Here is a 56,455-nt window from a genome sequence, read left to right on the forward strand (position 1 = left end):
CCCCGGCTGATGCCGAGGCTGAGCGCGCCAAATTGCGAAAACGCTGGCCGCAGCTGGTGGATTCGCCTCATGTCCATTTCCTCAGCGAGGTCGCCCCGGCGTCCCAACCAGAGCCGAACCCCGCTCATCCGGCCGCCGGACGTGCGTTGGCCGAGGCGGTAGGCTTCGCCTACAGCTGGGATCCGGAGATCGGTGAGTTTGCCCACGCTTCGGCCATCGCCACGCTCAGCCCGGACGGCAAGCTGGTGCGCTGGCTCTACGGCCTCGGTTATCAACCCGACGACATGCGTTTGGCCCTGACGGACGCCGGTGAGGGCAAGGTCGGATCGCTGGGCGACCAGCTGCTGCTGCTCTGTTACCACTACAACCCGCGTACCGGCGGCTACGACAATCTGGTAATCGGCGCGCTGCAGGTCGGCGGCATCGGCACCACTCTGGCGCTGGGCGGCTTCATCGGTTTCACCCTTTGGCGTGAGCGGCGCAAGCGGGAGGGTGACGCGTGAACGAGACATTCATCCGTTTCTGGCCCGAAACGGCCTCGCGCTATGCGAGCAATGTCGACTGGCTGGTCTTCGCCTTCACCGGAATGATGATGTTCTTCGTGGTGCCGGTGTTCGTGCTGCTGGTGCTTTTCGCGTTTCGCTATCGCCAGGGCACAAAGGTGCCACGCGACCATCGCCCGCGCGGCAGCATGAAGGTCGAGATGACGTGGATCGCGTTGCCCTTCGTTGGCGCGATGGCCATCTACCTGGTGTCGGCCAGGCTTTACTACGAAGTGCGGACCCCTCCGGCGGATGCGATGGAAATCCAGGTCGTGGGCAAGCAATGGATGTGGAAATTCCAGCATCCCGGCGGGCAGCGCGAGATCAATACGCTGCACGTTCCGGTTGATCAGCCAATCAAGCTCAACATGATCTCTCAGGACGTCATTCACAGCCTTTACTTCCCGGCGCTACGGGTAAAGCAGGACCTGCTGCCGGGGCGCTACACCCAGCTCTGGTTCAAGGCCACCAAGACGGGGCGCTACCAGGCGTACTGCGCCGAATACTGCGGCACCGACCATTCGCGCATGCTCGCGGACCTGGTGATTCTGCCCGCGCAGGAATACGCGGCATGGCTGGAGCAGGCCGGCACGTCCGAAAGCCTGGCCGACCAGGGCGGCGCACTGTTCCGGCAGTTCGGTTGCAGCGGTTGTCACGGCGAGGCCAACGTTGCCCACGCACCCAATCTGAACGGCCTCTATGGCCGACGGGTCGCGCTGGAGAACGGCGACTCGGTACTGGCGGACGACGGTTATATCCGCGACAGCATCCTGTTGCCCAACAAGCACATCGTGGCCGGCTTCGAGCCGATCATGCCGAGCTTCGACAACGTATTGGATGAAGAAGCAGTGCTGCGCCTGACGGCTTATATCAAGTCCCTCGGGCATATCGGCGAAGGAGGGGAAGATGGCTCCGACCCGCCTTGAACCGACACCACCCGCACCTGGCTCGCCTCGGCAAAGGAGTTACACCCGTTGAGCGAAAAGAATACCGCCGCAAATCAGCGCCCCAGCTATCTGGCCGACGAGCATGGGCTGCGCACCTGGTTCATGACCACCGATCACAAGCGCATCGGGATCATGTACCTGATCGCCGTCACAGCGTTTTTCTTTCTTGGTGGGCTGGCTGCCAGTGCAATCCGCATCGAGCTGATCACGCCCGAAGGCGACCTGCTGACCGCCGATGGCTACAACCGCGCCTTCACCCTGCATGGCGTGGTGATGGTGTGGTTCTTCCTGATCCCGTCGATCCCGGCGGTGTTCGGCAATTTCCTCATTCCGATCATGATCGGCGCGAAGGACATGGCCTTTCCCAAACTGAACCTCTTCAGCTGGTATCTGCTGGTGGGCGGCGGGGCGTTTACGATCTTTGCGCTGCTGGCCGGCGGGGTGGATACCGGGTGGACGTTCTATACACCGCTGTCGACGATGTTCAGCAACGGCCACGTAGTGGCGGTGATCCTCGGGGTGTTCATCACCGGGTTCTCCTCGATCCTCACGGGGCTGAACATCATCGTCACTATCCACACCCTGCGTGCACCGGGCATGACCTGGTTTCGCATGCCGCTGTTCTGCTGGTCGCTGTACGCCACCTCGGTGATTCTGGTGCTGGCTACGCCGGTGCTGGCGATCACGCTGATCCTCGTTGCCGCCGAGCATCTGTTCCACATCGGTGTGTTCGACCCGGCGTTGGGTGGCGATCCGTTGCTGTTTCAGCACCTGTTCTGGTTCTACAGCCACCCGGCGGTGTACATCATGATCCTGCCGGCCATGGGCGTGATGAGTGAGCTGGTCACTGCCGCCGCGCACAAGCGCATCTTCGGCTACAGCTTCGTCGCCTATTCGAGCCTGGCGATCGCGGTGATCGGCTTCATGGTCTGGGGGCACCATATGTTCGTCGCGGGCCAGTCGATGTACGCGAGCATGGTGTTTTCACTGCTCAGCTTTCTGGTCGCCATTCCTTCGGCGATCAAGGTCTACAACTGGACTGCGACGCTTTACAAAAGCAACCTGACCATCAATGCGCCGTTCCTTTATGCGGTGACCTTCATCGGTCTGTTCGTGGTAGGCGGCGTGACGGGCCTGTTCCTGGCGCTGCTGGCGGCCGACGTGCACGTGCACGACACCTATTTCGTGGTCGCGCACTTCCACTACATCATGGTCGGCGCTGCAGTGGCGGGCTTCTTCGGCGCGCTGCATTTCTGGTGGCCGAAGATGACCGGGCGGATGTATTCGCAGCTGTGGGGCAAGATCGCCGCGGTGATGATCTTCCTCGGGTTCAACCTGACCTTCTTCCCGCAATTCCTGCTCGGTTACCTGGGCATGCCGCGGCGCTACCACAGCTACGGCGAGGATTTTCAGTTCCTCCACGTGTTGTCCTCTGCCGGCGCGGGGATTCTCGCAGTGGCCTACATTCTTCCGTTCTTCTATCTGATCTGGTCGCTGCGCTATGGGCCGGTCGCCGATGATGATCCCTGGGACGCCGCTGGGCTCGAGTGGCGCACATCCTCGCCGCCGCCGACGCACAATTTCGTCGAAACACCGATCGTCGATTTCGAAGCCTACGAATATCCGCCCGAGGCGACTCATGGCCGTTCGTAAGGGATACCTCGCCGAGCAGTTCAGTACTGCCTCGCAGCAGCGCGAGGCGACCTACCTGGGCATGTGGCTGTTCCTGGCCACGGAAATCATGATGTTCGGCGCCTTGTTTCTGGTGATCGGTTACTACCGGCTGCAATATCCAGCGCCGGTCGCGGAGGCGGTGCATCACTTGCATTTCGTCCTGGCGGGCTTCAACAGCGCGCTGCTGCTTACCGCCAGCCTGTGCATGAGCCTGGTAGTCAGGGCGTCGCGTCAGGAATACCACCAGCATGTGCAGCGGTGGTTGGTGCTAGCCGCTTTGCTGGGTTTGGGCTTTCTGGGTCTGAAGGGCTTCGAATATGCCTGGGAGTACAGCGAAGGGTTGCTTCCCGGCTCGCCGAACGAGTCACCGCTCAAGGACCCGGCGTCGCGCTTGTACATGGCGATCTACCTGTTCTCCACGGGCCTGCACGCCGTGCATGTGTCGATTGCCGTCGTGCTGGCGCTTGGCATGGCCGTGCGTATTCACCTTGGCCACATGAAGCTGCCGGAGCGCGCGATTACGCTGGAGATGGTCGGCCTCTACTGGCATCTCGTCGATGTCATCTGGATTCTGCTCTACCCAGCGCTGTATCTGTTCGGGAGACCGGCATGACCGTTCGCAACCTCTTGCTGACGTACCTCGGCCTGATGCTGTTGCTGGCAGTCAACGTGCTCGTCGCCTGGCTACTACCGGGTTGGTCCCGTTGGGCCTTGCTCGGTGCCGCGGGCCAGGCGGGCCTGGTGATCTTCGGCTTCATGCAGCTTGGCCAGCATTCCGCGTTGATGCGCTTCTTCGCCCTTGGCGCGGGATTTTGGCTGCTGTTCATGTTCACCTTGACGCTCGTCGATCTGCTCACCCGCGAAGCGGGGTACTGACCCTGCGCCGAACCCTCTCGCCAAAGCCGACAGCGAGCACGGCAGCCTGGAAGACATGATCGATTCGATCATCGAGGGAACGATCGCTCCAGCGTCCGTCGTTTCCAATCAATGATGCGGCTCATCCAGATACGCGGTGCTGCGCGGCGCAGCGCCGGGGCGGCGCGAATACAGGCGTGACAAGGGTGCTGCCGACACGCCGTGGACCATGATCGAAGCGAAGATCAATGCGCTCGCAGCGTGCCAGTAGAGCGGATCATGCAGGTGACTGTGCGCGAGCGCTGAGTAGTAGATCGCGGCGATGCCAATGGGCCCGAACCAACCGAGATAGAGCGAGTCCCGGGTGTTCAGTGTGTCTCGCCACGCCGGCGAAAGCAGCAGTAATACCGGCAGCCTGCGCAGCAGCAGGATCAGCACCGCGAGTGTCAGCAGCGGCCAGCTTAGAACAGCCCACTCGTGTAAAGGCAGGGCGATGCCGAAGAGTACGAACATGGGCAATGTAAAGAGCTTGGCTACCGCTTCCTGAATATTTTCCTCTTCATGCTCTTCACGCTTGTTGCTGGCCAGATTGAAAGCCAGCCCGGCAGCGAATACGGCCAGCACCCCGTCGGTCTGGATGAGCTTGGCGAGGCCTAGTGTTAGTAACGAGAAGGCTACGGTGTAGCCAAGTAAAGAAGTGCTGGCGACCAGCTTCTTGCGCTCAGCGAACCTGAGCGCCCTGGCCGCGATGAAGCCCACTATTGTGCCTAGCAGCGCAGCGCCGCAAATGCCGATCAGTACTGAGTCGACCAGCCAGTGCGACCAGGCCTCGTCTGGTGCATGGCTGAGCATGAGTATTGGCAGCATGGCGAACCCGTAGGCCAAACCATCATTCGCACCGGATTCGGCCGAAAGGGTGGTGCGCAGGCGCAGCGGCAGATGCTTCTTGGCGAACTGGCCGGTGACGATCGAACTCGCTACCACCGGATCGGTCGGCGTGATCGCTGCGCCCAATAGCAGAGCTGCCCACAGCGACAAGCCCAGCAGCCAGCCGACCAGTACCGAAGACGCCACCCACATACCGAGCATGCCGAGTATTAGCAGCAGGACGACAGGTCTGAGCATGGCCTTCAACGCGCCACGCTCGAGTCGCAACGCGACGCCCATCAAACCGATCGCCAGTGTTAACCGTGCGGCTTGTTCGAGAATGGTCAGCGGCTCGCCCCAACGCGCCAGGTCCAGCCAACCGAGGCCATGGGGGCCAACGGCTAGCCCGACCAGTACCGCGAGGGCGGGTTCGGAAATCGGGCTGCGCTTGATCAGTGCCGAGAGCAGCGCAATGCAGACGGCGACGGCGCCCATTACGGCAAGTGCAACGTTGAGCTGGGTCATCGACACTCCTGTTCGGTGAGTTACCTCACTTGGGAGTGATCTGTGCTGCAAAATGTTTCCGTCGTCGCCCTAAGCATTACGCAACAGCTCGAACAGGCGGTCTGATCTAGCTGCCCGCGCGCTTCATGCATGCCAGGTGGCGGTCGTTCACACGGTTGGCGAACCAGGCAGTGGTCAGGTTGCGGGTGATCTTCGGGCTTTCCAGGCGAATCCCCGGCAGCACCGCGCGCGGGAGCGGTTTGCCAGCGCGTTTTTCAGCCAGTTCGAAGACGCGTTCATACAGCCGCGTTTTCTCGAAGCCCTCGGTATCTCCACGCACCAACGCGTTGCGGATGGCGGTCTCGCTCATGTCCAGCTTGGTGGCGAGTGACCGTACCGCCGTTTCCGTCTGGCCGACCTTGCTGCTGCCATGGATGATCAGATCGCCGTCGAGCGCGAGCTTCCGGCCGCTGGCGCGCGCCACGGCATTCTGGAAGGCCGCGTTGCGGCTGGCGTACCAGCCGGCGTTGAAATCGGCGAAGCGGTAGAGCACGCGGTCGTAGCTGGCCGGGTAGTCGAGCAGGTGGGCGATGCCGAAGAACATGCCACCGCGACGCGTAAATACCTCTTCACGGATCGTGCCCTCACGGGAATAGGGGTAGTCCCGTGCGCGAGACTCGGCGAAGGCGATGCTGACCTGCATCGGGCCGCCCGTTTTGACCGGGTTGAACGTGCCGAACAACTGCTTGCCCAGCGGCACGATACTGACGAAATCGTCGAAAATGGCGCTCAGCTGGCTTTCGTTACGCACCGCCGAAAGCCGCTCGTTGTAAGTCTTGCCGGTCGGTGATTGCACATCCAGTGCGGCATTTACCACGAAACGCGGGACATGGATCCGCGCGGCCCGGCGATAGATCTCCTCGCGCGCGATCTTCGCCAGGCCCGGTACCGGCGGAGTGGCCTGGAAAGTGGATTCCTGCACCGTCACCGCCAGTACGGCGCAGATATTTTCGTTGTTGGCGGGTATGTCCAGCGTATCGAAGGCGGTGTAGATGTCCTGGGCCCATCCCTGGCGATCCGGGATATTGCTCGGTATCAGGCGGACTATTTTCGCCTTCACCTCGTCAGGGCGCGGCGCGGGCGGACCAGGCGGCTGGGTGCTGCACCCGGCTAGCGTCAGCATTAGCAAGGCGGCGAGGGCGGTTGTGTGCCGACGCACTGCGTGAGCGTCGATGCGAATACGGCGAATCGAAGAGCTGAGAATCATGCGGACCTGAGCGTGAGCAATCGTTGTGCTTCGGACATTACAACAGGCGACGCCGTTCTGTGCCGCCGTGGCGGGAACTTGCCTTGCGTACGTGGGCCGAATCGAGGCGGACACCTTTCCTGCAGCCGCACCATCGAACGAGCATCGACCATGAGCGAACCACATTTCGACATCCGCCGACTCGAGCGCTACGACAGCACCACACGCGAGTACCTGCTCGCCATCATCACTGACGAAGACCACGCCTCCCAGGTCGAACTGGGCGATGGCGAGATCGGCTGGCAGTCGACGTTGCGCCATGACCGCCTGCATCGTGAGATCGACCCGCACTCGGGCCAGCCGCGTTATCGCTTCGAGGATATTCCCGAGCACGCCGGCGGTGAATTTCAGTTGGTGAGCCTGATCGCCGAAGGCGGGCGCGGCGCGGAGTTCTCGGAGCTCGCGATGTTCGGCAAGCGGTTGGTGACCTTTGACGACCGTACCGGGCTGGTCTGTGAAATCCGCGACCAGAATCAGCTCATCCCTCGCAACATCCTCATGACGGGCAGCGGCGACGAGGCCTTCAAAGGCTTCAAGAGCGAATGGGCAACGCTTTATCACGACCGTTTGATCGTCGGCAGTCATGGCAAGCGGCCCACCGAGGAATGGGTGAAGTTGCTGGACCGGCACTACGGCGTGCAGAGCGTTGATTGGTCCGAGCGCTACCAGCGTATTCGCGAAGCCTTGGGCGTCGGACCGGACGGATACGTCATCCACGAGGCGGTGGAATGGCATCCATATCGGCGCGAGTGGTTGTTCTTCCCTCGCAAGATTTCCACGGCGCCGTTCGACGAGGCTGTGGACGAGCGCGAGCGCGGCGGCAACACGTTGATCATCGCGAGCGAGCACTTCAACGAGATCCGTACGCTGGAGGTAGGCGAGCGGATTCCGGAGCGCGGCGTGTCATCGTTCAAGATCCTGCCGGGCCACCCTGATGAATGCGTCGGGCTGAAAAGCGTGGAGATTGGCGAGCGGACCGAAAGCTACCTGTTCTGCTTCAACCTCGACGGCAAGGTGCTACAGGAAGACCTGTTCATTGGGGACTACAAGTGCGAAGGGCTGGAGATTCTCTGATAGCGAAGGGAACACCAAAGAGCGAACGGCGAAGGCCTCGATTTCAGCTAACCTGACAGGCCGTAAAGCATCGCCAGGGTTTGACCATGCGCCAGGCAAGAGCAAGCACTCCGTCTAACAAGGCGGACTCCAGTTTCTGGCGCGACTCGGCGCTGCCCTTCATCGAGTCGCGCACCGTGCTGGACGGTCGTCGTGTCTGCTACGCACGGCACAGCCACGACACCTTCTCAATCGGCCTGATCGACAGCGGCGCCAGCACCTACCTCAACGGTGATCATCTTTGCCGGATCGAGGCGGGCACCCTGGTGTTGATGAACCCGGGCGACGTGCATGCGTGCAACCCCATCCAGAACCAGCCTTGGGCGTACCGCATGCTCTATGTGGATGCCGCCTGGATCGCGGAGCTTCAAGACGCGCTGGGCATGCCCGGAGCAGGCTTTCGTCGCTTCGCCCCGATCCTCACGCGCGACGAGCCGTTGCAGGCCGGGTTTCGCCGGCTGCACAGGGAGCTGACCGATCCGCATGCCGATTCGCTACGCAAGCAGGGCGAGGCCGTCGCGTTTTTCACCCTGCTACATGAACGCCTGGTGGTGCAGCCTCGAATCGACAGCCACGCTACGAAGCTGCAGCGCGCTGCCGAATTCATCGCCGACAACTATCAGCGCCCACTCCGGCTCGAGGAGATCAGCCAGGCCGTAGCGGTATCCCCTTCGAGCCTGATCCGGGGCTTCAAGAAACAGTTCGGCATGACGCCGCACGCTTACCTGACCAACCGACGTGTGCAATTCGCGCGCGCCGAGTTGCGTCGGGGGCGGCCCATTGCCGAAGCCGCTTTGGCAGCCGGCTTCGCGGACCAGGCGCATCTGCAACGTGCCTTCAAGCACCTGCTGGCCGCGACACCAGGCCACTACCGCAACGTGCCGCGTGCTCAGGCTTAGCCCACCGATCACTCGCTCACGAGCAGATAAAGCGCGCAGGCAACCAGCAGCAGCGCCATCAGCCAGTTGAACGCGCGTACCCGCCGCGGCTCGCTCAGGTGGTGCCGCAGAAAGGTCCCTGCATAGGCCCAGCAGGCAAGCGAGGCGTAGCAGATAACGAAGTAGATCGCCGCAAAGCGCCAGACGGCCATCGCGTCATCACCCGCGGCGAACAGCCCCATGCCGGCGACCGACGCCAGCCACGCCTTGGGGTTGAGCCATTGCATCGCCGCACCTTGCAGCAGGGTCGGCTGCACGGCCGCGCCGTTGGTATCCAGCCGACCCTCATCGCGCATGAGGCGCCAGGCCATGTACAGCAGGAAGGCGACGCCCGCCAGGCGAATCGATTCGGTCAACCAGGGCCAGCGCGCCAGCAACTGGTCCAACCCCAGGCCAATCGCCAGCAACAGCAGGGTGAAGCCCAGCGTGCCCCCGCTGACGTGGCGCAGGGCAGGCCGCATGCCGAATTGGGCGCCGGCACTGAGCGCGACGATGTTGACCGGGCCGGGCGTGATAGATGAGGCCAGCGCGAACGTGGCCATGGAAAGCAGCAGGCTCATCGAAGCTCCTTGTGTTCTCAATGACAGGAGCGACGATAGGAATTGGCCTCGCGGCGGTATTGAAGAAAATGCGCGTTGTTGGATTACCAGCGGAGCAGGCGCGGGCCGAGCAGGGCGCCGATGAGCGCAGGCACGGCCATGCCGAGCACGTACCAGACGGCCCAGAACGCAACGCTCATCTCCGGACAGTGCAGGCTGTAGACCAGCGTCGCGGTCGAGCTCGCCAGCAGGCCGCCGGCCGCACCGGCAAGACGCGGGCGGGTCGGTGCCAGGCCCCGAATAGCCCAGAACACGCAGAAGAACGTCGGAATCGAGAGCAGCGCGATGTTCACCGGGCAAACCCGCCAGGTTTCGCCGAATACCAAGAGTTGCCTGCTGCCCGACGGGACGCTTATCAACAAGCCCAGCGCGGCCAGCCAGATGGCCGTCAAGGGCGTGGCGATGGCCGCCCAGCTGGCCCCTACCGCCATGCCAGGGCGGGCCAGCCGCGTCGTTATCCATAGGCTGCCCGCGAGCAACGAGGCAGGAAACGCGAGCTTGAGCCAGAACAACGGGGTGACAGCGACCTCGGCGAGATCAGGACGGATGCCCAGAAACATCAGCAGCGCCAGCACGCCCAGTAACAAGCCAGCCGCAATGGCGAAGGTGAAGCGCCGGGCAACGATCCGCCGGTCTACCGCCGGGGCGTTGCTGGCGAGCATGTCGATCAACTCGTGCGTGTTCATCGGGAACCTCCAATCAGAGCGGCCAGTGCTTTCAGGCCACGGTGGACGCCGACTTTGACCGCGGACGTCGAAAGCCCAGTGCGCCGGGCGGTTTCCTCCACCGACAAGCCCTGCAGCTTGACGTGCAGGATCGGCAGGCGCTGCTTGTCCGGTAAGCGTTCCAGCAGCTTGGACAGGTCGCGCTGAGCCTGTTCAGCCTGCTGATCCTCATCGGAGAACAGCTCGGCCTGGTCATCCAGCGGGTCGTGCAGCGCCTCGTGCCGGGCATGAGCGCGGAAATGGTCCATCAGCTTGTAGCGCGCGATGGCCTGCACCCATGCCGTCAGGGGCTGGTCGGCGCGGTAGGTGTGCCGCGCATTGTGGACCGCGAGCAGGGCTTCTTGCAGCAAGTCCTCGACGGCTGCCGTCTGCAGGCGTCGCCGAAGGAAGCTGCGCAGATGCGCGCCGAGCAACGTGAGGAATTGCCGGTAGGCCGCTGCATCGCCGTCGAGCCCCTGCAGGAACAGGCGCTGCAGATGCGCCTCGCGCGCCTTCAGCGCCTCATGACTGGTAGTTCGTTCCATCGGTTGCCCTGGTTACACGAGGGTAAAGAATCGATGTAGCGCCTGTTTGCGCCAGGCAGCAGCGGCCCGGGCGCGCCGCTACGTTAGGGCGGCCTCATTTAAATCTCAAAATTTTTTTCACGCCGCTGTAACCGGCATCGCAGCGCCGGCGAATTACTGGTCGAGCTGCCGGCAAGACCGCAGGCGGCCAAATTACCTTAGGAGAATAACCATGAAGACTCTCGCCCTTGCCGCTGCAGCCGTTGCCCTTGCGTCCATCGCCGCTGGCGCCACCGCCGACGACAAGAAGGAAGGCGCCATGGAAAAATGCTACGGCGTCTCGCTTGCCGGCCAGAATGATTGCAAGGCCGGCGCCGGCACCAGTTGTGCCGGCACCTCCAAGATGGATTACCAGGGCAACGCCTGGAAGCACGTTCCCGCCGGCACTTGCACCTCAATCAAAACACCCAACGGCATGGGTTCGCTGACCCCGATCGAATCCTGACAAGAGGCGCTGTCATGAGCATGCGAGTCGATCTGGGTGCGGGCCTTGGGCTCAAGCCCGAGCATTACGAGGCAGCGCATACCTGTGCTGCTTCGGGGATCTGGTTCGAGGTGCACCCGGAGAACTACATGCTCGGCGGCGGGCCGCGCCTGGCCTGGCTGGAGGCGATCGCCGATCGCCATCCGGTCTCGCTGCACGGTGTGTCGCTGTCGCTGGCAGCCGATTGCGCGCCAGACGTGGCCCAGCTGCAACGTTTCGCGGCGCTGGTCGAGCGGGTTCGACCGGCGCTGGTGTCCGAACACCTCGCCTGGTCCGCCTGGCGAGGCCAGTACCACCCCGATCTGCTGCCGTTCCCGCGGACCGGGGCGGCGCTGCGGCGCCTCGTCGACAACGTCCAGCGCACGCAGGACGCGCTTGGGCGAGCGATTGCGGTGGAGAACCCCAGCCATTACCTGCAAATCGAGCATGACTGGGATGAAATCGACTTTCTAGGTGAGCTGGCGCGCCGCAGCGGCTGCGGCTTGCTGCTGGACGTCAACAATGTGCATGTCAGCGCGCACAACCTGGGTTTCGACGCGGCCGGTTACATCGACCGCTTCCCAGGCAACCTCGTCACGGAGGTGCACCTGGCCGGACACAGTATCGATAGCCTGCAATCCGGGTTATTGATCGATTCGCACGATGCGCCGGTGGCCGATGCGATCTGGGCGCTCTACGCGCGGCTGATCCACCGCATCGGCGCGCGGCCGACCCTGATCGAGCGCGATGACCGCGTGCCGGCCTTCGCCGAATTGCTGGTCGAGCGCGACCGTGCGCAGCAGCTGCTTGATCGCAGGCGGGCGGCATGAAGACATCACTCACCGCGTTTCAGGATGCGTTCGTGGCCGCGCTCCAGGGTAGCGGTCCGGACTCGAGTGGCGGCTGGCTGCGTGCGCTCACCGCACAGCCGGGCTTTGCGGTATACCGCAACACCGTCCTCAAGGGCTGTGTGGATGCATTGAGAGCGAACTTTCCCACCGTAGAGCGGCTGGTCGGCTCCGATTGGATGGCTGCAGCGGCGGCCGCCTATGCCTGGCAATCGCCGCCAACCCGCCCGCAGCTGATCGACTACGGCGAGGGATTCGCCAACTTTCTGCAGCGTTTCGAGCCGGCCCGGCCGCTGCCTTATCTGGCCGAGGTTGCACACCTCGATCGGCTCTGGCTCGAAGCGTTCGCTGCTGCAGAGCAACCTCGGTTGACGTTGCAGGCGCTCAGCACGATGTCGCCGCTGCAATTGGCCGGGTTGCGTCTGGCGCCCTGCGCCGCAGCGCGCTGGCATTGGTCCCCGCTGCCGGCATCCACGCTGTGGCGCTGCAACCGCGAGGCTGTCGATCTGCCGGATCCGTTGCCGTGGCAGGCAGAGGGCACGCTGATCTGCCGGCGCGGCGGCGTCATCCACTGTTGGGCGCTGAGCCAGGGCGGCTGCGCCTTTCTCGACGCGTGCGCAACTGGCCTTTCCCTCGACGCCGCCTCGGCCGCAGCGCTCGAGGTCGAGCCGATGCTGGATTTCAACGAGTTGCTGGCAGTGCTCTTCGCGGCCAACGTTTTCACCGATCACGGACCACGACAGACAGGAGACGACCATGACTAGCCTGAATCCCCCGGCGCCGACCCTCGCGGCGCGCTGGCACCACTGGAACCGACTCGCGGCCTGGCTGCAGCGGCTCATCAGCGATTCCACCCTGAGCCTGGTGGCGCGCCTGGCAATTGCCGTGGTGTTTTTTTATTCCGGGCGGACCAAAGTCAGCGGCCTGCTTACGCTCAAGCCGAGTACCTATAGCCTGTTCGAAACCGAGTACGCAGTGCCGCTGCTGTCGCCTCATCTGGCCGCGCACTTAGCAACCTACGCCGAACATCTGTTTCCGCTGTTGCTGGTGCTCGGCCTGCTGACCCGGTTGTCCGCCTTCGCGCTGCTGATCATGACGCTCGTGATCCAGATCTTCGTCTACCCTGACGCCTGGCCGACGCACCTGACCTGGGTTGGCTTGATGCTGGTCGTGATCGGCCGCGGTGCCGGTCGCTGGTCTGCCGATAGGCTGTTGGGCATTCGCTGAAAAGGCTCCCACGGCAGCCAAACTTGGCCGGCGCAGGGCAGTCCAAGGTGCTCAAGCCTGGCGTCGCTACGCCTGTGGCGAATCTACCAAAGGGAGACTTGATGGCTTCTATCGACCTGCTGATCAGTGACTGCGACGGCGTGATCGTCGACAGCGAAATCATCAGCCACCGTGTGCTGTTCGAGGCTTTGAGCCTGCACGTGCCGGCCGAGCGCCTGCACGAGGCGCTGGAAGGCACGTTCGGCCTCACCGTGCCAAGCATCATCGACCTGATCGAAAAGCGCTTTGGCCTGAACCTGCCCGAGACCTTCGACAGCGACCTGCGCCTGCAGTCAGAAAAAGTCGTGGCCGACGAAGTGCAGGCGATTCCAGGCGTGCGCGAGGCGCTGATGGCCATCGACCTGCCGCTCGCAGTAGCGTCCAACAGCCGGTTGCACAATGTCGAATCCTCGCTGCGGCGCGCCGGCCTGACCGAGCGGGTTGCCGGTCATATCTTCTGTGCCGAGATGGTCGCCTCGCCTAAACCGGCACCGGACGTCTATCTGTTGGCGGCTGAGCGCATGGGCGTAGCGCCGGGCCGGTGTCTGGTCATCGAGGATAGCCCGACCGGCGTGCTGGCCGCGCGGACCGCAGGGATGCAAGTCATCGGTTTTACCGGGGCGAGCCACATTCCAGAGGGGCATGACCAGGCGCTACGCGAACTGGGCGTGACCGCTGTGATCAGTCGGATGCAAGATTTGCCGGCGCTGGTGAATCAACTGGCTGGCTTAGCGGAATAGGGTGGGCGAAACCTTACTTTTCCTTTACCTAGCGCTCACACGAAGCTGACTTTCGTTCGCGTAGAGTCTCGGACAGGCTGACGGAACAGCCCGCTCCCCCTTGGTGGGTCCGCCATGTCCGGCTTGGCCTCTGGCCGCTGGGCATGGCCGCCCGCTGTTTTTAGGTTCAGGTTGCGGGTACGGGCCGCTCCAGCGATAGCACACTCAACATACGTCGGGAGACAAAATCACCATGTTACTTCGCAGCAAGTTCCTGGCGGTCGTGACAGGCGTCGCACTGTTCGGGCAGACGCTCGTCGCTCACGCCGATCTACCGGATTTCACCCCGCTGGTCGAAGACGCTTCGCCGGCGGTGGTCAACATCAGCACCAAACAGAACGCACCCGTTCGCGGCGCCGCGCAGATGCCCGACCTGGAAGGCATCCCGCCCCAGTTCCGTGAATTCTTCGAGCGTGGTTTGCCGCGCCAGCCGGATCGCCAGCGCGAGGCGCAGTCGCTGGGCTCGGGCTTCATCATTTCCAAGGATGGTTACGTCCTGACTAACAACCATGTCGTCGAGAACGCCGACGAAATCATGGTTCGCCTGCCTGACCGCAGCGAACTGCAGGCCGAGCTCGTCGGCGCGGACCCACGCAGCGACGTCGCCCTGCTGAAGATCAAGGCCGACGAAGACCTGCCGACCGTCAAGCTCGGAAAGTCCGACGACCTCAAGGCCGGTGAGTGGGTCGTGGCGATCGGTTCGCCGTTCGGCTTCGACCACACCGTGACCGCTGGTGTGGTGAGCGCGACCGGCCGGACGCTTCCCAACGAGAGCTACGTGCCCTTCATTCAGACGGATGTGGCGATCAACCCCGGCAACTCCGGTGGCCCGCTGTTCAACCTCGACGGCGAAGTCGTGGGTATCAACTCGCAAATCTTCACGCGGTCGGGCGGCTTCATGGGGCTGTCATTCGCCATTCCGATCGATGTCGCCATGGACGTGGCCAACCAGCTGCGTGACGAGGGCAAGGTCAGCCGCGGCTGGCTTGGCGTGGTGATCCAGGAGGTCAACAAGGACCTGGCCGAGTCCTTCGGCCTCGAGCGTCCGGCTGGTGCGCTGGTCGCCCAGGTGCTCGATGGCAGCCCGGCCGCCAAGGGTGGCCTGCAGGTCGGCGACGTGATCCTGAGCCTGAATGGCAATTCCATCGATATGTCCGGTGATCTACCGCACCGGGTCGGCGGGATGAAGCCGGGCGACACGGCCAAACTCGAAGTGGTCCGCGATGGCAGCCGGCGCACGGTGAACATCACGATCGGCGCGCTGCCGGATGATGACGCCCAACTGGTCGCCGGTGGTTCGGGTGGCTCGTCGGCGAGCAGCAATCGACTCGGGGTAACCGTCGGTGGGCTGTCCGACGAGCAGAAAAAAAGCCTCGAGGTCGAGAGTGGTGTGGTGGTGCGTGACGTGAGCAATGGCCCGGCGGCGCTGATCGGCCTGCGCCCCGGCGACGTGATCACTCACCTGAACAACCAGGCCATCGACAGCGTGAAGACCTTCACCAACATCGCTGAGAAGCTGCCCAAGAACCGCTCGGTGTCGATGCGGGTGCTGCGTGAAGGGCGCGCCAGCTTCATCACCTTCAAGCTGCCGAATTGATCGCGGCGCTGCATGACGTAAGGGCTGGCGCCAGGTTGGCCCTTCGATGAAGCGAAGCCCCACCTTGCGGTGGGGCTTTTTCTTTTGCGGCGGGCGGGATTCGCACCAGTCGTCGTACTTGCGCAAGGGTGTTCAGAAACACAATCTTCCGACCCCGCGAATCGCTTAAGCTAGCCGTCGCGTTTTCCCGCCAGCAGTCCGAGGATGCGCACCCTCTACCTTGCGGCCCGGATAAATCAGGCAGGTCTCTATCTTGAATCAGGCAAGGCGGGCCACTCTGGCGCGCTCCGTATCCTTGCGTAGCCGGCTGATCGCGATCGCGGTCGCCGGCATCCTGCCGTTGGCGCTGGTGGCCGGGCTGGGCATGCTGTCGATCGTCAACGAGCAGAAACGGCTGGCCGAGAAACGCAGCCTTGAGACCACACGGCTTGCAGCGACTGCCGTGGAAGTAGAGTTGAGCCGGTCGCTCAACGTGCTCCAGGCGCTGTCCCAATCCCCGCTGCTCGATGAAGGCAACCTCGACAGCTTCGCCGATATGGTCCGTCGCGTACTGCCCTCGCTACCGAGCTGGCACGCCATGCTGATCATTGACCCGGACGGCCGCGTGCTTCGCCGCGTGTCGCTCCATGCCCCCTCCACCTCGCAGGATCTGGCCGAACCAGGCAGCTTTACCAGCCTGCTGGCGAGCCATGAGCCGCAAGTTGGCAGCATGGGGCGCGGGCCGAGCGGCACCTGGGGCATACCGCTGCGGGTGTTGGTCGATGTGGAAGGGGAGACGCGCTACATACTCACCGCCGTGCTCAAGCCTCAATCGATCGCCGACGTGATCAACAACCGCCGGTTACCCACGGGCTGGGTCAACACCGTGCTCGATGCCAACGGCGTGCGCATCGCCCGCTCCCTGCGCCACGAGGAGACTTTAGGTGGTCCGGCGTCGCCCCTGCTGCAGAAGCTGTTACGCGACAACCCGAATGAAGAAGGGATGGGGCTTTCCGCATCGGTGGAAGGGGAAGGGCTTTACACCTCGTTCGTGCGGCTGAAGCCGTCTGGCTGGGTGGTGGCGACCGGCATTCCCACCAGCGTAGTGGAGGCTGGAGCGATGCGGGCTTACACGCTGTACGGCGGCGGCCTGCTGTTATCGCTCATGTTCGCCGTGGCGGCTGCACTGTTCGCGACGCGGCGGATCAATGTGCCGATGCGCCAGCTGCGCCGCGCGGCGCAAGCCATCGGCAGCGGCCGCGCGGTCGAGGCACCGGCAAGCGAGATCGAAGAAATCCAGGAGGTTGGCCAGGCGCTGGCCAACGCAGCGGCGGCCCGGCAGGCCAGTGAGGCGGAGCGCGACAGCATGTTGTCGCGGCTGGAACTGGCTCAGCAGGACCTGACGCAGCAGGTCAGCGACCTTGAGCACTTGCAGGCGCTGAGCAACCGGCTGCTGCAGATGCCCGCGCTCGAAGAACAGTTGCAGGCGATCATCGACACCCTCTGCACCTTGCACGGCGCCGCGCACGGCCTGCTGGCACTGAGCGACGGTACGACGCCGCTGCGCATTCATGCCTCGCGGGGATTCTCCATCGAGTCGCTGGCGCTGATGGACAACGTCTCGCCTGGGCTGGGCGCTTGTGGCGCGGCGGTGCAGAGCGGCACCCGGGTGGTCGTGATCGACACCGAGACTGATCCCTGCTTCCGGGATTTCGTCTCGGTTTCGCGCCGCGAGGGCTTCCGCTCGGTACACAGCACGCCGATCCGACACAGCGATCACCGCGTGCTGGGCACCTTGACCGTGCAACTCCGCGATGCCCGTCCGCCCACCCAGCGGGAAATCCGCCTGGCCGACGTTGCGGCCGGCCTGGCAGCGGTGTTCATCGATCGCGCGCGGGCGCAAAGCAAGGCCGGCATGTTCGAGCAGCGGCTACAGGTCGCGCTGGATTCGTCCACGGTGCCTTTCGCCATCTTGTCGCCGCTCGTTCAGGGCCACCAGGCACCTGACGATTTCCGCCTGGACTTCATCAATCCGACCGGTGCAGCCAGCCTGCACGGCAGCGTGGCCGAACTCACCGGGCAGCATTTGCGCGATGTGCTCGGTCCAGGCGCCAACCCGCAAGCGCTGTCGACCTTGCTGGATGTGTATCGCCTGCAGCAGCCGCGTGACCTGGAAATGCGCAGCACCGCGTTCGGCGGCGAGCGCTGGGTGCGGCTGGTTGCGACACCGTTCGACGAGAGCGTCGCTGTCTGGTTTGCCGACGTCACCGAGGCCAAGCAGCAGGAGCAGGCCATCCGTGAAGCTGGCCGCCGCAAGGATGAATTTCTCGCCACCCTGGCACACGAGCTGCGCAATCCTCTGGCGCCGATTCGCCTGGCGGCGGGGCTGTTCGGCTCGCCGTCCGCCACTGAAGCGCAGAAGCTGCGCAGCCAGCAGATCATCGAACGGCAGGTGCGCCACATGGCCCTGTTGCTCGATGACCTGTTCGATATTTCGCGTATCACGCTGGGCAAGCTGGTGCTGCGCAAGGACTGGCTCGACCTGCGCAGCGTGGTCGAGGCCGCCGTCGAAACCGCTCGTGCGAAGATCGAGGCGAAGCGGCACGCGCTGACGGTGATGCTTCCCCCCGCGCCGGTCATGCTCGAGGCTGACGCGCTGCGGCTGGAGCAGATACTGACGAATCTGCTGAACAATGCGGCGAAGTTCACACCCGACGGCGGCAGCATCAGTGTCACGGTTACGCTGGCAGCGGGGCGGGTACGGGTGACGGTGGCCGACAACGGCCTGGGGGTGGCTCGCGAGCACCTCGGCCTGATTTTCGAACGCTTCGCTCAGGTGCCGGTTAGCGAAGGGCAGGTCAATACGGGGCTTGGTATTGGCCTGGCGCTGGCGCAGGGGCTGGCGAAGTTGCACGAGGCCGACATTCAGGTGACCAGCGAGGGGTTGGGCAAGGGCGCGGCGTTCAGTCTTGAGCTCCCGTTGCCGCCTGTGACTTCGTTCGCCGGGTTGGAACAGGCCGTGGCGGTACCTACTCACGTCAGCAGGTGCGTGCTGGTCGCCGATGACAATCGCGACATTGCCGAAACCATGGCTGAAGTTCTGCGGCTCGAGGGGCACGAAGTGCACCTGGCCCACGATGGCGTGCAGGCCTTGGAGCGCTACCGTGAGCTCAAACCGGACGTGGTGCTGCTGGACATCGGCATGCCGGGCCTGCGAGGCGACGAGGTGGCGCGGGCCATCCGCGAGCAGGATGCCGAGGTTCGCTTGCTGGCGATCACCGGCTGGGGCCAGCCTAGCGACAAAGAGCGCGCTTTGTCGGCAGGCTTCGACGAGCACATGACCAAACCGGTCGACATCGCGTTATTGATCGAGGCGGTAGGGCGCTGAGCACCGTTGATCGTGGCCGTCCACGACATACTGCTGGCGTAAACGGGGACCTTTCTGGCAGGCTGCCTGCCTAAGCGAAAGCTGCTGTCACCTGCTGACGGCACAGGCGTGACATCGGGAGAGACCGCGACGGCCAGGCCGTTCGTGGCGCCGAAGGAGCAACCGCCCCGGAAACTCTCAGGCAAAAGGACCGGTGTCGCGGGTGAACTCTGAAGAGCGTAGGGCCGTCGTCGCCCGTCGCACCGAAGGAGCAAGCGAGCCCTGCTCGTGAATCTCTCAGGTCCAGGACAGAGGGGGCGCCTGATCCGCATGTTGCGGACGGGCTAAACCCTTGACGTCTTGGAGCTGCACCCATGAAGCATATTGCCGTCATCGGTGGTGGAATCACCGGCATTACCACCTCTTACGCGCTGGCCAAACGCGGATTCGCTGTCACGCTGTTCGAAAAGCATCGCTACGCGGCGATGGAAACTTCTTTCGCCAACGGCGGCCAGTTGTCGGCCTCCAATGCCGAGGTATGGACGCACTGGTCGACCATTCTCAAGGGGCTCAAGTGGATGCTCCGCAGCGATGCGCCGCTGTTGGTCAATCCCAAGCCAAGCTGGCACAAGCTGTCCTGGTTTTCCGAGTTCATCGGCGCCATCCCTCAGTACCGGCAGAACACGGTCGAAACCGCCCGCCTGGCCATTGCGGCGCGCGAACATCTGTTTGCGTGGGCTGAGGAGGAGGGCATTGATTTCGACCTGAAGAAGGCTGGAATCCTGCACATCTACCGCGACAAGGCCGGCTTCGAGCACGCCGGCCAGGTGTCCCGGCTGCTTGCCGAAGGCGGCCTGCCTCGCCGCAGCGTGACGCCAGAGGAAATGCGCGCCATCGAACCGACCCTGGCCGGGCACTACTACGGCGGCTACTACACCGAATGCGACTCGACGGGTGACATCCACAAGTTCACCCATGGCCTGGCGGAGGCTGCGATCCGGCTCGGTGTCGATTGTCGCTACGGTCAGGACGTGGTGAAGGTGGATACCGATGGCCACGGCGCCGGCGTGACCCTCGCGTCGGCCCATGGCGAAGAGCGGCTGGCTTTCGATGGCATCGTGATCTGTGCAGGCACGGCCAGCCGGGCGCTAGCCGCACAACTGGGGGATCGGGTGAACATCTACCCGGTGAAGGGCTATTCCATCACCGTCAACCTGCAGGACGAGGCCAGTCGCGCTGCCGCGCCCACCGTTAGCCTGCTCGACGACGAAACCAAGCTGGTCACCAGCCGTCTTGGCGACGACCGCCTGCGGGTGGCGGGAACTGCCGAATTCAATGGCTACAACCGCGACATCCGCGCAGACCGGATTCGGCCCCTGGTGGATTGGGTCGCCGAGTGCTTCCCCGGCGTAAGCACCCGCAGTGTGGTGCCCTGGGCTGGCTTGCGACCGATGATGCCGAACATGATGCCGAAGGTCGGGCGCGGCCGTTCACCTTGCGTGTTCTACAACACCGGCCATGGGCATCTGGGCTGGACGCTGTGCGCCATCACGGCGGATATGATCGGTTCGGTGGTCGGCGAGGCGATGGGCGAGTCAATGAGCGTCGTTGCAGGGCCGGCCCACGCCTGATCGTCCGCGCTGTAGGTTGCGGGGTTGCGCCGCGACCTACAGGCGTTTCGCGCATTTGCACCTCTCCCTCGCCCCTATCTCTAGGGGTGAGGAGATGGGGCGGTGCCGGGCTTCAGACTCAGGCGCCGTTGCCGTCGATCAGGGCGGCGATGGCCTGCAGCAAGGCGGCCTGGGTAAAGGGTTTGGCCAGCAGAGGCAGATTTTCCGCGGCCGTGCCAGGTGCGATGGCGGCATAGCCGCTAACCAGCAACACCGGCATCGCCGGGTGCCGCTCACGCACTTCCAGGGCCAGTTGCGCGCCGGTCATTCGCGGCATGGCGTGGTCAGTGACGAGCAGGTCGAATGACGCCTCTGCGAGCCGTTCGAGCGCCTGTGCAGCGGATTGAGCGGTGGTGACCCGATGGCCCTGGTCGCGCAGCATCTCGGCAGTGTTGGCGAGCACCAGTGCATCGTCGTCCACGGCCAGGATATTGAGCAGCGCCGTGTCGCTGCGAGGTGCGGGGCTATCCATAAGGGGCGATTCGATCAGGGCGTCGTGCATGGCCGGTAGCCAGATCTGGGCCGTCGTGCCGACCCCCGGTTCGCTGCGCAGCACCAGCTTGCCGCCAGACTGTTCGGCGAAGCCATGAACGATCGATAACCCGAGACCGGTGCCCCGGCCGACGCCCTTGGTGGTGTAGAACGGCTCGGTGGCGCGCTTGAGCGTGACGGCGTCCATGCCTTCGCCTTCGTCGGAGACGGCCAGGCACAGATAGGTGCCGGGCTTCAGGCCGTATCGGCCATCGATCCGCTCGCTGTGCGCGCTGATGATCACGCGCCCCTGGCCGCCAATCGCATCGCGCGCATTCAGCACCAGATTGAGCAAGGCGGTCTGCAGTTGGTTGGGGTCCGCCTCGATCATCGGCAGGCGCGACTCGACCTGCGCCTCAATGGCTACGGTGGGGTCGAGCGAGCGGGCGAGCAGTTCAGTCATCTCCTCGATCAAGGCCCGCGGCTGGATGGGTTCGGCAAGTAGGTCCTGCTTGCGGGCGAAAGCAAGCATGCGGCGCGTCAGCGATGCGCCTCGGTCGGCGCCGATACGTGCGTTGTCGATCAGGCGTAGCAGTGGGGAGCCGTCCGGCACCCGTTTGCGCAACAGCTCCAGATTGCCGAGCACGGCGGTCAGCAGGTTATTGAAATCATGCGCGATGCCGCCGGTGAGGTTGCCCAGGGCTTCTATTTTTTGGGCCTGTTGAAGCGCTTGCTCGGCCTCTACCCGCGCAGTGCTGTCCACCGCTTCGGGGACGATCCCGACCACCAGCCCATCCTCGTCGAGCACCGGGCGGATCGAGAAATCGAACGAGTGGGTACCGCCTGGCAAGTGCAGCTGCATGTCGAGGTTGTCGCTGCCGCCCATGGCCGCGGTCATCACGCAGCGCTGCAGGGTCGCCTGCATGCCGGGCGTGGCGCTGAACCATGGCGCTTCCCAGAAGGGCAGGCCGATCACGTCATCAGGTACCGCGCCGGCGCCGGCCAGGGAGGTTGGGTTCGCATAGACGATGCGGCCGTCGCTGCCCAACAGCCACTGGTACAGGTGCGAACTGGCGGCGACGGTCCGGATCTGCGCTTCGCTCTGGGCGAGCGCGGCGGTCCGCTCGGCTACCTGACGTTCCAATTCGCGGCGAAAGCGTTGTTCGGCCAAGCGTACCTCCGCCTCCGAGCGCACCCTCTCGATGTGCGCCCAGGAGCGCTCGGTAACTTCGGTCAGCAGGGCCAACTCTTCGGCCTTCCATACCCGTGGCAGCTGGTCGTGCACAGCCATCAGTGCGGTCAAGCGGCCTTCTTTGGTCAACGGCATGCAGACGGTCGCGGCCAGGCCGAGGGACTGAAAGGTCGCGGCTTCGTGAGGCGGTAGCTGACGTGCGGTGTCGTTGAGCACCAGCGGTCGCCCAGCCTGTAGATTGGCGACAGCAAGCCTGCCGAAGTCGGCGAGGCGATAGTGCCCGACGATGTCTTGCGCGCAGGGTGCGGCCCAGTTTCCGCGAATGGTGAATCCGTCCTGGTCGGCGTCCATGTCGGCATAGGCGCAGACCGAAACGTTCATGTGCTCGCCCAGCTTTTGGGTGGTGATAGCCAGCACGGTATCGGCATCGGTGCTGGCGGCCGTGGCCTTGCCCAGCGCATAAAGAAATTGCATGCGGCGCTCGGCCAGCGCTCGCTGGGTAACGTCGTGGCCTTCCATGAAGATGCCGCTGACGCTTCCGTCGCGGCCGATGACCGGCTGGAAGACGAAGTCCAGGATGAAGCTTTCCTCGGCTTCGCCAGCGGTGTGCTGGATCGTCAGTTCGACCGAGTTGCCGACATAGGCGACTCCCGTCCGATAGACCTCATCGAGCAGCTCGATGAAACCCTGGCGGGCGATTTCCGGCAGGGCTTCACGTACCGACCGGCCAATCAGGTCCCGGTTGCCGACCAGGTTGGCATACGCCGGGTTGGCCATCTCATAGCGGTGTTCAGGGCCACCGAGCATCGCCATAATGCCCGGCGCCTGCTCGAACAGGTGGGTGAGCCGGTCCTTCTCGGCGAGCAGATGCCGCTCGGCCCTGACGCGTTCGCTGGTCTCCACGACGAAGGCGATGACGCCCGCCGGCCGCCCGGTCTCGTCCAGCACGGGCGAGTAGTCGAGGTTCATCCACACCTGTTCCGGACGGCCGTTGCGGTGCAGCGTGAGCTCCTGATCTTTGTAGGCGAGCGTGCCGCCAGCCAGGCAGACGCGCATGACGTTGTCGTTGAAGTCGGCGACTTCGGGCCAGCCCAGGCGCACCTCTGAGCCCAGAAGGCGTGGATGCCGGCCGGCGGCGAACACCGAATAGGCGTCGTTGTAGAGCATGATGCCTTTCTCGCCCCAGAGCAGCACGATGGGCACCGGCGACAGGAGCAACATGGCGGTGACGGTCTTGAGGCTTTGCGGCCACTGGTCCGGCGGGCCCAGTTCGGTTTGCGACCAATCATGCGCGCGTATCAGCTCACCCAGTTCGCCTCCCCTGGAAAAGGCGGCGGGGCTGAGCACTTCATGCGCGGCACTCGGCTGTGTGGTCATCTAGAAATCATTCCGGCTGGGTTGTGCGTTGCTGGCAATTGGTCGCCAGTCTATGCCGTCCCGCGTGATGCCGGGGCGAAACAGCTGAGGAAGGCCCATGAAGCGGTTGGATCACCGCCATGGCACAAAGTTGGATGGGGCGACGCAGGCTGTGCGCGCCGTCACGTCAGTCGTCGCGGGTGAGCACTTCGAGCAGTTCGATTTCGAAGATCAGGTTCGCGTTCGGCTCGATGCGGTCACCGATTCGGCGCTCGCCATAGGCCAGGTGCGCCGGCACGAAGAGCTTGCGTCTGCCGCCGACCTTCATTCCCATCAGGCCGATGTCCCAACCTTTTATGACGCGCCCTGTACCGATCACGCACTGAAAGGGTTTGCCGCGCTCGTAGGACGAGTCGAACACGGTGCCGTCCTCCAGCTGGCCGCGGTACTGGGTGGTGATCAAGGCGCCTTTGACAACGGCCTTGCCGTCGCCGAGCTGGAGGTCCTCGATGTGCAAGTCGTCATGCATGAAGCGATTCTTCAATAGGGGTGGCCCGGGCAGCATGCGCCGCGCCGATCGATGGGCCGCCCATGATACGCGAGCGATGATCAGTGCGCGTCGAGCTGGTCGTCCCAGTCGTGGTGCTTTTTCACGTAGGCGGCAATGAATTCGCAAATCGGTACGATGCGCTTGCCTTCGGTCCGCGTGTCGTCCAGGGCGCCGCGCACGAGGGTGCTGCCCATGCCTTTGCCTTCTAGGCTGGGGTCTACCTCGGTATGGGTGAACAGCCGTCGCTCGCCCTCGTCGCGGTAGGCGGCGAGGCCCAATGGCTGGCCATTGACCTCGAGTACGTAGCGTTGTTGCTGGCTGTCGTGGCGTACGGTTGCGGTCATACAGGTCTCCTCAGGCCGCGTGCTTGGCGGCGGTGATTTCAGGTGTCGAGCGAATCGACCCGTGCCTTGCCCATCTCGATCCCGCGGGCGAGGGCTTCGTCATAGCTGGGGTAATGGCGGCTGTGATCGGCCTCGACCGGGGCCACGATTTCCAGATCCCTGACAATTTCGGCACCCACTGCCCAGAGGGTTTCGCCAAAGGTTTCGTACTCATAGCCGGTGAGGTGAACGATCACGTCGTACCCCTTGTAGACCAGCCGATGGCTATGCGGGATCTGGTGATTGCTGCCGGCGGGAATGTGCGCCGGCGCGTCGAAGTAGGGCTGTTCGGCGTCCGGTTTGACTGCCTTGCTCATCAATGGGCCTCCCGATGGTTGTCGTGCGGCGCTGCTGCCTGGCTGATCCAGCAGGCCACTAGCTTGGGCCCGGCATCGGCCTGCATCGTTCCATCGGTGCGGCACCGTCCAGCGCGTGCAGCGACCCTAGACCGAAGTAGTGGCCGTTCAGATCGCAAGTCGCATGGTGCGCGCCGGGCCTCTGCTTAGCATGGAGGGAGCGTGGCGGGGCCCGGTGTCGGTTCGGCCCGCTTCATTCTCGACTGCCCGCGGGAGGTTCGATGATTCCTTGCGCCCGCCTGGTGATGCAGGTGCTGCTCCTGGTTGCGCTGTTGGCCAGCCCGGCGGCGTTTGCCGAGGCGCTCGAGCCGCAAATCCAGGCGCTGTTTCCCAAGGCGACACGCATCGAACCCAAGCAGGACGAGCCGCCCGTTCATGCCGTCTACCAGCTCGATGAGCTGCTGGGGTACGCGTTCGAATCGACGGACTACTCCAACCTTCAGGGTTTTTCCGGCAAACCGATCCGCTTGCTGATCGGCCTGGATACCGCCGGTGTGCTGGCCGGCGTACGGGTACTGGAACACCACGAGCCGGTATTTCTGCATGGGCTGGGCGAGCAGTCGCTGTTCGACTTCGTCGATCAGTACCGGCAGAAGTCCATCGGCGCGCCCATCGTGGTCGGTGGCGAACAGGGCGCGGCGGGCGAGGGCGGTTCGGTGACCCGCATCGACGGGGTGAGCAAGGCGACCGTGTCGGTGGTGATCCTTAACGAGACGGTGCTGCTCTCGGCCCTGAGCGTGGCGCGCAAGCTGCTGGAAGGTTTCGCCAGCGGCCCGTTGGCAACCGCGCGCGCAGACATCTACGAGCCACTTGACTGGGCCGCGCTGCTCGATCGCGGTTACGTGCAGCGTTGGACGATCAACCGCGAGGCGGTCGAGCAAGCCATCGGCCAGCCGCTCGAAGGCTTCCAGAATCTTGAGGCGGACAGCGACGAGGCGGTCTTCAGTGACATCCATTTCGCCTACCTGAACGCCCCCAGCATCGGTCGCAACCTGCTGGGCGACGCCGGTTTTGCCCGGCTCGGCGAAGAATTGAAAGACGGCGAGCAGGCGCTGCTGGTGCTTTCTTCGGGCCTGTACCGCCATGTACCGGATGACTTCGTTCCGGCGACCGCGCCCAGCCGGTTGGTGCTGGTGCAGAACGATCATGCCATCGAGCTGCATGACATGAATTTCAACAGCGGCGCCGTTAGGGCGCTGCTCGACGCGCCGCTCGGAGAAGACGTCGTGGCGAACGTATTCAGGATCAAGGCACACAATGCATTCAACCCCGCGGCGCCAGCCGGCCTGCAGCTGAACGTCGACCTGCAGCGCAACCACCTGGTGCACAGCAATGCCGCGTTTATCCGGCACTTCCAGCTCGACCCCGACCTGTTCGAGGTCCAGGCGGCTCCGGTCGACGCCGAACCGACGCCCATCTGGCTGCGCATGTGGCAGGAACGATGGTGGCAGGTGGTGCTGGTCGTGCTGGCCCTGGCGGCGCTGACCTGGACGTTTATTCGCCAGCACCGGATTAGCCGGCACAGCCGCGGCTTTCATCTGTTTCGCGCCGCGTTCCTGGTGTTCACGCTGGTGTTCATCGGGCTTTATGCGCAGGGGCAGCTGTCGGTGGTGAACATTTTCACGCTGCTGCTGGCGCTCTGGCACGGCTTCGACATCCGGGTGTTCCTCATGGACCCGGTGATCTTCATTCTCTGGAGCTTCACATTCGTCAGCCTGTTTCTCTGGGGGCGTGGGCTGTTCTGTGGCTGGCTGTGCCCGTTCGGCGCGCTGCAGGAGATGCTCGGTTGGGGCGCCAAGCGCCTGCGCATTCGACAATGGAAGATTCCGGATCGCCTGCACCAACGGCTGCAATGGCTCAAATACCTGATTCTGGTTGCGCTGGTGCCGCTGGCCTTCCATTCACTGACCCTGGCCGAGCGGCTGGCCGAGGTGGAGCCATTCAAGACCAGCATCACGCTGTTTTTCGTGCGCGCCTGGCCCTTCGTGCTTTATGCCGTTGTGCTGCTCGGACTCGGGCTATTTGTGCACAAGTTTTATTGCCGCTATGTCTGCCCGCTGGGCGCCGGCTTGGCGATTCTAGGACGGTTGCGGCTGTTCTCCTGGCTGACGCGCATCGACGCCTGCGGGCGACCGTGTCAGCACTGCAAGAACAGCTGCGAGATCGGGGCGATCAAGCGCGACGGGCGCATCGACTATGACGAATGCATCCAATGCCTGGAGTGCATCGTCATGCTCAACAACGACGATCAGTGCGTAGCCCGCATCAGCGCGCGCAAGAAGGCCAGCAAGGGGCGCGACGCTGATCTCATCGCCACCGATGCAACCGTCGTGCGGCCAGCGCTGCACTGAGCCGGTTGCGCATGACTGCGCGGTTCTGCGAATTCACACAGGCGCTGTGCATGGGCGCCTCTTGTCGCCTCGGCCTGAGCCGTTAGGATCGGTGAGTCGCTGGCCGTCAGGCTGGATGCGGCTCCAATCTGAACGGAAGGCATCTCATGGCTGAACGCGAAATCCACATCGTCGGCGCGGTACGCACGCCGATTGGCTCCTTCGGCGGCGCGCTGAAGGACGTCGACCTGATCTCCCTCGCTACGACGGCATGCCGGGGCCTGCTGGAACGCTCGAGCACGCCGGCCGATGCTGTCGGGCATGTCGTGATGGGCAACGTCATCCCCACCGAACCGCGCGACGGGTACCTGGCGCGCGTTGCGGCAGTGGACGCCGGGATACCGCTGGAGACGCCCGCGTTCAACGTCAACCGGCTCTGTGGCTCCGGCTTGCAGGCGGTGATCAGCGCGGCGCAGTCAATCCTCCTCGGCGACGCAGACCTGGCCATCGGCGGCGGGGCGGAGAGCATGAGCCGCGGGCCGTTCATCCTGCCGAACCTGCGCTGGGGTGCGCGCTTGGGCGACGCGCAGGCGATCGACTACATGAACACGCTGCTGCATGACCCTTGGGGCAAGTTCCACATGGGCGTGACCGCGGAAAACGTCGCCGAGCGCTACGGCATCAGTCGTGAGCGGCAGGATGAACTGGCGCTGGAGAGCCAGCAACGCGCCAGCCGGGCCGTGGCCAACGGCTATTTCCGCGAGCAGATCGTTCCGGTCGCGGTGCCGACCCGCAAGGGAATAATTCAATTCGATACCGATGAGCACATCCGCGCAGACATGACCGCCGAGCGCCTAGCCGCGCTCAAACCGGTATTCAAGAAGGACAACGGCACCGTGACCGCAGGCAATGCGTCCGGGCTCAACGACGGTGCCGCGGCGTTGATGCTGGCGGAGGCCGGGCGGGCCCGCGCGCTGGGGCTTCAATCACTGGCGCGGCTCGTGGGCTACGCGCATGCGGGCGTCGATCCGGCTTACATGGGCATCGGGCCGGTGCCGGCGGTGCGCAAGGTGCTAGAACGCACCGGGCTTGAGCTGGCGCAGATGGATGTCATCGAGGCAAACGAGGCCTTCGCCGCCCAGGCCTGCGCCGTGATGCAGGAACTGGGCATGGACCCGGCGCGCGTCAATCCCAACGGTTCGGGCATCTCGCTCGGCCATCCGGTGGGCGCGACCGGCGCGATCATTGCCGTCAAGGCCGTGCACGAGCTGCGCCGCACGGGTGGGCGCTACGCGCTGGTGACCATGTGCATAGGCGGCGGGCAAGGTATCGCGGCGATCTTCGAGCGCGTCTGAGGCGAGCGAGGGGCGGCTCATCGGGCAGCGAAACTCTTCGCTGAAGATTTCGCCCCGCCTGCCGACAAGCCGGGAGCGAGGTGACCTCTCGACACGAGCCCGGCTTTTCACAGGACGACCCATGAGCAACGTATCCGCCACCGACTCCTTATCGCTTCTGCTTTTCACGCTGCGCAGCGGCAAGCAGATGGCGATCAACCTGTTGAAAGTTAGCGAAATCATTCCGACCCCGTCGCTGACCCGGTTGCCCGAGTCGCACCCGCACGTCCGTGGAGTGGCCACTCTGCGCGGTCAGCCGCTGTCGGTGATCGACCTCAGCCTGGCCATCGGCATGGCGCCGCTGCCGGACCCCAAGGGTGGCTGCCTGATCGTCACCGAGATCAGCCGCTCCAAGCAGGGGCTGCACGTGCAGTCCGTGGTGCGGATCGTTCATATCCGCTCGTCGAAGATCCTGCCGCCACCCTACGGTGCGCGCAGCAGCTCGTTCATCACCGGCACGGCTGAGGTCGACGGCGAGCTGATCCAGATCCTCGACGTTGAAAAGGTCATTCACAACATCGCGCCGGCACCGATCGATGCGGATATTTCGGAACTCGACATCCAGGACGCTCAGCTCCTCACCGAAACACGCGCGTTGGTGGTGGATGACAGCCAGGTCGCGATCCACATGTCGGTGTCCGCGCTGACCAAGATGGGCGTGACCTGTCACGCCGTGCGCAGCGCGCGGGAAGCCTTCGATAAGTTGGACAGCCTCAAGGGCAGCCACGACGCGATCAACATGGTGGTCTCGGATATCGAGATGCCGGAGATGGACGGTTATTCCTTCACCCAGGCGCTACGCAAACATCCCGACCATGGGTCGATCTACGTGCTGCTGCATACCTCGCTGGACAGCACCATCAGCACCGACAAGGCCAAGGCTGCCGGTGCCAATGACATCCTGACCAAGTTTTCTCCGCCGGAAATGGCCAAGTGCATGCTGCGCGCCGCCCGGGTGATCCATCTCGGCGAGGATGCTTCGGTCGCCTGAGCGAGCGGGCATCCGGGCAGCGTGTCCGCCCCGTAGGGGCGTGCATGCTCGCGACTGCTTCTGGCCCACGTCGCCCGTTACAGGTAACCGAGTGCAGCGGCAATCAACTGGCGCGTTTGCCGAAGCTCGCGTCGCGTGTGTTGACGTATAGCGCATATACCGAGTGGCAGCTTGCCATGAACAGTCGGTTGCCTTTGGCGCCGCCGAAGCAGAGGTTGGCGCATCGCTCGGGCAAGCGGATTTTGCCGATGGCCTTGCCTTGCGGATTGAAGACCATCACGCCATCCAGGTCCGCCGGGTTGGCTTCTGGTGCGCCCGAGCTGCCCCAGCCGCACCAAAGGTTGCCGTCTTCGTCGCACTTGATGCCGTCGAGCGCACCGTTGGGCATCGCCTCGATGTGCTTGCGCCGTTCGCCCAGGGTGCCGTCATCATTGACCGTGTAGGCCCAGACCAAGCGGTTCGGCTTGGCGCGTCCTTCGACGACGTACAAGGTTTTCTGATCCGGCGAGAAGCACAGCCCGTTCGGGCCGGCGATCTGGTCGATCACGCGGGTCAGTTCACCCGTCTCACCATCGATCCGGTAGACGCCGTCAGGCAATTCGGTCTCGATCTTGTGGCCCTCGTAGTAGTTGCTCGTCTGGAAGGGCGGGTCGGTGAACCAGATGGAGCCGTCCTGGCGCACGGCCAGGTCGTTGGGCGAATTGAAGCGCTTACCCTCGAAGGTATCGGCCAGCACGGTGATGCTGCCGTCGGGCTCGGTGCGTGTCACGCGGCGGCCGATGCCGTTGGTGGTGGAGCCTTCGCACACCAGCAAGCGGCCCTGCAGGTCACGGGCCAGGCCGTTGGAATGGTTGGAGTGCTCGCGGTAGACGTCGAACGAGCCAGTCATTTCGTCCCAGCGCATGATGCGATTTTCCGGAATGTCACTGAGCAGCAGGTAGCGACCGTCACCGACCCAGACCGGACCTTCGGCCCAACGCATCCCCGTGGCCAGGCGCTCGACGCTTGCGTTGAACAGCCGGTACTTGGCGAAGCTCTCGTCGAGTATCTCGACGAGTTCGTCAGGGTAGCGCTGGGTTAAGGGTTCGGCATGGGTGAGTCGGGGCAGGCCCAGCGCGCCCAGGGAGGCGACGCCGGCTGAAACCATGAGTGATTTTTTCAGGAAGTCGCGGCGTGGCGTGCTGGCGTTGGGCGTGGTGTCGGTCGTTGGAATGGTCATGTGGTGCGTCCTATCGATCTTTTTATTCGCATAGGGAAGCCGTCTCTGCGCTGGGCGGCAAAGCGCTTGGAAGGGCTGGCGTTTACGCGTTAGCGCGGGCTGTCGCGAGAATGATCCCGGCGGGCGCATCCTGAGGAGAGCGTGGGCATGTAGGGTCCGTCGTTATTGTTAGTAGAGGTTGTCGTACAACCTTCCTCAGTATTGTGCCCGTTTGGACCCTTGTCAAAGCGGATTGCTGATTTATTGGGCATCTCTTCAAGAGAGGAGGTCGTATGACTTGCCGCCCGCGCACCCTGTCGCTACGCCACGTAGAATGCTCGGCTTCTATCTGCAACGGGGCGTGACACGTGGATTTGCAGCAGGGCTTCGTCCTGACCCGGCACTGGCGCGACACCGCGGAGGGCACCGAGGTGGAGTTTTGGCTGGCCACCGACAGCGGGCCGCGCCGGCTTCGCGTGCCGAACCAGATCTCCGTGGCCTTCATCCCGGCAGCGCAGCGGCGCGAAGCCGAGCGCCTTTTGACGGGTGAACGCGACGTCGAACTCCGCCCACTGGAGCTGACCGATTTCCGCCATCGGCCGGTGCTCGGTCTGTACTGCAAATATCATCGCCAGTTGATGGGCTTGGACAAGCGCCTGCGCGCGGCCGGGGTGAGCGTCTACGAGGCGGATATACGGCCGCCGGAGCGCTACCTGATGGAGCGGTTCATTACCGCGCCGGTCAGCTTCACCGGCCAACCCGACGCCGGGGGCGTGCTGAGCGAGGCGCAGATCAGACCAGCCCCGGATTATCGCCCGCGGCTGCGGCTCGTCTCGCTGGATATTGAAACCACCATGCGCGGCGAGCTGTATTCCATCGCGCTGGAAGGTTGCGGCCAGCGCCAGGTGTACATGCTCGGGCCGCCAAATGGCGACGCGACTGATGTGGACTTCGCGCTTGAGTATTGTGACCGCCGTGGTCAACTCATCGAGCGGCTCAACGCCTGGATGGCCAAGCATGACCCGGACGCCATCATCGGCTGGAATGTCGTGCAGTTCGATCTGCGCGTCCTGCGCGAGCAGGCGCAGCGCCATGGCGTGCCGCTGCGTATCGGGCGTGGTGGTGAGGAGATGGCCTGGCGCGAACATGGGCACCGCAGCCAGCACTACTTTGCCGCGGTGCCCGGCCGGCTGGTGATCGACGGTATCGAGGCGCTGCGCTCGGCTACCTGGAGCTTTCCCTCGTTCAGCCTGGAAAACGTCGCGCAGACGCTGCTCGGCGAAGGCAAAGCGATCGACACGCCGTATCAGCGCATGGACGAAATCAACCGCCTATTCGCTGAGGACAAACCCGGCCTGGCGCGCTACAACCTCAAGGATTGCGAACTGGTCACACGCATCTTCGAGAAGACTGAGCTGCTGATCTTTCTGCTCGAGCGCGCCACGGTAACTGGGTTACCGGCTGACCGCAGCGGTGGCTCGGTGGCAGCCTTCGAGCATCTCTACATTCCGTTGATGCACCGCCAAGGCTTCGTCGCGCCCAATCTGGGCGAGCGGCCGCCGGAAGCCAGCCCGGGCGGCTTCGTGATGAATTCGCAGCCGGGCCTGTACGAATCGGTGCTGGTATTGGACTACAAGAGCCTGTACCCCTCGATCATCCGTACCTTTCTGATCGATCCGGTGGGGCTGGTCGAAGGCCTGCAGCAGCTCGGTGACAGCGACTCGGTGCCGGGTTTTCGAGGCGCTCGTTTCTCCCGCACTCGGCATTGCCTCCCGGCAATCGTCGAACGCGTATGGGAAGGGCGGGAGACGGCCAAACGCGAGGGCAACAAGCCGCTTTCGCAGGCGCTGAAGATCATCATGAACGCCTTCTACGGCGTACTCGGCTCAAGCGGCTGCCGCTTCTTCGACCCGCGCCTGGCCTCGTCCATTACCTTGCGCGGGCACGAGATCATGCGCCGCACCCGCGAACTGATCGAGGCCGAGGGTTATGCGGTTATCTATGGCGACACCGACTCCACCTTCGTCTGGCTCCGCCGTGCCCATGACGACGAATCGGCTGCGCGCATCGGCCGGCAACTGGTGCAGATCATCAACGCCTGGTGGCGTGAGCACCTGCAAGAAACATTTGGCTTGCAGAGCGCGCTGGAGCTGCAATTCGAAAGTCATTTCAAGCGTTTCCTGATGCCTACCATTCGCGGCGCAGAGGAGGGCAGCAAGAAGCGCTACGCAGGCTTGGTTACCCGCGCCGACGGCAGTGATGGGCTGGTCTTCAAAGGGCTGGAAACGGTACGCACCGACTGGTCACCGCTTGCTCAGGCGTTCCAGCAGGAACTCTACCGACGCATCTTCGACGACGAACCCTATCAGGAGTACGTCCGCGACTATGTCAGCCGTACCTTGGCCGGTGAGCTGGACGACCAGCTTGTTTTTCGCAAACGCTTGCGCCGCCGCCTGGACGACTACGAGCGCAACGTGCCGCCGCATGTGCGGGCGGCGCGTATCGCCGACGCGTACAACCTGCAGCAGGGGCGCCAGCGGCAGTATCAGAGCGGCGGTTGGATCAGCTACGTCATGACAGTTGCTGGCCCCGAGCCGCTTGAAGTGCGGCGCGCGCCCATCGACTACGACCATTACGTGTCCCGCCAATTGCAGCCGATCGCTGATGCCATCCTCCCGTTCGTAAATGACAGTTTCAGCGCGTTGATCGACGATCAGCTCGGTTTGTTCTAACGCCTTTCAGCCTATCTCGCTTCTGGCCAGCACCATCACGACGCCCAGGAAATAGAGCCCGATCAGGGTCACGCTTTCAAACCCGATGCGGCCCAGGCCCTGCTTTTCACGGTGTAACAGCCCCATCAGGAGTACACCGGTCATGAGGATCGACAGCGCGATCCAGAGCAGCACACTGCTGGAGATGTGGTGATAAATCGAGCCGCCTCGATAGGGCGACAATACCGATCACGACTGCGCACGCGAACAGAAGGCCGATGCTGACGGATAAACCCATCGTCTCAAGGTTGGGTATCACGCGTTCTCCAAGTGGCTCGGTTCCTCAAGCGTTGTGCAAGGTAGAACGGCAGCCAACACCAGGGTTCCATGCGCAGGGCTTGATGTAGTTTGTTCGTATATGAATATAAAAATTGAAAAGTTACGTATGCGTAGTAGTCTGTAGGTGTCTTGATAACCAGACGGAGCGCCCGAATGAACCCAGTACAGGCGGCCAGCAAGCCTGATATCAGCTCACCCGATGCGGGCCGGGTGGCGCTGACGTTCTTTTTCAACCTCATGGGGTTGTGGAAGTGCAGCGCCGAACAACAGCGAGTACTGCTCGGGTCCGTCGGCAACACCACATACTTCAAGTACAAGAAGTTGCCCGAAGTACGGCTACCGCGTGACACCCTGGAGCGCATTTCCTACCTGATGGGCATTCACAAGGCGCTGCGCATCATTTTTAGCAACCAGGCCGAGCGGGCCTACGAATGGGTGCATAAACCCAACGAGGCTGCGCCTTTCAACGGCCACAGCGCGCTGGACTACATGCTTGGTGGGCAGGTCGTCGACCTGGCCGACGTGCGCCGTTACCTCGACGGGGTGCGAGGCTGATGCCACGGCAGGACGTGCTACCCGGATGGCGAAAAGCTTATCGGCTGATCAACAGCTCCTACCCGCCGCTGAGTGTGTTTGAGGACACGCTCGATCCGGTCGATCTCGACATGGCCTTCGCCATCGAGGCGATGACCAACGACCGGCTGCGGGACGAGGCTGGCATGCTGCAGCGGGTGCCGCCAGGCGACCGGGTCAGCGGCCCGGGCTCGACCGTGGTCATGGCGGCCTTCACCCACATCGGCAACGCCAGCCGTTTCAGCGACGGTACCTATGGCGTGTACTACTGCGCCAGTTCGATCGACGCGGCCATCGCCGAGACCAAGTTCCACCAGGAGCGCTTTCTGGCCGCCACCCGCGAAGCGAACGTCGAAATCACGATGCGCGCCTATGTGAACAAGGTGGTCAAGCCGTTGATCGACGTACGCGACCAGGCCGAATTGCACCAGCCGGAGCTGTCGACCTATGCCGGAACGCAGGCGTTCGCCCGTGAAAGGCGGGATGGCAAGACTTGGGGGCTTCTCTACCGGAGCGTGCGTCTGGAAGGCCACGAATGTGTCGCCGCCTTCCGGCCGCAGGCGGTTTCGCTGCCGGTGCAGGGCGCGCATTTCCGCTATGTGTGGGACGCACGCGCCGGTGCCATCACACACGTCATGGAGCTCACCGAGGTGAAGGTCTAGCCGCCCGCTAATCGGCGCGCCCGGCGATTCTTGAGTTCGATCAATTCCATCATGTGCTGGTGTGGTTAGCCTGAGGCCTCACCCTCAAGCACACCGAGGCCGCCAATGGCCAAGAAATTTCCCCTCAACCCACCACATCCCGAGCGCATCTGCTGGGGCTGCGACCGCTATTGCTCCGCCGACTCGCTTGCCTGCGGTAACGGTGCCGACCGCACCCAGCACCCAGCCGAGATGATGGGCGACGACTGGTATCTGTACGGTGGCTACAGCGATCTGATCGCCACGGACAAGCCGGAGGAGGCCGAGGTTTGAAGCTGCGTGTCAGTTGGCCGTGGTTCGGGATTGGTCGAGCATATGGCGCACTTTCGCCAACAGGTCGCCGATCTGGAACGGTTTGATCACCATATCCATTCCGCCAGCCAGGAACCGGTCGCGGCGCACCGCATTCTCGGCATAACCGGTCATGAACAGAACCGGCAACGTGGGGCGGTACGTCCGCGCTGTGTCTGCCAGCTCGCGTCCCGACAGTTGCGGCAGCCCAACGTCAGTCAATAACAGATCCACGCTGGGGTCGCCTTGCAGCACGGTCAGGGCCGTCGCCACATCTCCGGCCTCGGTGCAACGGTAGCCCGCTTCGCTAAGCATTTCGGCCACCAGCATGCGCACCGCCGGCATGTCTTCGACGATGAGAACATGCTCACCCGTGCCTGTAGGCAGGTCGACCGAAGCCATCGACACGGCGGACGCGGCGACGGCAGCAGGCAGCACGAGCGTGACCTCGGTGCCCAGGCCTACCGCACTGCTCAGCCGAACCTCACCGCCCGATTGCCGGGCGAAGCCATAAATCGATGACAGGCCCAGTCCCGTACCCTGGCCAAGCGGCTTGGTGGTGAAGAAGGGGTCGAAGACCTTGTCGAGGAACTCCGGGGCAATGCCTGTTCCGTTGTCTTTGACGGTCAGCAATACATAGCTGCCTGGAGCCAGTTCGGGGTCGTCGACCGCCTGAAACATGTCGGTACGGATGGCAATGGTGCCGCCGGCCGGCAAGGCATCGCGTGCATTGATCACCAGGTTGAGCACCGCGCTTTCGAGTTGGTTGGCATCGACCTGAGCGATAGCCCCGTGATCGCATAACTCCAGATGCAGCGTGATGCGTTCGCCTATGGTGCGCTGGAGCAATTCCTCCAGCGAGCGTATCTGTTCGTTGAGATCGGCCGGGCGGGCATCCAGCGGCTGTTGACGCGCGAACGCCAGCAGACGATTGGTCATCGAGGCGGCGCTACGCGCCGAGTTCAACGCTGTGTCGGCGAAGCGCAATACGGCGTCGGTGCGGCCTTCCTGGGCGCGCTTTTTCAACAGTTCGATGCCGGTGATGATGCCAGTCAACAGGTTATTGAAGTCATGGGCGATGCCACCGGTGAGCTTGCCCAGCGAGTCCATTTTCTGCGCTTGCATCAGCTGTGCTTCGGTCTTGACGCGCTCGGCCACTTCGCGGGCGAGCTCGGTGTTCGCGTCGTCGAGTTGCTGGCGCTGGCTGCGCTCGCGCTGGCGTTGTTCGGTGATGTCCTCGATGACCAACAGCCCGAGTTCAGTTGCCCGGTAGGGCGATACCTGCCACTTGGTCTCGCGCTGGGTGCCGTCGATCTTCATGAGCAGCGTGTTCTGCCAGCGCGCCCCGCTTGCCAGGCATTCACGAAGCTCCGCGAGCTTGGCTTGCTGGCCTGGCGCGACGCACGTGCTGAGGGTCGCGGTGTCCTGCTCGATGCCCAGCAGAAGGCCGAGCGCGCGGTTGCCTTCATGCACGTGCAACTGGGTGTCGATCACCGCAATCGGCGCCGCGACCTGGGAAAAGATGTCGCGAAAGCGCGCCTCGCTGTCACGCAGCGCGTGCTCGGTATCGCGGACGCGCAGCAAAGTGCGCAGCGTGGCGAGGAGCACGTCCGGGTCGACGGGGTGAATGAGGTAGGCGTCTGCGCCGGCGTCCAGCCCGGTAATGATGTCACCCGTCTGGATCGAGGCAGCCGAGACGTGGATGACCGGCAACAGGCGGGTGCGGTCATCCGCTCGCAGCGTCCTGACGATGTCGAACCCGCTCATGTCGGGCAGGTTCACATCGAGGATCAGCCCGCCGATCACTTGTGATTCCAGGACGGCCAAACCTTCGGCCCCCGTTCCGGCCTCGATGACGGAATAGCCGTGTTTCTCCAGCACGCGTCGCATCGCATAGCGCGTAGCGGCATTGTCGTCGACGATGAGTAATCGGTTCCTATGCGGCATCGAATGGCTCCGGCGAAATGGCCACGGGAATGATGACGTAGAACGTCGAACCCACACCCGGCGCGCTGTCTACTCCGACACGCCCGCCGAGCAATTCGGCGAACCGTTTGCACAGCGACAGCCCCAGGCCGGTGCCGCGTAAACGCTTCTGCAGCGGTGTGTCGATCTGGACGAAGTCTTCGAACAGGGTGCTGTGCAGATCGTCCGGGATGCCGATACCAGTGTCCGTCACCGCGAAGCGGACTTCCGAATCACCTTCAGGCCGTACCGACACGCGTATCTCGCCCTGTTGGGTAAATTTGAGCGCGTTGGATATGAAGTTGCGCAAGATCTGCGCGAGCTTCTTGTCGTCGGTATACAGCCGCGGCATGTCCTGCGGCTCCTCGAAGATGAGGGCGACGGCGTCGGTGTCAACGATCGGGCGGAACATGCCACGCAGGGCGGAGAAGAGGTCCAGCATGTCGAACCAGGCCGGCGAGATAGTGATGCGCCCGGCCTCGATCTTGGCCAGGTCCAGCAGATCATCGACCATGTCGCTGAGCTCGGTCGCCGCACCACTGATGAACAACACCTGTTTGTGCTGCTCCGGGCTCAGCGGGCCATCCAGTTCGTCGCTGAGCAGCCGCGTGATGCTGCGGATCGAACCTAACGGCGTACGAAACTCGTGGCTCATATACGACAGGAATCGGCTCTTGAGATCCGATGCCTGGCGCAATTGCTCGGCTTGGGTATCGAGCTCGGCGTACAGCGCTAGCACGCCCTGGTTGGTTTCATCCAGCTCGGCACGCAGCGAGTCGTTTTCGCTGCGAAGCTGCTCGAGCTCGGCCTGGGTCGGATCAGTCATCGATTGCCTCCAGTGAAACCACCATTACCGTTACGTCGTCTCGGCCCCGGCAATAATCCCGGTGGAGCAGGGCAGCGATGATGGCTGGATGACGGTTCGCAAGGCCTGGGTAGTCTTGCAGGTTCCAGCGTGACTGCAGGCCATCGCTATACAGGATCAACAGTTCAGTGCCGTTGGCGGGGTAGTCGTAGGCGACGGCTTTGCGAAACTGCGAGCCGACAATTCCGGGGTGGGAGGCCAGGCCTCGGCTTTTCTCCAGCGTGACGAGGTGTCCGCCGATGTTACCGACGCCGGCGAACCTGAGCGAGGCGGTCGCGCGGTCATAGCGGGCGATCGCCGCCGCGCCGCCACGCGTCCCGGTCATTGCGTGATTCATGTCGGAGAGATTCTGGGCAGGGTCGTCCAATGGTGTTGAGGCGAACACGGCGATCCCGGCTTGGCTGGCCCGCTCAGCCTCGGGCCCATGACCAATGCCGTCTACCACAAGGGCGCTCAGCACGCCTCCGGCCATCACCAGCATCCAGCCGTCGCCGCATGCCTTGTCGTTATTCAGCGAATGCTGGCTGACGCCGAAGCGCAGCCGCAGGGGTGAAACCTTGCGCGGATAGACCTGCGCCAGGACTACGGAGCCGCGCTCATCGGAGTGAACATCGAAGACCTGCGCCAGACGGCCCAAGGCGCCTAGCCCGTTTCCCGGCGTACCTCCCGTAGAAAAACCATCGACCAGGCACTGCTGCGGATTGAATCCGGGGCCCTTGTCGACGGCGATCAGCTCGATGCCTGCGCCATCGTCTGCCGGCACTGATCGAAGGTGAAGGGCGCCATGACGGGCATGTTTGAGGAGGTTGGTCGATAGCTCATTGGAGACGATCGCCACACGGCCAGCATCGGCTTCGTCGAAACCAAGTCGGGCGGCAAGTGCCAGCGCGACGCGTCGGGCCTGGCCGACTTGGCTTTCGTCATCGATGGGCAATACGGTCGTGATGTAGCTGCCTGCGGTCATGCCCATTTGGTGATACTGATCCGTGTGCCGGCGCCGGGGGTGCTGTTCAGCTCGAACTCATCGACCAAGCGTCGGGCGCCGGTCAAGCCGAGGCCCAGGCCACCACCAGACGTCCAACCATCTGTAAGCGCAAGTTTGATATCGGCGATGCCAGGTCCTTCGTCACGAAAGGTCAGGCGAATGCCGGTGCGCGCGCCTTGTTCGACCATGTCCCAGTCCATGTCGCCGCCGCCACCGTACACCACGGTATTTCGCGCCAGCTCGCTGACTGCGGTGACCAGCTTGGTCTGATCGATCAGGCGCATGCCGCAATCTTGGGCCAGCTTGCGCACTGCCTGGCGCGCAAGAACCACGTCCTGCTCGATGCGTACCGCGACGGAGCCGCTGGTGCGCACGTTCATTTAGCGGCCATCCGCTTGTGCAGGAGCTGCATACCTTTCTCAACATTGAGAGCAGTACTCACACCCTGAAGCGTAAGGCCCAGCTCGACGAGGGTAATCGCCACGGCAGGCTGCATGCCGACCACCACGGTTTCAGCATCCATGATGCTGGACAGCCCGGAAATCGAGCTGATCATGCGGCCAATGAAAGAATCGACCATGTCAAGTGCTGAGATATCGATCAGCACGGCGCGGGCGGATGTCGAGCTGATGCGCTCGGCCAGATCGTCTTGTAGCGTCAACGCCAGTTGGTCATGCATGTCGACCTGAATGGTAACGAGCAGGAAATCGCCCATTTGCAGGATTGGGATACGTTCCATTTAGACGACCTTCGTAACGGTTAGGCCGGCGCGGCGCAGGGCCAGCGCCAGCGCATCAGCCAGCGAGGCCTTGGTGACGACCCCCTGAAGATCCAGACCGAGATGCACGATGGTTTGGGCGATCTGTGGCCGCACGCCGCTGATGATGCAGTCGGCACCCATCAGTCGAATCGCCGTTACGGTGCGCAGCAGGTGCTGGGCGACGAGGGTGTCGACGGTCGGCACGCCGGTGATGTCGATGATCGCGATCTCAGAGCCGGTATCGACGATACGCTGCAGCAGCGATTCCATGACGACCTGAGTGCGTTGCGAGTCCAGCGTGCCAATCATCGGCAGTGCGAGCACCCCGTCCCAGAGCTTGACTACGGGCGTCGACAATTCCAGCAGCTCTTCCTGCTGGCGCTGGATAACCGCCTCGCGGGATTTCTGGAAGGTGCGTACGGTCTGAAGACCAAGCTGGTCGATCAGCTCGGACAGCGCCCAGAGCTGCTCGGCCAGCAGCGACGGTTCATCGGTGAATTCGCGTTGCAGCAGAGGCATCAACGGCCGCTTGATAGAGAAGATGAAGCCTGCCGTCTCTTGCGAATCGAAGCCGAGCAAAACGCGGCTGCGTGACAGCTGCTCCAGGAACTGGCGCATGTCCTCCCAGCCGTCGGCGCGCAGATCGAACGTGCTGGAGCGGCCGGCACCGGCGATCAGCAGCTTGAGGAACTCCGCAGTTTGCTGGCGGAACTCCTCGGGTTTGACGTTCCGATAGCCGCCGGTAGCCTCGAGCTCCCGTGTCCATTCATCAAGGAGGTCTCGCTCGTGTTTGGCAATGACAGTGAGGGTGCGCTGTTGCAGAGAGGCCATGGCAGTTCCTATAAACGGGGCGGTGAGGCGAGAGTCGACTTGGATGCGAAATGCATGGCAGCGTTCCAGTGGTGCATGCAAAGGCGAGTCGACTGAAGCGCAAAATCTTCGGCGTGGCCTGTAGAGGCTGGAATTCGGCTGGTGGATGCGTCTGACGCAAGGCGCCAGGCTGCTTCGCGGGTATGCCGATGCCGAGGGGTGAGGAAAAGGGCGCGCCTTGTTAACGAGGCAGGACCGTATCTATACGTGGCGCAGCGGTAGCATTTCGCCTTAACTCCCGGGCTCGGTCAAGGTTCGTTTTGCGCTCGGACGCCATTGCGAGCCCGGGTCCGGGCAACGATGCCGGCTGGCGCTACCGTTCGGCGGGTTTACTGGCGCTTCACTTCAGTGAAACACCGCTGGGCCGACATCGGACGGTGCGGGTCTGATTCCGCTGCAGGGCCATGCCGTGATGGCACTTCGCCTTTGCTGAGTTTTCGGTCAAGATTCGCGCCCATTTCTTCAGGAAGGCAGCCCATGCTGGTCGGTAGCTATAACAACATCCTGGTGTTCTTTTCGTTCGTTGTTGCCGTCCTTGCTTCCTACACCGCGTTGGATATGGCCGGGCGCGTCGCGACCGCCCAGGGTCGCGCGGCACGGTGGTGGCTCGCCGGCGGTGCTTTCTCCATGGGGCTGGGGATCTGGTCCATGCACTTCATCGGCATGCTGGCGTTCAGTTTGCCAATGTCGCTGGGCTACGACCCGCTGATAACAGCCGGTTCGCTGGCTATTTCAATTCTTGCTTCGGCAATGGCGCTGTGGCTGGTGTGCCAGCAGGCACTGCCGTTGAGCCGCCTGGTGCAAGGGGCGCTTTTGATCGGCGCGGGCATCGCGGTGATGCATTACAGCGGCATGGCAGCCCTGCGGATGCAGCCGGGGATCATCTATGACACCGGCTGGCTGATCGCATCGGTGGTGGTTGCCGTGCTGGCATCCGGTGCGGCGCTGTGGCTGGCCTTCCGGCTGCGTGCCGACCTGCAGCATGTCAAAGCTTGGCGCGGCGCGGCGGCACTGGTGATGGGGCTCGCTATCGTCGGCATGCACTACACGGGCATGGCAGCGGCATCCTTTCCCGAGGGCAGCTATTGCGGCGCTGCGAATGGCGTCGATACCAACTGGCTGGCACTGCTGGTCATCGTCGTAACGCTCGCAGTATTGGCGATTACATTGATCGTTTCGGTGCTCGACGCGCGGCTGCAGACACGTACCACCGTGCTGGCCAACTCGCTGGAGAAAGCCAATAGCGAACTGATGCAGCTCGCGCTGCACGACAACCTGACACGACTGCCCAATCGCTTGTTGCTCGAGGATCGCTTGAACCAAGCACTGAACGTAGCGCGGCGCGAACGTTCTTGCTTCGCGGTGATGTTCATGGACCTGGACGGCTTCAAAGCGGTGAATGATGCCTACGGCCATCACATGGGAGACCAGTTGCTGGTCAGCGTGACCGAACGGCTCAGCGCGGGGGTTCGTGCGCAGGACACATTGGCGCGGCTCGGTGGCGATGAGTTCGTCCTGCTCGCAGCCATCAGCGACCCGGAGGACGCCGCTACCTTGGCCGCCAAGCTGGTGCAGCGCATCAGCGAGCCGTTTGTGCTGTCGCGCCACACCTTCAGCGTTTCGCTGAGCATCGGCATCGCCGTATATCCCGGCGATGGCCTCACCGAACGAGACCTGCTGCTGCACGCCGACGCAGCGATGTACCACACTAAGAGCACCGGCCGTAACGGCTACAACTTCTTCGAAGCCTCGATGAATGCCGATGCCGCCGAACAACTGCAGCTGCTGCATGACCTGCGCCTGGCCGAAGCGAAGGGCGAGTTGCGCCTGCATTACCAGCCAAAGTTCGAGGCGCCGGCCGGTCCGGTGCGAGGTTTCGAAGCGCTGTTGCGTTGGGAGCATCCGCAGCGCGGGCTTCTCGCGCCGGACAAGTTCCTGCCGCTGGCGGAGAAAACCGGCCTGATCATCCCGATCGGCTGCTGGGTGTTGAACGAGGCGTGTCGGCAGCTGCGCGAATGGCATCTGCAAGGGCTGGATGAGTGGACCGTTGCGGTGAACTTGTCGGCCGTCCAGTTCGAACAGCCGGACCTGCTGGGTGTTGTCACCGCTGCGATCGAGCGGCACGGCATCCCGCCGGCGATGCTCACCATCGAGGTCACCGAGACCGTGGCGATGCGCAACCCGGACGCCACCATCGAAACGCTGGAACAATTGACTGCCTTGGGCGTCAAGGCGTCCATCGACGACTTCGGCACCGGGTATTCGAGCCTGCTCTACCTAAAGCGGTTGCCCGCTAGCGAGCTCAAGATCGACAGCGCATTCGTCCGCGACATGAGCGTGGGCAACGAGGATTCGGTGATCGTCTCCGCAATCATCGCGCTGGCCAAGGCGCTCGGATTGCAGGTCGTGGCCGAAGGGGTAGAAACGGCTGAACAGCAGCAGTTTCTCACCGGGCTGGGCTGCGAAACCCTGCAGGGCTTCCTGCTTGACCGGCCGATGACGCCCGACCAGATCCGCACGCGCCTGGAGCAGGCGCAGACGGGCCCGACCGTGTTCGCCGGTAGCGTCTGCGACGCCGCAGAGCCGGTTTGACCTCGGACGTGGCTTAGAACCAGCGGTCGTTGCGCTTTCGGCCGCGCGTCATCGCCGGAAGGATCAGGCCCGCCAGCAGGCCGGCCCCGGCGATGCTGCCGCCGTAGACCATGTAGCGCATCAGCACTTGATTGTTCTCATCACCGAGCCGGGCTTCGGCATCGCGCAGCTCCGATTCGGTGGCGGTCAGGGCGTCATCCAGGGCCTTGCGACGGGTTTCCAACTCGTCGATTAGCGCCTTGCGTGAGTCCAGGGTCTCCTGCATGCCCTGCACGCGCGCTTTCCAGCTGTCATCGATGGTTTTGAGTTTTTCGCTGAGCTCGGCGACCTGCTGCTCGAGCTGCGGCAGGCGCTCGGCCTGGCCGGGCATCTCCTGCAGGTCGCTGCTGCGGATCCAGACACGGTCGCCGTTCTCGCCGCGGATCTGACTGTAGTCACCCTGGGTGTCGAGCAGCTCGACTTTTTGCCCAGAGGTAAGGCTGCCGACGATGCGGTAACCATCGGTTGGCCCGCTGCGCACATAAGTAGTCAGGGAATCGCTGACCCAGCGCTCACTGCTCGCTTGTTGGGCCTGGGCGGGGATGGCTAATGCCAGCAGCGTGCCGATCAAGCCGGCGCCGAAGGCGTTGCGCTGGGTAGAGGAGAGGGAAAAGCGGGAAAGAAGGGCGACAAGATGACGAGATAAGGACATGGGCAGTCTTCGCGTTGAAAAGATGAAGGCCCCGGTGAACGGGCCAAAATAAAAGCGGGCCGGCCTGGTGCGCCTGTAGACCCGGGAGGGTGCGGCCGGCGATGCCGGTCAGATCGGGAGGCTGCATTCTCCCCGGCCGGCGCGGACCCCGTAGCGCTGCAGACAGGACTGACAGCGAACAGGTATGAGGGTTCATTAAATCTTCACCCGAACGTGCTCTGCCTCAGAGTTGTTCGATCCGTTGCGCGCGGATCATCACCTGATCCTGGCGAAAGCGCGCTTCCAACGAGGCGCGATAACGCTGCCACCAGATGCGGTCGAGATCGTCGGCCATGACTTCGTAAAGAATCAGGTCGTCGCGTACCGGATGGTCGTTATCCTCGCACCAGAGCCCGTCGACCGGCGCACGTGCATGGGCTGTGAGCCCGCCGAAGCGCTGCACCAGTTCATCGCGAACGTCACCGAACAGTGCCTTTGGCAGCGCCTCGCCGGTGTTGTCGTAAAGCGGCAGCAGGAGCTGGATCAGGTACATGCGCAAAGTCCTCAAGATGTCGGGATCTGTTCATCCGACCGCGGCGACGCCGGCTTGGCACCTCGGCCCGCGAACCGCCCGTAGGTCCGGGCGAATTCGGCGGCCTGGCTGGACTCCAATCAGGACAGGCACTGTCAGGAGGTAGCTAAAGATGGACGCGTCCCATCCCTCGATCAACGCGCTTCAAAAGGCGCAGGACATCACTTCGCGCTGGGCGGACGGCGAGCTTGGCGCCGACGAGGCGCAGCGGGCACTCCAATCCGTGTTCGACCAGTGGCAGCCCAGCGAGCCCTCGAACGAGACCGAACAGGTGGCAGAGGCCGCGCTCGCCGGTGCGCGCGTGGCTTTCCAGGATTGGCAGCAGCGTGGCGAGAACTGCGAAGAGCTGGTCGCGCAGTTGCGCTGGATTCTGGACCCCTCGAAGGACGGTATTACCGACCCCGTCCTTAATGTCTACGCGCCGCAGCGCCCCGACTGAATCGATTACCGGGCGAGCAGCACCACGACGACCGCCGCCAGGATGAAGGAAACGCTTTTCCAGAACAGCACCGGATTGCGCTCTATGAGCGGCGGCCTGGCCTTGGCCAGGAACGCCGGGCTGGGCTGGCGCAGTTCGAAGATGAATTCGGAAAGCGCCTCGTAGCGCTTGTACGGATCGGGGTGCAGCGCCTTGCGTAGCACATCGTCGATCCAGGCGGGCACCTCGCGGTCATGCTCGCGCACCGGCTGATAGCGCAGCTTGTTCTGCGCCGCACGCGTGCGGGCGCGGGCGACCTGCGTGCCGTAGGGCAGGGCGCCGGTGAGCATCTGGTAGGTGATGACCGCAAGCGAGAACAGGTCCGAGCGCGGTGTTCCGGCCTCGCCGAGAAAATATTCCGGTGCCATGTACTGGGCGGTGCCGAGCAGGTCGCTGCGTTCGAGCGGGGTGCTGATTTCCATCAGCCCGGCCACGCGGGTGGCGCCGAAGTCGATGATCTTCGCCGTACCGGTGGCGTCGATCATGACATTGGCCGGGCGCAGGTCCTGATGCAGCATCTCCAGCCGGTGGAAGGCGCGCAGCCCCTTGGCAATCTGCTCGACGATGCCGCGCACGGTCTCCAGGTCCGGCCGGGGGTGGTCGATCATCCACTGCGCGAGCGTTTGGCCTTCGATGTATTCACCGACGCTGTATAGATAGCTGCGCTTGCGTGTCGGCAGGCAGGGCTTGGCCACGTGAGGGCTGTCGATGCGCCGCGCGACCCATTCTTCGGTGAGGAAACGCTCAAGGTAGGGGGCGTCCCGCTGCAGGTCGATCGAAGGCGTCTTGAGGATAACGGGCGTCTGGCTGCTGTTGTCGATGGCGAGGTAGACGTGGCTGCGGCTGCTGGCGTGCACCTCGCGCACGATGGTGTAGTCGTCGAACGCCGCTCGCGGCTCGAGGATAGGCGGAAAGGGCAGCTCCGTGAGTTGCTGGTAGAGCTCGTCGGCTGCCTGCATGGGTAGCGCATCGATGCGCAGAATCTGCACGGTGAGGTTGTCGTCGCTGCCCTGCTCGAGCGCCTGGGCGACGATGGTGCGGGCAGCGGCGTCCAGGTCATCGGCATGGCTGGTGATTGCGGCGATCATCGCGGCGGAACTGATGAACTCGTAGACGCCATCGGTAGCGAGAATGAACAGGTCGCCCGATTCGACCCGCTCGGCGCGGTAATCCAGATCCAGTTGCGGGTGGATGCCCAGCGCCCGACTCAGGTAGCTCTGGTCTTCCGAAACCCACAAACGATGGTCGTGGGTCAGCTGCTCCAAGGCGGTGCCCTGCACGCGATAGATCCGCGAGTCGCCGGCGTGGAAGAGGTGCGCGGTGTTCGATTTGATAACCAGGGCGCTGAAGGTGCAGACGTAACCGCGATCGGGGTTGAAGCGCTCCGGCCCGTGCTGACCCTGCGCGTGTAGCCAGGAATTGGCGGCCATCAACACCCGCTGCGCGGAGGTCTTCACTGACCAGGCATCGGAAGTGCAGTAGTAATCGGCGAGAAAGCCGGTCACTGCCGACTCGCTGGCGATGTGGCTGACGGCGCTGCTGCTGATGCCGTCGGCCAGCGCGAGAGCGATGCCCTTGCTACTCAGCTGCGGCTCGCGCGGAATAAAGGCGCCGTGGAAGTCCTGGTTGGTTGCCTTGCGACCTTTATCGGTGTGCTGGCCTACCGAGACCGTCAGTGGGGTAGTCATGGGGGGAGATCGTTGAACTCTTGGGCGCTGGCAGCAAGGCGATCGCAAGAAAGCTCGCTGCTACAAGCGCTGCACCGGTAGGTTTGCAACCGCAGGATGACGTGGAGGGAGACAGCTTGCTGGCGATCATTCGTCATGACCACCAGCAAGCGTCCAGCAGACCTTACGACAGTTTCAGCGCACCAGGGCCCGCTTGGCGCCAGTCCGCACGTGCGTGGTGTAGAGCGTCAGGCCGGTGAAGGCCAGGCCACCGACCAGGTTACCGAGCGCGGTCGGGATTTCGTTCCAGATCATATAATCCATGATCGAGAAATTGCCGCCCATGATCATCGCGGAGGGGAACAGAAACATGTTCACCACCGAGTGCTCGAAGCCCATGAAGAAGAACAGCATGATCGGCATCCACATGGCGATGACTTTGCCACTGACGGTGGTGGAGATCATTGCGCCGACCACACCCATCGACACCATCCAGTTGCACAGCATTCCGCGCAGGAAGATCGTCAGCCAGCCGGCCAGGCCGAACTCGGCGTAGCCCAGCGTGCGTGCTTCGCCGACGTGGGAAATCTTCTCGCCGACCGGGCCCGGTTCGGTGGAAAAGCCCATGGTGAAGACGAACGCCATCATGAAGGCGACCGTCAGCGCGCCGCCGAAGTTGCCGAGAAACACTAGCCCCCAGTTGCGCAGCACGCCGTTGACGGTCACGCCTGGGCGACGGTCCAGAAGTGCCAGTGGGGTCAAAACGAACACGCCGGTAAGCAGATCGAACCCCATCAGGTAAAGCATGACGAAGCCGACTGGGAAGAGCATGGCGCCAACCAGTGGCGAGCCTGTCTGTACGGTGATGGTCACCGCGAATACCGCTGCCAGGGCCAGGATGGCGCCGGCCATGAAGGCGCGGATCAGCGTGTCGCGGGTGGACATGAAGATCTTGGATTCACCCGCGTCGACCATCTTGGTCACGAATTCCGAAGGAACGATGTAGGACATAGGTCAGTTCTCAATTGTGTTGGCAAAGCAGGTCGTTCCTGCCGTTGGCGTATCGCTACTCGTTGTGCCTCGCCGCCTTCATGCCACGGCGATTTCCACCGCATCGCCGTTAAGGCGCACCGGCCAGACTTGCAATTGCTGTTCCGGGTATTCCAGACAACTGCCATCAGCCAGCCGGAAGTGCTGTTTGTAGAGCGGCGAGGCGATCACGAGGTCGCCCTTGAGCTGCCCCAGAATGCCGCGCCCGATGACATTCGCGCCCGATTTCGGGTCCTTGTTGGCGATGGCGAAGACCTGCTCGCCGGTCTCCGTTTCGGGCAGGTGGAACAGCGCCACTTGTTGCCCGTCCAGCCAGGCGACTACGCCTGAATTGGCGACCAGGTCGCGGCGGCTGCACAGCGCGCGCCAGCTGACGGCTTCACTCGGTTGCATGCGTACGGCGTTGGGCTGGCTCATCAGAGCACCTCCTCGGTGACGGGAATCAGGTGGAGTTCAGACGCGTGCACCGGCCGACGCTGGCCGCGTTCCTTGACGAAGTGGATGTCCGGATCGCCGCGCCGGTCATTGACGAAGGTGCGGAAGCGCTTGAGCTTTTCCGGATCCTTGATGGCGTTGGCCCACTCGCATTCGTAGCGGTCGACCACCAGCTGCATCTGGGCTTCCAGTTCGGCGGCGAGGTTCAGGCTGTCGTCGATGATCACTTCCTTGAGGTAGTCGAGACCGCCTTCGAGTGATTCGCGCCAGACCGAGGTGCGCTGCAGCTTGTCTGCGGTGCGGATGTAGAACATCAGGAAGCGGTCGATGTAGCGGATCAGGCTTTCATCGTCGAGATCAGTGGCGAACAGCTCGGCGTGGCGCGGGCGCATGCCGCCGTTGCCGGCCACATATAGGTTCCAGCCGTTTTCGGTGGCGATCACGCCGATGTCCTTACTCTGCGCCTCGGCGCATTCGCGGGTGCAACCCGAGACACCGAACTTGATCTTGTGTGGCGAGCGCAGGCCCTTGTAGCGGTCCTCCAGACGCAGCGCCATGCCGACACTGTCTTGCACGCCGTAGCGGCACCAGGTGCTGCCAACGCAGGACTTCACCGTGCGCAGCGACTTGCCGTAGGCATGACCGGTTTCGAAGCCAGCCTCGATCAGCTCGCCCCAGATGTCCGGCAGTTCGTGCAGCTGGGCGCCAAACAGGTCGATGCGCTGGCCGCCGGTGATCTTGGTGTAGAGGTCGTATTTCTTGGCGACGGCACCGAGCGCGATCAGCTTGTCCGGGGTGATTTCACCGCCGGCGATGCGCGGCACCACCGAGTAGGTGCCGTTCTTCTGCATGTTCGCCATGAAGGTGTCGTTGGTGTCCTGCAGCGGGATCAGCCCCGGATCGGTGATCGGCTGGTTCCAGCAGGAGGCGAGGATCGATCCCACGGCCGGCTTGCAGATATCGCAGCCGGTGTGGCCGCGGCCATGTTTGGCGAGCAGTTCTTCAAAACTGATGATCCCTTCGACGCGAACGATTCCGTACAGCTCCTGACGGGTGTGGGCGAAGTGCTCGCAGAGGCTTTTATCCACTTCGACGCCGCGTGCGGTCAGCTCATGCTCGAACACCTGCTTGAGCAGCGCGCTGCAACCGCCGCAGCCAGTACCGGCCTTGGTCGCGGCCTTCAGCTCGCCCAGATCGGTGATGCCGGCGTCGACCTGGCAGCACACCGCACCCTTGGTGACGTTGTGGCAGGAGCAAATGGTCGCGGTGTCGGGAAGGGCGTCCGCGCCCAGCGTGGGTGCGCCGTCGGACAGCGGCAGGATCAGGCTGGACGGGTCGGCCGGCAGTTTGATGCCGTTCTGCGCGTATTGCAGCAGGGTGTCGTAGTAGCTGTTGTCGCCGATCAGCACGGCACCGATGACGCGCTTGCCGTCTTCGGAAAGCACCAAACGCCGGTAGCTGGCATTGGCTTCGTCGATAAAACGGTAGCTCTTGGCGCCGGGCGTGGCGGCATGGGCATCGCCGATGGAGCCGACATCGACGCCGAGCAATTTGAGCTTGGTGGACATGTCGGCTCCGCTGAACGGCTGGTGCGGTTCGCCGCAGAGCAGGGCGGCGAGGTTGCGCGCCATGGTGTAACCGGGCGCAACCAGGCCGAAGACCATGCCATTCCAGGACGCACATTCGCCGATGGCGAAGATCGAGGGATCGCTGGTGCGGTAGTCGCCGTTGATTACCACGCCGCCGCGCGGCGCGATCTCCAGCCCGGCGCTGCGGCCCAGGGCATCCTGCGGGCGGATGCCGGCGGAAAAGACGATCAGGTCGGTTTCCAGATACTCACTTCTACCATCAGGGCCATCCTGGAAGTTCATCCGGTAGGCGTATTCCTCGCCGACGATGATTTCCTGCGTGGCGCGCGACAGGTGAACGCCGACGCCCAGCGCCTCGATGCGGGCCTTGAGTGCCTTGCCACCTTCTTCATCGAGCTGCACCGGCATCAGGCGCGGAGCGAATTCGACCACATGGGCTTCGAGGCCAAGGGACTTGAGCGCGTTGGCCGCTTCCAGGCCGAGCAGGCCGCCACCGACCACCACGCCGCGCTTGGCATTGCTGGCCGCGGCGCGGATGGCGTCGAGGTCATCGAGGGTGCGGTAGACCAGGCGCGAATTGCCTTCAGCGCCCGGGATTGGCGGTACGAAGGGGTAGGAGCCGGTCGCTAGGATCAGTTTGTCGTAGGGCTGGCGGCCCTCGGTGGTGACCACTTCCTTGCGCTCGCGGTCGATCTCCAGCACCTGCACGCCGAGGTGAATGTGCACGCCGTTGGCGGCGTAGTACTCGGCTTCGCACAGGGCGAGGGAGTCTGCATCGCGACCACCGAAGTACTCGGACAGATGGACGCGGTCATAGGCGCGCTGGCGCTCTTCGCCGTACACATGGATCTGGTACTGGCCTAGCGCGCCGCGTTCGACCAGCTGCTCGACGCAGTGGTGGCCTACCATCCCATTGCCGATGACGACCAGCGTTTCACTCTTGAGCGGTGTGACGATTGCGTTCATGACCGGTTCCTCCGTCGAAGCCGCGGTGCGGCGTCGTCGTACAAAATCAAAAAGGCGCCTGGAGCTGTCGGGCAGCTCCAGGCGCCTTTGCCTGGTATTCGTAGGTTGTGGAGGTGACTGTTCGAGCCTCGTTGCCCGTTGCACCTGTCCCGCGCCGTTCAAGGCAGATGGTCTTCGCTGACCGCGGGTGCGCTGCCAAATCAGTTGGCAGGCGTTACAGCTGACAGTGCAGGTTGCATGCCAGACGATCGCAGGCAGGGCAGCAGGGCTCGCAAAACCAATATCCGCAAGGCTTCAAGGGCCATTGCGTAATGTGAAGGCGACGCGCTTGCCCTGGCCCACCTTTGCGCGGCCCTGACCTATAAAGGTGCGATGCCCTGGCTTGATCACTTTTTTGGGGCGTGCGGGCGAGAACTTTGCCGCGCGCCTTCGGTCGGTAATCCACCTGGCCGGCCCGTTCGCCGAGCGCGCGTCGAGCTGACGTCTGGAGGACCCGTGAACACCATCATCGAACAACCCGTGCTGCTGGGCATGATGCGCCTGACGCAATACCCCGAGCTGTCGCAACCGGAGGCGCTGCTTGCATTCATCGAACGCTGCGTCGAGGCCGGCGTCAGCGGCTTCGACCATGCTGACATCTATGGGGGTGGCGAATGCGAGGCGCAGTTCGGTGCCGCCTTGCGCTTGAAACCCGAACTCCGGCGGCAGATCCAGCTGATCGGCAAGGCCGACATCGTGCCGGCTGAGCAGGACCGCTCTCGGTGGTCGGTCAAGCACTACAACACCGAGGCTGGCTACCTGACGGCGGCGGTGGAGGGCTCATTGAGGCGCCTGGGCGTCGACAGGCTGGACGGATTCCTGCTGCACCGCCCCGATCCGTTGCTGCGCGTCGATGAGGTCGCCCGCGCATTGGATGATCTGGTTGCCAGCGGCAAAGTCGCCTGGCTCGGTGTATCCAATGCGGAGTTGCTGCAGTGCCAGGTGCTGGCTCGCGAACTGCCGATCCGCTGCAACCAGATCGAGCTGTCTCTACAAGCGCAAGCGTCTGTTTGGGATGGCCGCCTGCATGGCCTGCAGAGCGAAGGCATCCAGGTGCTGGCGTGGTCACCGATGGCAGCAGGCCGCTTTGCCGCGCCGTTGCAACGGGCTCTCGATACGGTAGCGTTGGATTTGGGCGCGACGCCCAACCAGGTCGCCCTGGCCTGGTTGCGCTGCCTGCCGGGGCGCCCAGTTCCAATTCTTGGCAGCCTGCGTTGGGAGCGGATCGAGGAAGCGGTGCAGGGTGCTTCGCTGCAATTGGATCGGCCGACCTGGTACTACCTGGCCGAAGCGGCGCGCGGGCATGCCGTCGCCTGATCAATAGCGTGTCGAGTAATTGGCGACGCGGCTCGGGTTCGCCATCTGCTTGACACAGTGGCGGCATAAGGTGTGCCGGACGCCGCGACTCCCCGCGGCCCCCGCTCATGGAGAAAGTCCGATGCGTATCCCGAAGCCGTTGGTCCTGGCACTCGCCGCCGCGATGTCCACGCCCGTGATGGCCGCCACTAACACCTTGGTCGGCTGGGCCATGATGCCTGCCGACACCTTTTCCGACGGCCCGACATCCGGCCAGATGGCCTCCGGCAATCCCTATGGCACCTTCACGCCGCCCTACGATGGGCGCCAGCCGGTGCAGGGCTTTTCCGCGATCCTGCCGGGCGCGGATGAAAACAACTTCATCGTCATGACTGACAACGGCTTCGGCACCCAGGACAACTCGGCAGATACGCTGCTGCGCCTGTACAGCGTACGGCCCGATTTCCGTACTGCCAGCGGCGGCAGCGGTAAGGTAAGCGCCAGCGACTACCGCAGCGGGACGCTGCTGGCCCGCTTCATCGCGCCGTCACGCCTGGGCCTGAACGACATCAACCAGAAGCTGGGCCTGCCGATCCAGGCCGACTACCGCTTCTATTACAACGACGGCTCCAAGCCCTCCGTCGACGGCGATATCGCGTTCGGCCGGCTGCTGACCGGAGCCGACCTGGATGTCGAGTCCGTGCGGCGCGACAAACACTGCGCAATGTGGTTTGGCGACGAGTTCGGGCCGTACCTGATCAAAACCGATGCCTCCGGAACGGTACAGCGCAGTGCGATTTCGCTTCCTGGCGTCTATGCGCCACAACACGCGGACGTGCTTGCAGGCCGCGCCACGGCCAACCTGGGTAGCTCGGGCGGTTTCGAGGGCATGGCGATCAACCCTCGCGGCGACCGCCTCTACACCTTGCTCGAAAAAACCGTGACCGGCGATCCGGCCGGTACGCTGCGCATCAACGAATTCGATATCGATGCGGAACGCTACACCGGCCGCGTTTACTTCTACCGTTTGCAGGCAGCCAACCATGCGATCGGCGACATGACGGCCATCGACGACACCCGCTTTCTCGTCATCGAACGCAACGGCGATACCGCGACGCGTGGCGAGCCTTTCAAGCGCATCTACCTGATCGACACGCGTAACGTTGCGAGCGGCGGCACCGTGCAAAAGACTGAGCTGGTCGATCTGATGCGTCTGGACGATCCCGACGACCTCAACCGCGATGGCCAGCGTCTGTTCACCTTTCCCTACGTGACCATCGAGAGCGTGCTGCCGCTGGACTCGCGCACGCTGCTCGTCACCAACGACAATAATTTCCCCGGCGGTGGCGGTCGTGAACTGGCGGCGGACGTAACCGAGTTTCTGAAGATTCGCCTGGCCAGACCTATTCCTGGTGTGCGCCCGCCCCACCAGCAGCAGGAGCGGACCGCGCGCCGTTGCGATATGGCAGCCAACCTGAACCAGCGTTAGCCAGAACTAGGCTCGGGTCCGGTTAGCGGGCGCCTTCAGCGGGCCCAACCGGCCCCGGGTCTTCCCTTGCGCTTCCAGAATACTGGGTTCGCATGCCTTTTCGAGACGGCACCGCTTAGCGACGAACTAGAACCTCGATCGAGCTTTGTTTAGTCAGCGAGTCACTAGAGGTCGGTGGCTCACTGACCGATGAGGTTGATTGTATTGTTGAGTGGCATGTCTTTGACGGATTGTGCTTGGGCTAGCAACTGCGACACCATCGAAAGTACGGCCCCCGATTGCCCTCCGTCCCGCCCTTTCGGGATCGAGTAATGGTCGCCAGCGAATTCAGTGCTAACGACCGCGTCCATGGTCATGCCTGTCTCGACTCTAATGATGGGTTGCTCGCCATCTGGCGTTCTGATCGTCAATGACGCGCCTCGCGCCTCTTGCTCGCGAACGCATTCGCCAAGGTAGTCGAATACCTCTGCCAACGACCGCGTGTGCAGCTCCACCTTTCCAATCCCCTTGGCTTCGAAAAACACGCGCCCCTCACCGACACTGCCAAAAAAGTCCGGGTCACCCAATTTGAACTCTTTCAGGCTCTCCAACTCGCAGCGGGCATGTTTAAAAAGTTCTTCGCGAGGGCGAATGAAGCAGAACCGAGCACTTTCTATAGACTCGGTGAGCTCGTAGCGATTCTTGCCGTTGGCCCTGACGATCAGCTTCTCCTTGCGTGCTGACAATAATTGGTCAATCGATGGTGCTTGCTTGAGTTCAAGTTCTGGCCCGTATCGGCTAACCAGAAATGCCGTTTCCATCGTGATGCCCTGATCGACGAGGCGGTTGATCATTTTCTGGAATCGAGCGAACTCAGCAGGCGCCGATGGGTTATTGAAATAGCGCTCGGTCTTGCCAGGGCGTTGGATCTGCACGCGCTCGAGAAAGAGCGACAAAATCAGCTCCGCTGGATAGTCCTGACGCAACATGAAGGCCAGTGACGTGGTGCTGATGGGCGCAACGTATCCGCGGTAGAACTCTTGGTTGTCTTGGGTAGATACATCGAATCCCGGCCCTTGCTCGACAGACAGGTGCGGGTTAAAGCTGAAATCCGATGGTGCTTCGCCACCAAATGGCAGCGTCATGTTCGCGCCCGCGAATAGCCGGCTGCGGCCGCGAATAGTCGTAACCGTCGTGAAGTGAGCAGGAAGGTTGGCGCTGCGGCGGACGATGTTCAGCAACAAAGCCTCATCCTGCAGACGACTGTAATCTTGATTGATCGTCGCCATCGCGGAGGCGAGGCGCTCGGTGCCGGCACAGCCTGCCAGAAGGCCGAGCATGGGCACAGCCATCAGCCGCACGGCTCGCAAGAAACGGCGCATTGAACGGGTTCCTGGTCTCGGTTCACTGATAAACGGCGTGACGATCGTTTTTAGCAAACGAACGCCCGCGTAGCGGCATGGCCGGATCGCCAGGCCTCGTCATCGCACCATAAAGGATGGCGCCATAGTGTTATGCGCCTGCCTTATTCAAGTTCTCCTGGCGTTGCTGACGCATGGGGTGGGTCGGCAGTGAGCGTTTCCTGTTCAGTGCGGTGCATGTTCCGGTTGGGCACCGAGTCATGCTCTGGCATGCCTTGGACGATGCGACCGTCTTCAGTAACGATCTGGCCCTGCTCGTTGCGATGGGTTTCGAGTTTTTCCTGCGGCGTTGGATTGCCCATCGGGCTCGGGCGCGCACCGGTGTCTTCCCTTGGGGTGCCAGCCGGCCATTGGGCAGCGGCGGGTTGTGCCGCCATCAGCGCTGCGATAGCTAGCGAGATATAAAGTGGGCTGCGCATGTGGGTCTCCTCGTTGTATTCAGCGGGCTGATACGCCTTCGGGTTTGCATTCCAGCAGCGCAACGGGCCCTCCAGCTGAGTATTTACCAGGTATGCGCATAACCACTTCTTCGTTTGGATTTACCGACACTGCTGGGGTCGCCGTCATGACGGTCTCCTCCGGTAGTGCGTGGAATTGGCACGAAGCGATCTCCTGGTCGTGGTTATTCACCTTGATGGCCTGAACACCTTCCAGATCGACCTTGTCCGACGAGGCTGATGGCACGCCCAGTTCCTCGACTTTGATCTGCATCCCGTGCAAGCGTGTTTTGACCTGCGTTTCCTGTGCGTGGATCGGCAAGGCGAGCGCCAGACAGGCCAGGGGTAAAAGGAGCGGTTTCATCCTGCATCTCCGTATTGCTCTGTACAGCATGTGAACAGGGTGCGCCGGAGTAGTTCGCAGCGATGGCCGCAGGGGATAGGGTTGGCCAGAATGCCTCGCAGCAAGTATTTAAGGCATGGAATCGCCCGCAAAACGGCGTATTTCACCTCGTCCAAGTCAGCCCCGACCACGTCCCGCCATATTTCGTTGCAAATTACTGAACCCCGTTCGTCCGAACCGGTCTGAGCAGAGCGCCATGGCCCTTTGCCCATGCGCCGATCAGCAGCCGCCAGGCCAGATGATCGTCTTGGGCCATGGCTGTTCTGACGAAAAACGAATTCCCGCCTTGTTGAATATGCCGAGCGCCCTAATGGATCAGATATACGCAGTCGTTCTGTCGTACAAACGCAAGGATTTGCTCAAACGCTGCCTGGACGGCATCAGTACTCAAAGCCGGCCGTGTGACGGGATCATCGTCGTCGACAACGCAAGCAACGATGGCACCGAGGAGATGCTGCTCGAATCGCAG

General features: G+C 63.2%; 53 protein-coding genes and 2 riboswitches (2 of these 55 only partly in view). Of the genes, 27 read left to right on the top strand and 26 right to left on the bottom strand.

All coding sequences use genetic code 11. From position 1 onward, the window contains the following. The 5 genes in view from KXR72_RS19600 to KXR72_RS19620 are tightly spaced (at most 48 nt apart) and all read left to right on the top strand, a layout consistent with a single transcriptional unit that may run on beyond the window. On the top strand, nt 1-503 hold the 3' portion of the coding sequence (locus KXR72_RS19600; RefSeq protein ID WP_437422774.1) for an SCO family protein. It extends 361 nt beyond the left edge of the window; the window shows 503 of its 864 coding nt (coding positions 362-864); its start codon lies beyond the left edge, outside the window; its stop codon occupies nt 501-503. Beyond that, the gene (gene coxB / locus KXR72_RS19605; RefSeq protein WP_437422775.1) at nt 500-1,468 is read left to right on the top strand and encodes a cytochrome c oxidase subunit II; all 969 of its coding nucleotides are present in this window, start codon (nt 500-502) and stop codon (nt 1,466-1,468) included. Before KXR72_RS19600 ends, coxB begins: the two co-directional genes overlap by 4 nt. A gap of 48 nt (nt 1,469-1,516) precedes the next feature. Continuing rightward, complete coding sequence (locus tag KXR72_RS19610) at nt 1,517-3,142, top strand: cytochrome c oxidase subunit I (protein ID WP_437422776.1); 1,626 nt, start codon at nt 1,517-1,519, stop codon at nt 3,140-3,142. Further along, on the top strand, nt 3,129-3,776 hold the full coding sequence (locus tag KXR72_RS19615; protein WP_437422777.1) for a cytochrome c oxidase subunit 3: 648 nt from the start codon (nt 3,129-3,131) through the stop codon (nt 3,774-3,776). The genes KXR72_RS19610 and KXR72_RS19615 overlap by 14 nt, the downstream gene beginning before the upstream one ends. Further along, a complete protein-coding gene (locus KXR72_RS19620) occupies nt 3,773-4,039 on the top strand; it encodes a hypothetical protein (protein WP_437422778.1) in 267 nt (88 codons plus the stop codon). The genes KXR72_RS19615 and KXR72_RS19620 overlap by 4 nt, the downstream gene beginning before the upstream one ends. A 108-nt stretch (nt 4,040-4,147) precedes the next feature. On the opposite strand, the gene KXR72_RS19625 is transcribed toward KXR72_RS19620, so the two are convergent. Both KXR72_RS19625 and KXR72_RS19630 read right to left on the bottom strand, forming a co-directional pair. Continuing rightward, entirely contained in the window at nt 4,148-5,410 is a 1,263-nt protein-coding gene (locus KXR72_RS19625; protein ID WP_437422779.1) for a cation:proton antiporter domain-containing protein, read from the bottom strand. Nucleotides 5,411-5,516: 106 nt separating this feature from the next. After that, a complete protein-coding gene (locus tag KXR72_RS19630) occupies nt 5,517-6,572 on the bottom strand; it encodes a DUF1615 domain-containing protein (RefSeq protein ID WP_437422838.1) in 1,056 nt (351 codons plus the stop codon). Nucleotides 6,573-6,806: 234 nt separating this feature from the next. Between KXR72_RS19630 and KXR72_RS19635 the strand changes: the two genes are divergently transcribed. Beyond that, nucleotides 6,807-7,769, top strand: coding sequence for a hypothetical protein (locus tag KXR72_RS19635; RefSeq protein WP_437422780.1), 963 nt, complete (start codon nt 6,807-6,809; stop codon nt 7,767-7,769). A gap of 86 nt (nt 7,770-7,855) precedes the next feature. Beyond that, nucleotides 7,856-8,707, top strand: a complete 852-nt coding sequence (locus KXR72_RS19640) for an AraC family transcriptional regulator (protein WP_437422781.1) — start codon at nt 7,856-7,858, stop codon at nt 8,705-8,707. An 8-nt stretch (nt 8,708-8,715) separates the two neighbouring features. Here the strand turns inward: KXR72_RS19640 and KXR72_RS19645 are convergent, their stop codons facing one another. The 3 genes from KXR72_RS19645 to KXR72_RS19655 all read right to left on the bottom strand — a co-directional run bounded on the left by KXR72_RS19645 (nt 8,716) and on the right by KXR72_RS19655 (nt 10,594). Continuing rightward, nucleotides 8,716-9,306, bottom strand: coding sequence for a LysE family translocator (locus KXR72_RS19645; protein ID WP_437422782.1), 591 nt, complete (start codon nt 9,304-9,306; stop codon nt 8,716-8,718). Nucleotides 9,307-9,389: 83 nt separating this feature from the next. Then, nucleotides 9,390-10,031 (bottom strand): DUF1109 domain-containing protein, encoded by a 642-nt coding sequence (locus tag KXR72_RS19650; protein WP_437422783.1) that lies wholly within the window; start codon nt 10,029-10,031, stop codon nt 9,390-9,392. Continuing rightward, nucleotides 10,028-10,594 carry a sigma-70 family RNA polymerase sigma factor gene (locus KXR72_RS19655; protein WP_437422784.1) on the bottom strand — a complete coding sequence of 189 codons (567 nt, stop codon included), beginning with the start codon at nt 10,592-10,594 and terminating at the stop codon, nt 10,028-10,030. Before KXR72_RS19655 ends, KXR72_RS19650 begins: the two co-directional genes overlap by 4 nt. A gap of 211 nt (nt 10,595-10,805) precedes the next feature. Here KXR72_RS19655 and KXR72_RS19660 point away from each other — a divergent pair, with 211 nt between their 5' ends. The 8 genes from KXR72_RS19660 to KXR72_RS19695 all read left to right on the top strand — a co-directional run bounded on the left by KXR72_RS19660 (nt 10,806) and on the right by KXR72_RS19695 (nt 20,563). Continuing rightward, complete coding sequence (locus KXR72_RS19660; protein ID WP_437422785.1) at nt 10,806-11,078, top strand: BufA1 family periplasmic bufferin-type metallophore; 273 nt, start codon at nt 10,806-10,808, stop codon at nt 11,076-11,078. A 14-nt stretch (nt 11,079-11,092) separates the two neighbouring features. Beyond that, nucleotides 11,093-11,926 carry an MNIO family bufferin maturase gene (gene bufB, locus KXR72_RS19665; RefSeq protein ID WP_437422786.1) on the top strand — a complete coding sequence of 278 codons (834 nt, stop codon included), beginning with the start codon at nt 11,093-11,095 and terminating at the stop codon, nt 11,924-11,926. Then, a complete protein-coding gene (locus tag KXR72_RS19670) occupies nt 11,923-12,708 on the top strand; it encodes an HvfC/BufC family peptide modification chaperone (RefSeq protein ID WP_437422787.1) in 786 nt (261 codons plus the stop codon). Before bufB ends, KXR72_RS19670 begins: the two co-directional genes overlap by 4 nt. Further along, the gene (locus KXR72_RS19675; protein WP_437422788.1) at nt 12,701-13,171 is read left to right on the top strand and encodes a DoxX family protein; all 471 of its coding nucleotides are present in this window, start codon (nt 12,701-12,703) and stop codon (nt 13,169-13,171) included. Before KXR72_RS19670 ends, KXR72_RS19675 begins: the two co-directional genes overlap by 8 nt. A 101-nt stretch (nt 13,172-13,272) precedes the next feature. Beyond that, the gene (locus tag KXR72_RS19680) at nt 13,273-13,950 is read left to right on the top strand and encodes an HAD family hydrolase (protein ID WP_437422789.1); all 678 of its coding nucleotides are present in this window, start codon (nt 13,273-13,275) and stop codon (nt 13,948-13,950) included. Between the two features lie 232 nt (nt 13,951-14,182). Further along, a complete protein-coding gene (locus tag KXR72_RS19685; protein WP_437422790.1) occupies nt 14,183-15,586 on the top strand; it encodes a DegQ family serine endoprotease in 1,404 nt (467 codons plus the stop codon). 253 nt (nt 15,587-15,839) lie between these two features. Further along, complete coding sequence (locus tag KXR72_RS19690; RefSeq protein ID WP_437422791.1) at nt 15,840-18,953, top strand: response regulator; 3,114 nt, start codon at nt 15,840-15,842, stop codon at nt 18,951-18,953. A gap of 105 nt (nt 18,954-19,058) precedes the next feature. After that, a riboswitch (glycine riboswitch) is annotated at nt 19,059-19,156 on the top strand. Nucleotides 19,157-19,160: 4 nt separating this feature from the next. Beyond that, nucleotides 19,161-19,246, top strand: a riboswitch (glycine riboswitch). Between the two features lie 60 nt (nt 19,247-19,306). Then, complete coding sequence (locus KXR72_RS19695) at nt 19,307-20,563, top strand: D-amino acid dehydrogenase (RefSeq protein WP_437422792.1); 1,257 nt, start codon at nt 19,307-19,309, stop codon at nt 20,561-20,563. A 118-nt stretch (nt 20,564-20,681) separates the two neighbouring features. Here KXR72_RS19695 and KXR72_RS19700 read toward each other — a convergent pair whose 3' ends face one another. The 4 genes from KXR72_RS19700 to KXR72_RS19715 form a co-directional block, all read right to left on the bottom strand. Continuing rightward, nucleotides 20,682-23,642, bottom strand: coding sequence for a PAS domain-containing protein (locus KXR72_RS19700; protein WP_437422793.1), 2,961 nt, complete (start codon nt 23,640-23,642; stop codon nt 20,682-20,684). A gap of 166 nt (nt 23,643-23,808) precedes the next feature. Beyond that, on the bottom strand, nt 23,809-24,150 hold the full coding sequence (locus KXR72_RS19705) for an FKBP-type peptidyl-prolyl cis-trans isomerase (protein ID WP_437422794.1): 342 nt from the start codon (nt 24,148-24,150) through the stop codon (nt 23,809-23,811). 80 nt (nt 24,151-24,230) lie between these two features. Then, nucleotides 24,231-24,557, bottom strand: a complete 327-nt coding sequence (locus tag KXR72_RS19710) for a GNAT family N-acetyltransferase (protein WP_437422839.1) — start codon at nt 24,555-24,557, stop codon at nt 24,231-24,233. Next, nucleotides 24,554-24,871 (bottom strand): hypothetical protein, encoded by a 318-nt coding sequence (locus KXR72_RS19715; RefSeq protein WP_437422795.1) that lies wholly within the window; start codon nt 24,869-24,871, stop codon nt 24,554-24,556. The genes KXR72_RS19710 and KXR72_RS19715 overlap by 4 nt, the downstream gene beginning before the upstream one ends. A 260-nt stretch (nt 24,872-25,131) precedes the next feature. Between KXR72_RS19715 and KXR72_RS19720 the strand changes: the two genes are divergently transcribed. The 3 genes from KXR72_RS19720 (at nt 25,132) to KXR72_RS19730 (ending at nt 29,625) form a co-directional block, all read left to right on the top strand. After that, nucleotides 25,132-27,261 (top strand): 4Fe-4S binding protein, encoded by a 2,130-nt coding sequence (locus KXR72_RS19720; protein ID WP_437422796.1) that lies wholly within the window; start codon nt 25,132-25,134, stop codon nt 27,259-27,261. A 146-nt stretch (nt 27,262-27,407) separates the two neighbouring features. Further along, nucleotides 27,408-28,595, top strand: coding sequence for an acetyl-CoA C-acyltransferase family protein (locus KXR72_RS19725; protein WP_437422797.1), 1,188 nt, complete (start codon nt 27,408-27,410; stop codon nt 28,593-28,595). A 121-nt stretch (nt 28,596-28,716) separates the two neighbouring features. Next, on the top strand, nt 28,717-29,625 hold the full coding sequence (locus tag KXR72_RS19730) for a chemotaxis protein CheV (protein ID WP_437422798.1): 909 nt from the start codon (nt 28,717-28,719) through the stop codon (nt 29,623-29,625). A gap of 103 nt (nt 29,626-29,728) precedes the next feature. Here the strand turns inward: KXR72_RS19730 and KXR72_RS19735 are convergent, their stop codons facing one another. Continuing rightward, a complete protein-coding gene (locus KXR72_RS19735; protein ID WP_437422799.1) occupies nt 29,729-30,844 on the bottom strand; it encodes an SMP-30/gluconolactonase/LRE family protein in 1,116 nt (371 codons plus the stop codon). Nucleotides 30,845-31,191: 347 nt separating this feature from the next. On the opposite strand from KXR72_RS19735, the gene KXR72_RS19740 reads away from it, so the two are divergent. Beyond that, nucleotides 31,192-33,555 carry a DNA polymerase II gene (locus KXR72_RS19740; protein WP_437422800.1) on the top strand — a complete coding sequence of 788 codons (2,364 nt, stop codon included), beginning with the start codon at nt 31,192-31,194 and terminating at the stop codon, nt 33,553-33,555. Between the two features lie 6 nt (nt 33,556-33,561). Here KXR72_RS19740 and KXR72_RS19745 read toward each other — a convergent pair whose 3' ends face one another. Further along, nucleotides 33,562-33,777 carry a hypothetical protein gene (locus KXR72_RS19745; protein ID WP_437422801.1) on the bottom strand — a complete coding sequence of 72 codons (216 nt, stop codon included), beginning with the start codon at nt 33,775-33,777 and terminating at the stop codon, nt 33,562-33,564. Nucleotides 33,778-34,026: 249 nt separating this feature from the next. On the opposite strand from KXR72_RS19745, the gene KXR72_RS19750 reads away from it, so the two are divergent. From KXR72_RS19750 to KXR72_RS19760, 3 genes are all read left to right on the top strand, one after another. Beyond that, nucleotides 34,027-34,428: an MbcA/ParS/Xre antitoxin family protein gene (locus tag KXR72_RS19750; RefSeq protein ID WP_437422802.1), complete on the top strand. Its 402-nt coding sequence runs from the start codon at nt 34,027-34,029 to the stop codon at nt 34,426-34,428. Next, nucleotides 34,428-35,108, top strand: coding sequence for an RES family NAD+ phosphorylase (locus KXR72_RS19755; RefSeq protein WP_437422803.1), 681 nt, complete (start codon nt 34,428-34,430; stop codon nt 35,106-35,108). The genes KXR72_RS19750 and KXR72_RS19755 overlap by 1 nt, the downstream gene beginning before the upstream one ends. Before the next feature lie 105 nt (nt 35,109-35,213). Beyond that, nucleotides 35,214-35,420 carry a DUF3079 domain-containing protein gene (locus tag KXR72_RS19760; RefSeq protein WP_437422804.1) on the top strand — a complete coding sequence of 69 codons (207 nt, stop codon included), beginning with the start codon at nt 35,214-35,216 and terminating at the stop codon, nt 35,418-35,420. Between the two features lie 9 nt (nt 35,421-35,429). On the opposite strand, the gene KXR72_RS19765 is transcribed toward KXR72_RS19760, so the two are convergent. From KXR72_RS19765 to KXR72_RS19790, 6 genes are read right to left on the bottom strand one after another with little or no spacing between them, the layout of a single operon-like run. Continuing rightward, nucleotides 35,430-37,385: a response regulator gene (locus KXR72_RS19765; protein WP_437422805.1), complete on the bottom strand. Its 1,956-nt coding sequence runs from the start codon at nt 37,383-37,385 to the stop codon at nt 35,430-35,432. Further along, nucleotides 37,375-38,229: a sensor histidine kinase gene (locus tag KXR72_RS19770; protein ID WP_437422806.1), complete on the bottom strand. Its 855-nt coding sequence runs from the start codon at nt 38,227-38,229 to the stop codon at nt 37,375-37,377. Before KXR72_RS19770 ends, KXR72_RS19765 begins: the two co-directional genes overlap by 11 nt. Continuing rightward, nucleotides 38,222-39,232, bottom strand: coding sequence for an ATP-binding protein (locus KXR72_RS19775; RefSeq protein WP_437422840.1), 1,011 nt, complete (start codon nt 39,230-39,232; stop codon nt 38,222-38,224). The genes KXR72_RS19770 and KXR72_RS19775 overlap by 8 nt, the downstream gene beginning before the upstream one ends. Continuing rightward, entirely contained in the window at nt 39,229-39,633 is a 405-nt protein-coding gene (locus KXR72_RS19780; RefSeq protein WP_437422807.1) for an anti-sigma regulatory factor, read from the bottom strand. The genes KXR72_RS19775 and KXR72_RS19780 overlap by 4 nt, the downstream gene beginning before the upstream one ends. After that, nucleotides 39,630-39,992, bottom strand: coding sequence for an STAS domain-containing protein (locus KXR72_RS19785; RefSeq protein ID WP_437422808.1), 363 nt, complete (start codon nt 39,990-39,992; stop codon nt 39,630-39,632). The genes KXR72_RS19780 and KXR72_RS19785 overlap by 4 nt, the downstream gene beginning before the upstream one ends. Next, nucleotides 39,993-40,844 carry an STAS domain-containing protein gene (locus KXR72_RS19790; protein ID WP_437422809.1) on the bottom strand — a complete coding sequence of 284 codons (852 nt, stop codon included), beginning with the start codon at nt 40,842-40,844 and terminating at the stop codon, nt 39,993-39,995. It lies immediately after the preceding gene. 516 nt (nt 40,845-41,360) lie between these two features. Between KXR72_RS19790 and KXR72_RS19795 the strand changes: the two genes are divergently transcribed. Next, on the top strand, nt 41,361-43,475 hold the full coding sequence (locus tag KXR72_RS19795) for a putative bifunctional diguanylate cyclase/phosphodiesterase (protein WP_437422810.1): 2,115 nt from the start codon (nt 41,361-41,363) through the stop codon (nt 43,473-43,475). Between the two features lie 13 nt (nt 43,476-43,488). On the opposite strand, the gene KXR72_RS19800 is transcribed toward KXR72_RS19795, so the two are convergent. Both KXR72_RS19800 and KXR72_RS19805 read right to left on the bottom strand, forming a co-directional pair. Further along, nucleotides 43,489-44,166: a TIGR04211 family SH3 domain-containing protein gene (locus tag KXR72_RS19800; RefSeq protein ID WP_437422811.1), complete on the bottom strand. Its 678-nt coding sequence runs from the start codon at nt 44,164-44,166 to the stop codon at nt 43,489-43,491. Nucleotides 44,167-44,389: 223 nt separating this feature from the next. Further along, complete coding sequence (locus KXR72_RS19805; protein WP_437422812.1) at nt 44,390-44,698, bottom strand: hypothetical protein; 309 nt, start codon at nt 44,696-44,698, stop codon at nt 44,390-44,392. Between the two features lie 151 nt (nt 44,699-44,849). Here KXR72_RS19805 and KXR72_RS19810 point away from each other — a divergent pair, with 151 nt between their 5' ends. After that, entirely contained in the window at nt 44,850-45,176 is a 327-nt protein-coding gene (locus KXR72_RS19810; protein WP_437422813.1) for a hypothetical protein, read from the top strand. A gap of 5 nt (nt 45,177-45,181) precedes the next feature. Here KXR72_RS19810 and KXR72_RS19815 read toward each other — a convergent pair whose 3' ends face one another. From KXR72_RS19815 to nirB, 4 genes are all read right to left on the bottom strand, one after another. Beyond that, the gene (locus tag KXR72_RS19815) at nt 45,182-46,903 is read right to left on the bottom strand and encodes a protein kinase domain-containing protein (RefSeq protein WP_437422814.1); all 1,722 of its coding nucleotides are present in this window, start codon (nt 46,901-46,903) and stop codon (nt 45,182-45,184) included. Between the two features lie 174 nt (nt 46,904-47,077). Continuing rightward, the gene (locus tag KXR72_RS19820; RefSeq protein WP_437422815.1) at nt 47,078-47,893 is read right to left on the bottom strand and encodes a formate/nitrite transporter family protein; all 816 of its coding nucleotides are present in this window, start codon (nt 47,891-47,893) and stop codon (nt 47,078-47,080) included. Between the two features lie 78 nt (nt 47,894-47,971). After that, nucleotides 47,972-48,349: a nitrite reductase small subunit NirD gene (nirD, locus tag KXR72_RS19825; protein WP_437422816.1), complete on the bottom strand. Its 378-nt coding sequence runs from the start codon at nt 48,347-48,349 to the stop codon at nt 47,972-47,974. Next, a complete protein-coding gene (nirB, locus tag KXR72_RS19830; RefSeq protein ID WP_437422817.1) occupies nt 48,349-50,922 on the bottom strand; it encodes a nitrite reductase large subunit NirB in 2,574 nt (857 codons plus the stop codon). Before nirB ends, nirD begins: the two co-directional genes overlap by 1 nt. Nucleotides 50,923-51,453: 531 nt before the next feature. Here nirB and KXR72_RS19835 point away from each other — a divergent pair. Both KXR72_RS19835 and KXR72_RS19840 read left to right on the top strand, forming a co-directional pair. After that, complete coding sequence (locus KXR72_RS19835) at nt 51,454-52,278, top strand: aldo/keto reductase (RefSeq protein WP_437422841.1); 825 nt, start codon at nt 51,454-51,456, stop codon at nt 52,276-52,278. Nucleotides 52,279-52,399: 121 nt separating this feature from the next. Continuing rightward, nucleotides 52,400-53,746: an esterase-like activity of phytase family protein gene (locus tag KXR72_RS19840; protein WP_437422818.1), complete on the top strand. Its 1,347-nt coding sequence runs from the start codon at nt 52,400-52,402 to the stop codon at nt 53,744-53,746. A 179-nt stretch (nt 53,747-53,925) separates the two neighbouring features. On the opposite strand, the gene KXR72_RS19845 is transcribed toward KXR72_RS19840, so the two are convergent. From KXR72_RS19845 to KXR72_RS19855, 3 genes are all read right to left on the bottom strand, one after another. Beyond that, the gene (locus KXR72_RS19845; protein ID WP_437422819.1) at nt 53,926-55,107 is read right to left on the bottom strand and encodes a hypothetical protein; all 1,182 of its coding nucleotides are present in this window, start codon (nt 55,105-55,107) and stop codon (nt 53,926-53,928) included. 143 nt (nt 55,108-55,250) lie between these two features. Next, entirely contained in the window at nt 55,251-55,565 is a 315-nt protein-coding gene (locus tag KXR72_RS19850; protein ID WP_437422820.1) for a hypothetical protein, read from the bottom strand. Between the two features lie 19 nt (nt 55,566-55,584). Continuing rightward, the gene (locus KXR72_RS19855) at nt 55,585-55,947 is read right to left on the bottom strand and encodes a hypothetical protein (RefSeq protein ID WP_437422821.1); all 363 of its coding nucleotides are present in this window, start codon (nt 55,945-55,947) and stop codon (nt 55,585-55,587) included. Between the two features lie 349 nt (nt 55,948-56,296). On the opposite strand from KXR72_RS19855, the gene rfbD reads away from it, so the two are divergent. Further along, nucleotides 56,297-56,455, top strand: partial view of a dTDP-4-dehydrorhamnose reductase gene (gene rfbD / locus KXR72_RS19860; RefSeq protein ID WP_437422822.1) — the start only. It continues 1,875 nt past the right edge of the window; only the first 159 of its 2,034 coding nucleotides appear in the window; it begins with the start codon at nt 56,297-56,299; its stop codon lies beyond the right edge, outside the window.

The organism is Stutzerimonas chloritidismutans (assembly GCF_051486945.1).
Taxonomy (GTDB): domain Bacteria; phylum Pseudomonadota; class Gammaproteobacteria; order Pseudomonadales; family Pseudomonadaceae; genus Stutzerimonas; species Stutzerimonas chloritidismutans_B.

Coding starts and splice junctions, on each gene's coding strand:
- KXR72_RS19735 (WP_437422799.1), bottom strand. CDS start 30,844: ATGACCATTCCAACGACCGACACCACGCCCAACGCCAGCACGCCACGC.
- KXR72_RS19700 (WP_437422793.1), bottom strand. CDS start 23,642: ATGACCACACAGCCGAGTGCCGCGCATGAAGTGCTCAGCCCCGCCGCC.
- KXR72_RS19730 (WP_437422798.1), top strand. CDS start 28,717: ATGAGCAACGTATCCGCCACCGACTCCTTATCGCTTCTGCTTTTCACG.
- KXR72_RS19685 (WP_437422790.1), top strand. CDS start 14,183: ATGTTACTTCGCAGCAAGTTCCTGGCGGTCGTGACAGGCGTCGCACTG.
- KXR72_RS19645 (WP_437422782.1), bottom strand. CDS start 9,306: ATGAGCCTGCTGCTTTCCATGGCCACGTTCGCGCTGGCCTCATCTATC.
- KXR72_RS19680 (WP_437422789.1), top strand. CDS start 13,273: ATGGCTTCTATCGACCTGCTGATCAGTGACTGCGACGGCGTGATCGTC.
- KXR72_RS19785 (WP_437422808.1), bottom strand. CDS start 39,992: ATGGAACGTATCCCAATCCTGCAAATGGGCGATTTCCTGCTCGTTACC.
- KXR72_RS19615 (WP_437422777.1), top strand. CDS start 3,129: ATGGCCGTTCGTAAGGGATACCTCGCCGAGCAGTTCAGTACTGCCTCG.
- KXR72_RS19855 (WP_437422821.1), bottom strand. CDS start 55,947: ATGAAACCGCTCCTTTTACCCCTGGCCTGTCTGGCGCTCGCCTTGCCG.
- KXR72_RS19790 (WP_437422809.1), bottom strand. CDS start 40,844: ATGGCCTCTCTGCAACAGCGCACCCTCACTGTCATTGCCAAACACGAG.
- KXR72_RS19775 (WP_437422840.1), bottom strand. CDS start 39,232: ATGACCGCAGGCAGCTACATCACGACCGTATTGCCCATCGATGACGAA.
- KXR72_RS19820 (WP_437422815.1), bottom strand. CDS start 47,893: ATGTCCTACATCGTTCCTTCGGAATTCGTGACCAAGATGGTCGACGCG.
- KXR72_RS19755 (WP_437422803.1), top strand. CDS start 34,428: ATGCCACGGCAGGACGTGCTACCCGGATGGCGAAAAGCTTATCGGCTG.
- KXR72_RS19635 (WP_437422780.1), top strand. CDS start 6,807: ATGAGCGAACCACATTTCGACATCCGCCGACTCGAGCGCTACGACAGC.
- KXR72_RS19660 (WP_437422785.1), top strand. CDS start 10,806: ATGAAGACTCTCGCCCTTGCCGCTGCAGCCGTTGCCCTTGCGTCCATC.
- KXR72_RS19800 (WP_437422811.1), bottom strand. CDS start 44,166: ATGTCCTTATCTCGTCATCTTGTCGCCCTTCTTTCCCGCTTTTCCCTC.
- KXR72_RS19780 (WP_437422807.1), bottom strand. CDS start 39,633: ATGAACGTGCGCACCAGCGGCTCCGTCGCGGTACGCATCGAGCAGGAC.
- KXR72_RS19675 (WP_437422788.1), top strand. CDS start 12,701: ATGACTAGCCTGAATCCCCCGGCGCCGACCCTCGCGGCGCGCTGGCAC.
- KXR72_RS19835 (WP_437422841.1), top strand. CDS start 51,454: ATGATGCGCCTGACGCAATACCCCGAGCTGTCGCAACCGGAGGCGCTG.
- KXR72_RS19625 (WP_437422779.1), bottom strand. CDS start 5,410: ATGACCCAGCTCAACGTTGCACTTGCCGTAATGGGCGCCGTCGCCGTC.
- KXR72_RS19815 (WP_437422814.1), bottom strand. CDS start 46,903: ATGACTACCCCACTGACGGTCTCGGTAGGCCAGCACACCGATAAAGGT.
- KXR72_RS19715 (WP_437422795.1), bottom strand. CDS start 24,871: ATGAGCAAGGCAGTCAAACCGGACGCCGAACAGCCCTACTTCGACGCG.
- KXR72_RS19650 (WP_437422783.1), bottom strand. CDS start 10,031: ATGAACACGCACGAGTTGATCGACATGCTCGCCAGCAACGCCCCGGCG.
- KXR72_RS19630 (WP_437422838.1), bottom strand. CDS start 6,572: ATGCTGACGCTAGCCGGGTGCAGCACCCAGCCGCCTGGTCCGCCCGCG.
- KXR72_RS19795 (WP_437422810.1), top strand. CDS start 41,361: ATGCTGGTCGGTAGCTATAACAACATCCTGGTGTTCTTTTCGTTCGTT.
- KXR72_RS19750 (WP_437422802.1), top strand. CDS start 34,027: ATGAACCCAGTACAGGCGGCCAGCAAGCCTGATATCAGCTCACCCGAT.
- nirD (WP_437422816.1), bottom strand. CDS start 48,349: ATGAGCCAGCCCAACGCCGTACGCATGCAACCGAGTGAAGCCGTCAGC.
- nirB (WP_437422817.1), bottom strand. CDS start 50,922: ATGAACGCAATCGTCACACCGCTCAAGAGTGAAACGCTGGTCGTCATC.
- KXR72_RS19695 (WP_437422792.1), top strand. CDS start 19,307: ATGAAGCATATTGCCGTCATCGGTGGTGGAATCACCGGCATTACCACC.
- KXR72_RS19725 (WP_437422797.1), top strand. CDS start 27,408: ATGGCTGAACGCGAAATCCACATCGTCGGCGCGGTACGCACGCCGATT.
- KXR72_RS19620 (WP_437422778.1), top strand. CDS start 3,773: ATGACCGTTCGCAACCTCTTGCTGACGTACCTCGGCCTGATGCTGTTG.
- KXR72_RS19840 (WP_437422818.1), top strand. CDS start 52,400: ATGCGTATCCCGAAGCCGTTGGTCCTGGCACTCGCCGCCGCGATGTCC.
- KXR72_RS19760 (WP_437422804.1), top strand. CDS start 35,214: ATGGCCAAGAAATTTCCCCTCAACCCACCACATCCCGAGCGCATCTGC.
- KXR72_RS19810 (WP_437422813.1), top strand. CDS start 44,850: ATGGACGCGTCCCATCCCTCGATCAACGCGCTTCAAAAGGCGCAGGAC.
- KXR72_RS19670 (WP_437422787.1), top strand. CDS start 11,923: ATGAAGACATCACTCACCGCGTTTCAGGATGCGTTCGTGGCCGCGCTC.
- KXR72_RS19705 (WP_437422794.1), bottom strand. CDS start 24,150: ATGCATGACGACTTGCACATCGAGGACCTCCAGCTCGGCGACGGCAAG.
- KXR72_RS19805 (WP_437422812.1), bottom strand. CDS start 44,698: ATGTACCTGATCCAGCTCCTGCTGCCGCTTTACGACAACACCGGCGAG.
- KXR72_RS19655 (WP_437422784.1), bottom strand. CDS start 10,594: ATGGAACGAACTACCAGTCATGAGGCGCTGAAGGCGCGCGAGGCGCAT.
- KXR72_RS19850 (WP_437422820.1), bottom strand. CDS start 55,565: ATGCGCAGCCCACTTTATATCTCGCTAGCTATCGCAGCGCTGATGGCG.
- KXR72_RS19720 (WP_437422796.1), top strand. CDS start 25,132: ATGATTCCTTGCGCCCGCCTGGTGATGCAGGTGCTGCTCCTGGTTGCG.
- bufB (WP_437422786.1), top strand. CDS start 11,093: ATGAGCATGCGAGTCGATCTGGGTGCGGGCCTTGGGCTCAAGCCCGAG.
- KXR72_RS19640 (WP_437422781.1), top strand. CDS start 7,856: ATGCGCCAGGCAAGAGCAAGCACTCCGTCTAACAAGGCGGACTCCAGT.
- KXR72_RS19845 (WP_437422819.1), bottom strand. CDS start 55,107: ATGCGCCGTTTCTTGCGAGCCGTGCGGCTGATGGCTGTGCCCATGCTC.
- KXR72_RS19770 (WP_437422806.1), bottom strand. CDS start 38,229: ATGACTGATCCGACCCAGGCCGAGCTCGAGCAGCTTCGCAGCGAAAAC.
- KXR72_RS19765 (WP_437422805.1), bottom strand. CDS start 37,385: ATGCCGCATAGGAACCGATTACTCATCGTCGACGACAATGCCGCTACG.